The following is a 57,671-nucleotide window of genomic DNA, read 5'->3' as shown; positions in this document are numbered from 1 at the left end:
CGCCAAACGCTCGGTTTCATCCGCTTCAACAAACTGTTGCCACCAGGCTGCACTCTTGGCCAGATTGCCCCCTTCGACTTCGCCACGCAGTAACAGTAAGTCGTATGCCGCTCTAAACTTCGGATGCTCTAACAGTTTAAAGGCGCGCGTGCCTTGGCTGCGCTCAAAGCGAAGTTGTAGTTGCCAGATATCCTTGGCTGGTGTGCTAAAACGGCGAGGAATACTAATGGTTTGGCATTGCTGCTCCATCACATCGCCCATGGCGGCGAAAAAGGCATCATATAAAGTAAGGCCACTTTCAACAGCAATATCTTCGGCGCGTTGGCGCAGTGGATACCAGAGAATCGCCGCATAGAAAAACGATGGCGTGACGGGCTTATCTTCATTAACACGATCATCCGTACTCTTCATGATGGCTTGCACCATCTTCATTGCCGGACCTTTAGGCGCTTCTTTTAATAGGGCGTCAACCTGAGGAAATAAGGGCGCAAACAGTTTATATTCCTGCATCATCTCAAAGTTTGCCATGGCTTTGCCGGCGAAGAAGAGTTTGAGCACTTCTTCATACATGCGGGCGGCAGGAATATCTTTGAGCAGTGGTGCTAACTGTTTGATTGGTTTAGCAGTTACTTCATCAATTGTCATGCTGAGCTTAGTGGCAAAACGCACGGCTCTGAGCATTCGCACTGGATCTTCGCGGTAACGGGTTTCGGGATCGCCAATCAGTTTTAAGGTTCCAGCCTTAAGATCTTCCATCCCACCGCCATAACTGCGGATAGAGTAGTCGCTAATATCGTAGTAAAGGGCGTTAACGGTAAAATCGCGGCGCTCTGCGTCTTCATCGATTTCTCCATAAACGTTATCCCTAAGTAAACGTCCTTCGGCATTAGCTTTAGATATTTTTTCGTTGCTTTCACCGTGGTGGCCACGGAAAGTCGCCACTTCAATCACATCGCGGCCAAATACAATATGGGCGAGGCGGAATCGACGACCAACAACACGGCAATTGCGGAACAGTTTTTTGATTTCTTCCGGCGTTGCATTGGTAACTACGTCAAAATCTTTCGGTTCAAGCCCAAGGAGCAAATCCCGTACACCCCCACCGACTAAATAGGCTTGGAAACCAGCTTTATTCAGTCGATATAGTACCTTAAGCGCATTTTCACTGATTTGCTTTCGGGAAATGGTGTGCGCATCCCGAGGCACGATCGCCAAGCTTAAGCCGCCAGATGTGAGTTCGGGCGTTTGGGGTTCAATCTGAGCTGGAGTTGGAGCGGTCGTTTTAGGCGCGTCTTCAAATAGCTGCTTGCAGAATTGGCTAATACGGCGAAAAATGGGACACCTCGGAATGTATCTGTTATGTGATTAAAAATCTGGCGGCTATGATATACCAATTGCGTCCCGATGGGTATATCGCGATTTTTGAGCTATGCCACGACTTAGCGCTGATAACATGATGCTTTTAGGTCGAGAACTTGCCCGTCAGGCTTTAAGGGGCGATCAGGATTTCCCGCTGTTTAGGGATTGCCGTCAGTTCAAACTGGGCCACTGCCTGGGCCAGCATTTGCGGGGCAGTTGTGAGCTCTACTGGTGCTTGGCCCAAAAAGGCGAGGGCTGCATTGAGACTCGCTTGCGGATGCTGTTTATCGATAGCCTGCGCGTGATTTTGTTTTGACAGCTTAAAACCCGGACTTAAACTGGCGAGCGGTAAGTGCAACCACTGCGGCGCGGTTAGACCAAAGGTTTGATATAAGCTTAATTGGCGACAACTGGCTTCGATTAAATCGTAGCCCCGCACCACCTCGGTAATGCCTTGGTAGGCGTCATCCAGCACTACGGCGAGTTGATAGGCATAAAGTCCATCACTACGTTTGATAATAAAATCTTCAGCAGCAAAGGCCCGATCTACAATCACTTTTCCCATCAGGTTATCGGTAAACTCGGCCACTTGAGCGCGATTAACTAGCCGAACCGCACCACTGTGATGTGGCGTGGCTAACCGATGGCAGCGGCCATCGTAAATCCCACCCATGGCTTGAATTTGTTTGCGGCTGCATTGGCAGAAGTAGGCGTTATCCTCAGCGAGTAACTCATCGAGTTTGGCCTGATAGGCCTCGGTGCGCGCACTCTGGTACAGCACCGCATCGTCCCATTCGAAACCATAAGCCTCTAAGGTGCGTAAAATATCATCGGCGGCGCCTGCAACTTCCCTAGGTGGATCAATATCCTCAACGCGTATTAACCACTTTCCTCCCTCTGAGCGCGCCCGCAGATAACTACCAAGGGCCGCGACTAGCGAGCCAAAATGCAATGCTCCTGAGGGCGAAGGCGCAAAACGGCCAACATAAGGATGTAAAGCGGAAGTGTTGAAAGAGTGAGTCGCCATCATAGGAATTTGCAGGAATAACCAGTCAAAGTGGCTGTATTTTAGGGGGATACTAACAAAAAGCGAAGTGAAACGAGAGGATGTTTATGCAAGATGCACAAACAAGTAGGCGGGGAACTCCCCGCCTAGGATGGCCGATTAACCCGCCATTTGCTTCTCTTTGATCTCTGCAAGCGTTTTACAGTCGATACACTGATCGGCTGTTGGACGCGCTTCGAGACGGCGAATGCCGATTTCGATACCGCAAGAATCGCAGAAGCCAAAATCGTCTTCTTCGATTTTCTGGAGAGTTTTTTCGATCTTCTTGATCAGTTTACGTTCTCTGTCACGCGCACGTAATTCGAGACTGAACTCTTCTTCCTGCGCTGCACGGTCCACAGGATCGGGAAAGTTTGCTGCTTCATCCTGCATATGACTCAGAGTACGGTCGACCTCCTCACGCAACTGATTGCGCCAAGCTTCAAGAATGATCTTGAAGTGACCCAGTTGCTTAGCGTTCATATACTCCTCACCGGGTTTTTCCTGGTAGGGACTTACACCTGCGATAGCGAGTACGCCAAGTTTTTTGGTGCCTTCAGGCATAACGCATCTCCTGTCATCATTTGCGTTTGTAGGGCGTCCTTAAGAACGGCCGCTATCTATATCAGAATCTTTACAACGAGGCAAATTTTTCGTTTCACCTTGACAGAATTTTTTGACTGCCTTCGCTAATTGAAATGAAAAAGTATTTTACTCAATCTTAACATCATACTCGGACTGGGCATGATTGGGCCAGATGTATCTCATCGGGGGATATTTCGCAGCGATACGCTAGCACTTCTACACCTGATAAAATAGCTTTTTTCAATAGGTTAGAATACTCAGGGTCAATGTGTGCCGCTGGTGCCACACTAATAATGTCAGTATGTTGCACCACAAATAGCAATACGGCTCTGTGCCCAAGGCTGGCCATGTGCATTAATTCCCGCAGATGTTTTTGGCCGCGAAGACTCACTGCATCGGGGAAATAACCTTGTCCATCTTCAAGCAAAGTACAACTTTTGACTTCTATATAGCAGGCGGGTTTTTGAGCAGCTTCCAGCAAGATATCGATACGGCTATTTTCATCTCCGTACTTCACTTCGCGACTTAAGCTGTCGTAACCTTTAAGTTCAGTGATAATACCTTTATTAAGTGCCTCCTCGACTAGGGCGTTGGCATTGCCCGAATGAATACCAATAAGGCCACCTGTTGGTGTAGTCATTAACTCCCATGTGTTGGCATATTTGCGCTTAGGGTTGCTGGAGGTAGAAAACCACACTGTTTCACCGGGGAATAGGCAGTTGCGCATTGAGCCAGTATTGGGGCAATGCAGGGTGATTTCACTGCCGTCTTCGAGTTGAATATCGGCGAGAAAGCGTTTGTAGCGCTTAAGTAGCTTTCCCGATTTCAGTGCTGGAGTAAAGTGCATGTGATCCCTGTAGCTAGTTGATTCTGGCTCCAAAGACTAACAAATTTCGCAAATGTTTACAGATTTTACCTCGGTAACTTAGGCCGATGGCTTTCAGTCCTTGCCTGCTAGCAGTAAACTGCCGCCAACCCCGTTGTATTGTGTGTACCCCAAAAGCCTGAGGATGCAGGACGTCTCACCTCAACTTGCATGGGTATAAGAGCAAGAACAAATTAAAATAAGGACCCCTCATGAGTGAACGTAAAGTGACTGAAGTGATGAGAGTTGAGTTAACCAAAGATACCCCAGCAGCCCATTGGGGCAAAGCCGATGTGACCTTCAATGGCGAAGGCGCATTAGTCCACTTAGGTGGCGGCGATGAGTTACGCCAAATTCAAATGGCGGCGCGTAAATTACGTAATCAAGGGATTAATACCGTCGCATTGGTGGGTTCTCTTTGGGATCTAAATAGCCAATGGGTCTTCGCCCAAGGTTTTGCCACAGCCAAACCCGGTTACAAGATCCAATGGTGCGGCGATGAAGTTGTGCAAGCCGAGTTACAATGTCGCTTAGAAGTCGCGACATTTGCCCGTCAACTGATCAACGATACTCCTGAAAATCTGTCGCCAGTGAAATTGGCGCAGCAAGCGGCCAAATGGTTAGCCGAACTCGGTGGTGCAAAGGTCAGTTACCGTATTATTGAAGGTGAAGCATTATTAGCAGAGCAATGGATTGGTATTCATGCTGTAGGTCGCGGCAGTGAGCGTCCACCTGCGATGTTAGAGCTAGACTTTAACCCGCTGTCAGCCGATGCTCCAGTATCTGTTGCCTTGGTCGGTAAAGGGATTACCTTCGACTCCGGCGGTTACAGCATTAAAGCTTCTGAAGGCATGCTGGGCATGAAGTGTGATATGGGCGGCGCCGCCACTGTTACTGCCGCTTTAGGTTTGGCGATTAAATCGGGCCTGAACAAACGCGTTAAGTTATTCCTCTGCTGCGCTGAAAACCTGATCAGCGGCCGTGCCTATAAGCTGGGTGATATCCTCACCTACAAAAATGGCGTCACAGTTGAAGTGGTTAACACCGATGCCGAAGGGCGTTTAGTGCTGGCCGATGGTCTGCAAGCTGCTTCTGCGACGGGTGCTCCTTTTATTATCGATGCGGCAACCTTAACTGGTGCGGCGGTAATGGCGGTGGGCTCTAACTACAACGCGATTTTCTCGCCACAGACTGAAGTGTTACAACTGGCGCAACAAAAAGCCTCGACAGTAGCCGAGCGTGTATGGCCATTGCCATTGGATCCTTGGCATAAAGACATGTGTCCATCGGCTTATGCTGACACGGCAAACAGCCGCCCAGTGAAAGGTGGTGGTGCGGGCGGTGCCTCGAATGCGGCCGGCTTCCTGTGGCGTTTTGTTTCGCCAGAAGCCAAGTGGTTACACGTGGATTTAGCGGCCGCCTTCGAAGATTCTGCTTCTGCACTATGGGGCGCTGGCGCGACCACCCACGGCGTGCTGACCATCAGCGAGCTGATTAAAGGCTAAGTTTGCTTTCGCGACTGAGTTTGCTTTTGCGGCTAAGCTTGCAAGTAAAGCTTCTTATTGTATTAAAACCGCCTTCGGGCGGTTTTTTATTGCATAAAATTAAAGCGTGGGCAGTATGAGTCTTTATATGTTTATTTTATGATTCAGCGTATTAGCGGTTGGCTATGGTTATGGCCACAGCTAGGGCTAGGGCTATTTATCGGGATGACTATGCTAAGGATACGTAAAGCAACGCAATTAGATGCTAAGGCTTGCTGGGACATTCGCAATGCGGCGATTAATAAAGGCTGCGCCGGATTTTATGCTCAAGATGACTTGCAGATTTGGATGCAGGGCGAATTGACCGAATCTTTTCGTCGTATGGTGGGCGCGCATTTTTATGTGGCTGAAATCCTTGATGATGAGACTCAAGAAGGCACTTTGGTTGGTACCATTATGCTGGATGAACCCTATGCTCAGGTCGAGGCGCTGTTCGTTGCTCCCGAGGCGATGGGCTTAGGTGTCGGCAAGTCGTTACTGCAATTTATTGAAACAAAAGCCTTTAACTTAGGCATCGCCCAATTGCGATTAGAATCTACCCTCAATGCCGTGGGGTTTTATCGCCACTACGGTTTCGGCGGTGAAGGTTTTGAGGAAGAATCTATCTATTGCTCACCCCGCGGTATCGCCTTGGAATGTATGGTGATGTATAAAAATCTGGTTTGCTAGGACGCTGCAAAAAAACGCTGTTGCTAGAATCTAGGGCGTTGCTTTGCAACTGAGAGAGCGCTTGGCTGCTAGAACCTAGAACCTAGAACCTAGAACCTAGAACCTAGAACCTAGAACCTAGAACCTAGAACCTAGAACCTAGAACCTAGAACCTAGAACCTAGAACCTAGAACCTAGAACCTAGAACCTATTTGGTTCAGCGGTGCTGACATACTCAAGGGAATCAACAGTTCAAGCATTGAAGTGGAATTAACTGCTACAACTAAAAGCTTTGAAGGGGTTGCTGACATACCCAAGAGAATCAACAGTTCAAGCATTGAAGTGGAATTAACTGCTACAACTAAAAGCTTTGAAGGGGTTGCTGACATACTCAAAGGAATCAACAGATCAAGCATGGATGTGGAATTAACAGCTAAGACTTAACGCTGAATGGGGTTGCTGGCATACCCAAGGGAATCAACAGATCAAGATGGGGGAATTAACTCCCAAGAGTATGCCAACTATCGTTCTTTCGCCTGAAATCCCGATGCCAATAAGATTAACTTCAATGGCTTAAATCAAACTTAATCTATTGCTCAAAAAGGCTTTATTTCATTAGCCTTTAGTCAAACGTTAACGCTATCTCAGTTCGCCTGCGGACTATTAAGCTGTTGGCGTTTTTCCATCAAATCCTTAATCAGCGGTGTAAGGATCAGCTCCATTGCGAGGGACATTTTGCCACCCGGCACCACCAAGGTGTTAACCCGTGACATAAAGGAGCCTTGGATCATGCTCAAATAATAGGGGAAGTCGACGTTGTTGATGCCGCGAAAACGGATCACCACAAAGCTTTCATCTAGGCTTGGAATATCTTTGGCGCTAAAGGGGTTAGAGGTATCTACCGTCGGCACCCGTTGGAAGTTGATATGGGTGCGCGAAAATTGCGGCGTCATATGCTTAATATAATCGTCCATGCTGCGGACGATTGAGCCCATGACTTTTTCGCGGCTATGGCCACGCTCCGATGTATCGCGAATGATCTTTTGGATCCACTCTAAGTTGACGATAGGCACCATGCCGATCAGCAAATCCACATGCTGGGCTACATTGGCATCGCCCGTTACTACGCCGCCATGTAAGCCTTCGTAATAAAGCATATCGGTGTTTTCGGGCAGTGGACGCCATTGGGTGAAGGTGCCAGGCATTTGGTTAAATGGCACGGCTTCGTCAAAGGTGTGTAAGTAGCTGCGGGTTTCACCTTGGCCCGTGGCGCCATAATCGCGAAAGCATTGTTCTAGGCGGGCAAAGTTATTGGCCTCGGGGCCAAAATAGCTCAGGTTACGATTCTCGGCTTGGGATTTACGGATCATCACTTCCATCTCTGCGCGGGTATAGTGATGAAAACTATCCCCTTCTACAAAGGCGGCATTGATTCCAAGTTGGCGAAAAATATGACTAAAGGCGGTAGTTGTTGTGGTGGTTCCTGCCCCAGATGAGCCTGTAACTGCAATAATTGGATGTTTTGCTGACATGTTTTCTACCTAGGCACCATAAAGAGCCGCTCAGTGGGAGCGATAAACCGTATAAGCTATTTATACGGCACAGGGATACTAATGGTCAATCTTGCCGTTTGGCCACTTGGTCAGCGTGACGAATGGCAAAGGACTCATCCTCTTCACTATATTCTAAGACAAGTTTACCTTGTTTAAGTGCTTGTTGGCATTGCACTATTGCGCCTGATAGTTCTTGCTCATCTAGGCTAGTAAAACTTCCATCTTCCACTTGCCCTAACAAATATTCACGGATCAAATTGACTAAGGTCTCTTTGGGGAGTTGGAGTAAGGCATCGTAGGGGATAAGCATTCGGGTTCCTTAAGGTGCCGATGACGCATCATTGGCGAGTAAAAAGTCTAAAATGCGCCGCTCTAAATAATAGCGTGGCTTCCATGGCGTGCCGCCTTCGATAAAACCAACATGGCCGCCATGGGCATGTAACTCATATTCCACATGTTCGGAAAGCTGGCTGGGATGCGGGATGACCTCATCCGTCATAAAGGGATCGTCCTTGGCATGCATAATTAGCGTAGGCTTAGTGATTCGGCTAACAAAGGGTAAGCCGCTGGCGCGGGTATAGTAATCTTCTACACCTAAAAATCCATGGAGCGGGGCGGTGACTTTATCGTCAAAGTCATAAAAAGTATTGAGATTAGCAACTTGGATTGGGGGCAAGGTCATAGTGCCAGCAAGCTCTGGATCATTAAGCTTTTGATTGACCTTATATTGTAACTGCTTGATTAAATGGCTTTGATACACCTTTGAAAAACCACTCTCTAAGCGTTTTGCACAGGCCGATAATTGCAGCGGCGCCGACACTACTACAGCGCGACTCAACAGGCTGTGCTCTTGATATTCGCCTTGATATTTGGTCAATACATTGCCGCCTAAGCTGTAACCTACTGCCAATAAAGGTGATTGCGGATAGGTTTGTTGCAGCTGGCTTAGGCTAAACTGCAAATCGTCGGTGTCGCCACTGTGGTAACTGCGGGCGAGACGATTGGCTTCACCTGAGCAGCTTCTATGATGGTGAACCACGGCGGCTAACTCTTGTTCTTTACAGGCTTGCAGAATGCGTCTGGCATAATGGGACTGGGCACTGCCCTCTAATCCATGAATGATAACCACAATGGGTTTACCGATTTCTGGCCTAGCTTGCCAATCTAAATCGATAAAATCGCCATCGGGAAGCTCGAGTCGCTGTCGCTTAAGCACAGGTTTGGCCACTTTAGTGAATACGGGCAAAATGGTTTGTACATGGGGACTTTTGGCCCACCAAGGCGGTGTAAAAGCGTTTGGCATGGGATCTTATCTTGGTATCAACTATTGCTGAAAATTAAAACGTGTGTTTAATTTAGGTTCGTGGTCATTGTAGCACAGTAATTTAACACTAAGCGTCTTGGGGAGACATTGATGAATAGACGAACCTTTTTACTGGGCGCGTTTGCTGGTACGGCGGCGATAGCCCTGGGGGTGGATCTTTATTCTCCCGAATTTAGTCTACCCGATGAAGGTGAAGGGAAAGACTACCGTTTATTATTTAGTGTGCTGTTACCTGTGATGCTCGATGGGGCTTTGCCCGATGTGGCAACCCATAAGGTGGCGGCGCAAAATCGCACCTTAGATGCTATTAAACAATCGATCGCAGTGCTGCCAGATGAACAGCAGGCCGAGTTATTTGAGCTACTCGATATGCTCGAGAATCGCCTCGGTTTACTGATACTCACCTCGAGTATGACACCGCTGCTAATGCGTTCTCCCACCGAACTGACCCAAATGCTGGAGAGTTGGCGTCACTGCTATTTTGCCTTGTTGCAGACGGCTTACTTAGGCTTGCGCGAATTAGTCATGGCAAGTTATTACGCCTGTCCTGAGCATTGGAGTCGACTCCACTACGCCAAGCCTGAATTGTTCAAATAGGCCGAATTTCTAATAATAACAATAATGTGAAGATGGAGTATTCCAAGTGGCAATCATAGATCCCATAGTGACAGGCTTAAATTCCGGTTGGTTACATACCGATGCCAGTCAGCTGCAAGAAAACCAACAATTTGAAGCCGATGTGGTGATTGTGGGCACGGGCGCAGGTGGCGGCGTTGCGGCGGAGATCCTCACTCAAGCCGGACTCAGCGTGATTATGATTGAAGCGGGGCCGCTTAAATCCTCCAGCGATTTTAATATGGAGGAGCGGGTCGCGTATCCGAATTTGTATCAACAGGCGGCGGCGATGAAAACCGCCGACAAAGCGATTGGTATTTTCCAAGGTCGCGCTGTGGGGGGCTCGACGACCATCAATTGGACCACCTCCATTCGTACACCAAAGGAAGCCTTAGCCTTTTGGGAACAGCATAAATCGGTAGCCGGACTCGATCCTGAAACCCTCGCGCCTTGGTTCGAGCAGATGGAGCAGCGGCTCAATATCCACGAATGGAATTATGAACCTAACCGCAATAACGGTGCACTCAAGCAAGGCTGTATCAATCTAGGTTGGGATTATACCGTCATTAAACGCAATGTGGCGGGCTGCTGGAATACTGGCTATTGCGGGATGGGCTGCCCAGTCAATGCCAAACAGTCGATGCTAGTCACGACAATTCCGAGTGCATTAGAGAAAGGCGCACAGCTGATTAGCCGTGCCAAAGTCGTTAAAATTGAACATCATAATGGCCAAGTCTTTGCCCTCAAGGCACAGGCGCTCGACGTTAATTTAAGGCCGACTGCGGTTGAGCTGCTGTTTAAAGCCAAACACTATATTTTGAGCGCTGGCGCTATCCACACGCCGACCTTAATGATGCGCTCTGAGGTGCCCGATCCCTACCAGTTATTGGGCAAACGAACCTTTTTACATCCCACTGTGCTTTCTGGCGGCGTATTTGCCGATGCGATTAATGCCCACAGCGGCGCACCTCAATCTATCTATTCCGATGAGTTTGTTTGGAAAAATGGCGCAGATGGCGAGTTAGGTTACAAGCTCGAAGTGCCGCCAGTGCATCCGATTTTGATCGCCTCTAAGACCATAGGTTACGGATTAAGCCATGCTGAGTTGATGGCGCAGTTTAATCAGTTGCAGGTGACTATCGCCTTGGTTCGCGACGGTTATCATCCCGACAGTCAAGGTGGACAAGTACATTTAACCCCAACGGGCTTTAGTTTGGACTATCCATTAACCGAGGCTTTTTGGCGGGCAGCGCGGCGAGCCTACGCCAGCATGGCCGAATTGCAATTTTCGGCAGGCGCATTAAAAGTGCTGCCTATCAGCGATGGTATGCCCTATTTGTCGTCATGGAAGGAAGCGAAAGAGAGCATAGCCCAAATGGACTTAGCGCCGCTAAAGACGGTGGTGGCCTCGGCCCATGTGATGGGTGGCTGTCCATTCGGCGAAGATGAAAAGCTCTCTATGGTCAATAGCTATGGGCAGTCACATTATTTGGATAATCTGTCGGTGATGGACGGTTCTATCTTCCCGACTAGCTTAGGTGCAAACCCACAGTTGTCGATTTATGGTATTACCGCTCGCAATGCCACCGCACTGGCGCAAAAGCTCACCGATGGTAAAGGCTGATATTTCCTCGGCCGCATAAGTCAGTCGCTAACACTTATGCGGTCTAAGCCTAATGAGTCGTCTGCTAGCGTTACATGGCGCTAATGGGTAAATGGCCAGTTTTTACTAAGATAATGGTTTCCTCTTCGACAAAAGGAAAATGGCCGCTCATATGGGGGCTGCGTATCCATGTGTGGCGCGGATATTCACCTAGCTCATCTTGAAACTTGCCCGATAACACTAAGATTTCTTCGCCACCAAAATGCCGATGGGGTTGAAATTTTTCTCCCTTAGGCCATTTCACTAATGCGGTATGTTGGTGCTCGAACTCGTGTAACGGCATGACTTGTAAGCCACCAATACCCGGTAACCATGGTGTCTGCTGAGTATTAATTCTGATCAGTTCGAGATCCCGCGGATCGAATTGGTTAAGTTTTACGAAAATCACGCAACCTGTTTGGCTAAAAGGAGCATGTTGGCTCCCGGGGGGATGGCGAAGATAACTACCCGCGGGATAATCACCGTTTTCATCGGAAAATACCCCTTCGAGCACAAGGATTTCTTCGCCCTGCGGATGCTGGTGGGTCGTAAACTGCGAGCCCGCGTCATATTTGACTATGCTGGTGGTGTGCCCTGATTCCTTAGCCTCCCGCTCCAGTGGTTTACGCCACACCCCTTGAGCAGGGCTTGGCAACCAAGGTTGCTGCTCAGTATCAATAACGATACGTTCACTAAAGTTCATATTAAGCATAGTGTTAGACCTGATTTAACCTTTTCTAATGATTAGTTATGTGTCGCTCGCAGTGCATTAACTCGCGAATTTAGTTGCGTCCTGCCATCACCCCACCATCAACATCCCAAATTGCGCCAGTTACCCAACTCGTATCATTGGATAACAAAAAGCACACGCTATTTGCCACATCGGCAGGAGTGCCGACTCGTCCAATTGGATGAAAAGCATCAAAGCTTGCAAGCACTTGGTCTCGCTCTTCCTTTGGAATAAAAGCGTTATAGATTGGCGTATTGACCACCGCAGGTGAAACCGCATTGACGCGAATATGCTTGTCCGCCAGTTCCATCGCTAAGTGTTGGGTTAATGCGTGTAACCCGGCTTTTGCCATCGAATACGCCGACGAAGGCGTGGCTTTAACCGCTTGTTTTGCCCACATCGAACCTATGTTCACTATACTACCACCGCCCGCATCGATCATCTTCTGGGTCACGGCTTGGGTAATTCTGAACAGCGCTTTATTTAACCCCATATACAGTTCGTAATCTGTTTCAGTGTGGTCAATAAAGGATTTGGGATTGAAATACCCCGCCGCATTGACGAGATAGCCGACCTTATGCTCAAGTTGGTTGATGTGTGTAATGAGTCGATTAAGATCCGCAGCTTGATAAAGGTTGGCTTGAAACCCCTCGACCTGTAACTCGGGGGTTGTATTTTCCTGTTTGAGCGCAGCGACGGCAGCAGTGAGTTTTTCTTGTTGATTACCCACGATAAGCACTGATACGCCTTGCTTGACCAGTTGTTTAGCGGTTTCAAAACCGATGCCGCTGCTACCGCCAATAATAATGGCCAGATTTGAGGTATTAAATTGCATTTGCTACTCCTATGTATTATCAAGGTGGTAATCTTATGGACTTAATAACTATCTGAACAGTAAGTACAAATTGGTTAGGCAGGTACTTTTTGGTACATCTTTATGAATAACAATGAAAAAATTATTTCTCGTAAATCGCCGCCTGAGCGCTCAGCCCGAATGGTCGAAACGATTTATGGTTGCAAATGGTCATTAACGGTTTATCAGTTGTTGGCCAATGGGATCCAAAGGCCTGGAGAAATGGTGCGCTCAGTCGAGGGACTTTCGACTAAGGTATTGAATCAATGTTTAAAAAAGAACATTGAATTTGGCATTTTAGATAAGGTCATTTATAACGAATTACCACCGCGGGTCGAATATCAAGTGACGGAGTTTGGCCAAAAATTTCTGCATATTTTAGATGAGCTGGAAAAATTGCAGCAAGAAATTGATGCGTAATGAGCTGTCTTGACTGGTCAGTTATACAAGATAATCAAGGTAACTTAATGTATTAGGTTTTTGCTCTGTTTGATTAGGGTTAATGGATATGTCTAAGATCTTGCAAGAGGGCGGTTGTTTATGCGGAGCGATTCGTTATCGGATTGAGGGCAAGCCCTTCGATGCGGATTATTGTCACTGCCGCATGTGCCAAAAGAGTATTGGGGCAGCCTTTGGAGCTTGGATGGATTTTAACATGTCGCAGGTGACATGGCTTAAGGGCAACGTCACTGAGTTTGCCTCATCAGAATATGTAAGACGCGGATTTTGCGCCCAATGTGGCTGCTCACTGACCTTTAGGCACACTGAGTATCCCGACTATCTCACCCTAACGATCGCCAGCTTAGATGATCCAAATTCAGTGCAGCCTAATTACCATATTTATACTGAGCAGCAGCTGAGCTGGCTTAACATTGAGGATAACTGCCAGCGTTATCCTCAAGCTCGCACTAAGTAAACCTGAGCTCGGGATAAGTAGAGCCGCTGAATAGGCATCTTTTCGGGCCTCTCTGCGTTGCTCTGTCTAACCATAGCTCGCTATGGCATACTACAGAGCGCCTTGATATGCGCAAAAATCTGCGCATTCAGTCAGAAAAAAGATTCTTCTTTTCAAAAAAATCATTTATAGCATTGATTTTGATTGTTAAATTTAGATTTTTCCGACACTCGTTATCCCGAGTTCAGGTTAAGTAGGCTGTGCGTGAGGCCAGTTAAGGTGCGATAAGATCTAGCGCAATAATATCCGCAGCGGATAAACCAAATAGCGCGAGGTAACTCACTAGATTGGTTTGTTGACCGCTAGGCGATAAATCATTGACGGCATGTAAAATGGTACGCTGCGCCTTGCGTTCCATCATCAACTCAACATCGAGCATTTGCTGATATTCCGCAGCATTCAAGCTGGCTTTGGCGAGACGACGCAGACGGCGATAGGGGGTGAGAAACTTTTCATCCCATTCCCATACTGCATTGACGAGTTGTTGCCATTGCTCGGTTGAATATTCCCGCGGTCCCGCCACATCACTGGTGAGATCTAAATACTGCGCTAGCAGTAATAGATTCACATTTACCTGACAATTATCTTGAAGCTCAAGGCAAAGCACTTTGTTTTGCCCATAGCTCATATCACACCAATGCCAAATTTGGCAGTCTAGCGGGGTTACATCCGACATACGGCTTCCTTGTCAATTAGGCGACAGCAGACCGATTATTGGCCCATTAACTCAAGTTCCATTGCATCAATTTCTTCTTGTAGCTCAAGCCATTGCATTTCACTTTCTTCTAGCGTTTGTGTCAAGCTGGTGCGCTCACTGAGTACCGAGGTGAGCTTGGCTTTATTGTCTTGATCATATAACTCGCCATCGGCGAGCAGGTGTTCTAACTCGGCAAGGCGTTCACTGAGTTTTTGTTGATCAATTTCTAACTTGGCTTGTTTACGTTTAAGGGGCGACACTTTTTGGCGTAGCTCAGCCTCTAAGCGCTTTTGCTGCTTCTTATCAACAGCGGGTTTAGTGTCATCGCTGTTGGCCGCTTGGTTGGCACTGGCGGCTTTCGCGGCATCGAGTAACCATTGGTGGTAATCGTCAAGATCGCCATCAAAGGCTTGTACTTCACCTTGGTCAACCAAATAGTAGTCGCTACAGGTTAAGCGCAATAAATGGCGGTCGTGCGATACAATCACCATTGCACCTTCAAAGGTTTGCAATGCCATAGTGAGCGCATGGCGCATCTCTAAATCTAAATGGTTGGTTGGTTCGTCAAGCAGCAACAGATTGGGCCTTTGCCATACCAATAATGCCAACACTAAACGGGCTTTTTCGCCACCAGAGAACGGGCGCACTGGCGAGAGTGCCATATCGCCATTAAAGCCAAAACCACCGAGGAAGTTACGCAATTCCTGCTCGCGGGCATTAGGCGCAAGGCGCACTAAATGTTGCAGCGGCGTATCGTCTAAGCGTAGAAATTCAATTTGATGCTGGGCAAAGTAACCGATATTCAGGCCGGGATTGGGCTCATACAATCCGGTCATCGGTGATAACTGGCCCGATAACAGCTTGATTAGGGTTGATTTACCCGCACCGTTACGGCCGAGCAACCCAATGCGTGCACCGGGTACTAAGTTTAAATGCACTTTGCTGAGGATTTGCTTATCGCCATAACCCACCGCCACTTGCTCCATCTTAATCAGCGGGTTGGGCAGGGCTTCCGGCGGGCGAAACTCCATATAAAACGGGCTATCGGCTTGGGATGGCAATAGCTCAGTCATCCGCTCCAGCGCCTTTAAGCGGCTCTGTGCTTGCTTGGCTTTACTGGCCTTGTAGCGGAAGCGGTCAACAAAAGACTGCATATGCGCCCGTTCTTTTTGTTGGCGTTCAAAGGCGACCTGTTGCTGTGCCATACGTTCAGCGCGGATGCGTTCAAAGGCACTGTAGTTGCCTTTGTAGAAGTTGAGTTTTTGATTTTCGACATGGACGATTTCATCAACGATTTCATCGATAAAATCCCTATCGTGGCTGATTAAAATCAGCGTGCCTTGATAGGACTTAATCCAACCTTCGAGCCAGTACATGGTATCTAAGTCTAAGTGGTTGGTCGGTTCGTCGAGCAGCAGTAAGTCCGAGCGGCACAGTAGTGCTTGGGCTAAGTTGAGGCGCATCCGCCAACCGCCCGAAAAACTTTTCACTGGGTTATTCTGCTCGGCTTCGCTAAAGCCTAAACCTGCAAGCAGGGCTCCGGCGCGGGCGCGAATAGCATAACCGCCAATGGCATCGATTTTACCGTGCAAGGTAGCGATCGCATGGCCATCATTATGTTCCTGTGCAATGTGCAGATCAGCCTCAAGCTGGCGATATTCTTTATCGCCATCAAGCACATATTCAAGTGCAGACATTTCGAGTGCCGGGGTTTCCTGGGCGACGCTGGCAATCTGCCAACCCGAAGGCATACTAAACTCGCCTTTATCTAAGCTCAGGTGACCCATAATTAATGCGAGCAGTGAGGATTTACCCGTGCCGTTGGCGCCCACTAGGCCGACCTTATGGCCGGGATAGATGGTCAGAGAGGCTTCGTCGAGCAGGGTTTTGCTACCACGGATTAATTGTGCTTGGTTGATGCTGATCATTAACTACAACTTGGTCATATCATGAATGAGTAAGGGTTGTGATGATAACGTACAAGCTCATGGCAAACCACAACTTAGGCCGAGTTGCTGCGTATTTCTTCGACTTTTTATGGCCTAGTGCGATAGCGCTCTACCGCGTGGTCAGGGAGTATGGCAGCACAAGTTTATTCAAGGACTGGCAATAGCTGGGCAGTATGGCAAAATAGCGCCACATTTTCGCCTTAACGCCGATGATTCGCTTATCGCTGGGCGCGTAGCCATTTATAGGTTTGTATCATGACCACTAAAATAAAAAAACGCTTTGTTGCTGGCGCAAAATGCCCTAAGTGCGGCGCGAAAGACAGCATTTTGCTGTTTAAAGAAAACGGTATCGAAACCGTAGAATGTACTGACTGTGATTATCGTGAGCAGCAAACCGATATCAAAGTGACCGAAAAAGCCACGGGCGCCGTCATTGGGGTGTTTAAACCTGACTAGGCTCATCTTTATGAAGCGCCAAACACATGCTGGCAAAGTATGTAAGAGATTTTATTAACCGCTGCCAATGGCCCTCGCATCGTTGTGGGGCTGATATAACTGTATTCTGTCGTCCTATTTTAGGGGCGTACACCCTTATCGATTTCAGCATTACTGGAGACAAAACTCATGACAAACGTGAATGTGGATGTCACGCCGTTAACGACTAAGCCATCACAAGATGGTTTTTATATGCCTGCCGAATGGGCGGCGCAGCAAGCTGTGTGGATGATTTGGCCCTATCGTCCTGATAACTGGCGCGCTGCGGGTGCGTATGCTCAGGCGACTTTCGCTAAGGTGGCCGATGCGATTGGCGCGGCAACGCCAGTGTATATGGGTGTCCCTAAAGCCTTTTTAGCCGAAGCTAAAACGGTAATGCCATCCCACGTCACCTTGGTTGAAATGGACAGTAACGATTGCTGGGCTCGTGATACAGGACCTACAGTGGTCGTTAATGCCGAGGGCGAATGCCGCGGTGTTGATTGGGGCTTTAATGCTTGGGGCGGCCATAACGGTGGTTTGTACTTCCCATGGGATAAAGACGAGCAAGTCGCGCAGCAAATGCTTGCACAACATGGTTTTGCCCGTTATCGCGCGCCGCTGATCCTCGAAGGTGGCTCCATCCATGTCGATGGTGAAGGCACCTGTATGACGAGTGCCGAATGTTTACTCAACGCCAATCGTAACCCTGAACTGACAAAAGAACAGATTGAAGCCTTACTGCGTGATTATTTGAATGTTAAGCAGTTTATCTGGTTACAAGATGGTGTTTACATGGATGAGACCGATGGTCATATCGACAATATGTGCTGTTTTGCCCGTCCTGGTGAGGTTATTCTGCACTGGACTGATGATGAATCGGATCCACAATATCCACGTTCAAAAGCCGCGCTCGAAGTGCTGCAAAATACCGTGGATGCCAAAGGCCGTAAGTTAAAAATCCATCTGTTGCCACAACCAGGGCCGCTGTATTGCAGCGAAGAAGAATCAAAAGGTGTAACTGAAGGCACTGGTGTGCCACGTACGGCAGGTGAGCGTTTAGCGGGTTCTTATGTGAACTTTTTAATCACCAATCATCGCATCGTATTCCCGCTGCTTGACCCAGCAACCGATGATATCGCAGCCCAAAAACTGCAAGAAATTTTCCCTGAGCATGAGATTGTGGGGGTGCCCGCGCGGGAGATTTTACTAGGTGGCGGCAATATCCATTGTATTACTCAGCAAATCCCTGCTGGAAAGTAACCCAAGGAGAACAGTATGACGATTGATGTCACTGTTAATACACCACAATTGGCTTTCTGCGGGAGGGCGTAAGATGTTTGAAGTCACTGAAGTTTCTATTGCCGAGCTGCGTGCTGCGCTCGAATCTGGCCGTACTACCGCAGTGGAGTTGGTGAAATCGTATCTCGCGCGGGTTGAGGCCTATGATGGCCCTGCGACAAAAACTAAGTTGAATGCGTTAGTGGTGCACAATCCCGATGCGCTTAAAGAAGCCGAGGCTTCCGATGCGCGCCGTGCTCGAGGTGAAACCTTAAGCCCGCTCGATGGTATTCCTTACACCGCTAAGGACAGCTATTTAGTGAAGGGACTGACGGCGGCGTCTGGCAGCCCAGCCTTTAAAGATTTAGTGGCCCAGTACGATGCTTTTGCCGTCGAGCGCCTACGTGCCGCAGGAGCTATTTGCCTAGGCAAAACCAATATGCCTCCCATGGCTAATGGCGGCATGCAGCGTGGTCACTATGGCCGCGCTGAAAGCCCATACAATGCTGATTATCTTACTGCACCCTTTGCTTCTGGTTCTTCCAATGGGGCGGGCACGGGCACGGCGGCAAGTTATTCTGCTTTCGGTCTGGCTGAAGAAACTTGGTCGAGTGGCCGTGGCCCTGCGTCCAATAATGGTTTATGCGCCTATACGCCGTCTCGCGGCGTGATTTCCGTGCGTGGTAACTGGCCGTTAACCCCGACCATGGATGTGGTTGTGCCCTATACCCGCACAATGGCGGATATGCTCGAAGTGCTCGATGTGATTGTGGCAGACGACCCAATCACCCGTGGCGATCTCTGGCGTCTACAACCTTGGGTTAAAATCCCTAAATCATCGACAGTTCGCCCAGAATCCTATCTGGCGCTGGCGGCTAGCGCCGATACGCTCAAGGGTAAGCGTTTTGGTGTGCCGCGCATGTACATCAATAAAGATGAATTGGCTGGCACCAGCGAAAATCCGGGTATCGGGGGGCCAACGGGTCAACGGATTCATACTCGCCAATCGGTGATCGATCTGTGGGAAGCCGCGCGTAAAGCCTTGGAAGCCGCTGGCGCCGAAGTGATTGAAGTCGATTTTCCGTTGGTTTCAAATTGTGAAGGCGATCGCCCAGGTGCGCCGACGGTGTTTAACCGCGGTATCGTTACACCTCAGTTCCTGCATGATGAATTGTGGGAACTCTCAGGTTGGGCGTTCGATGAATTCCTGCGGGCTAACAACGACCCTAAACTGAACAAGCTTGAAGATGTGGTGGGGCATTTGATATTCCCCCATGATCTTGGCACCTTGCCAAATCGTGAAGGTGACTTAGCGGCAGGCATGGAAGAGTATGTCAACATGGCTAAGCGTGGCCTTAAATCATTCGATCAGATCGACAGTATTCCCGATGGTCTGCGTGGTTTAGAAAAGACCCGTAAGTTGGATCTCGAAGACTGGATGGATGGACTTAAGCTTGATGCCGTGCTGTTCCCAACGGTGGCGGATGTGGGTCCAGCCGATGCCCATGTGAATCCAGCTTCTGCCGATATTGCGTGGAGTAACGGAGTTTGGGTCGCTAACGGAAACCTTGCGATTCGCCACTTAGGCGTACCGACTGTGACTGTACCTATGGGTGTGATGGCCGATATTGGCATGCCAGTGGGTCTAACCTTTGCGGGCCGCGCCTATGACGATAATAATCTGCTTAAATTTGCCGGTGCATTTGAGTCAACAGGTAACAGGCGCATTATTCCGCCGCGTACACCAAAACTGAGTCAATAACCGTTAAACTGACAAATATACACTTAGCTTAGTCTTAGGGATTTATCTTGTTAGAGATTTAGCTCCTTATAACGGCAAAGTGTAGAGTCATAAAAACGGGATGGGCCTTAATCTGCCAATCCCGTTTTTTATGCTAACAAAAGCCTGATACGAGATTTCGCCATTTGCTGCTGTTTGCTACTGTGAGAGAGTAATACAGTCTTATACCAAGCAATTAAGAATCACACTAAATAGCAGCAATCCCATCAATACGCAGCCTTTGATAAAATGTTTTTGCCCCAAAACGAGATAAGTTTGTCGTCAGGTGTGTAGGATGAATTGTCATTGTTTCCCCAGTGACACGCCATAAACTCATCCCCGAGGGCTCGACGGCGGCATCCATGCCGCCAACGGTCACTGTTGCAACAATGCCAATCTTAACGACCATCGAACTGTTCATTTGGCGAAAAAGCTAATGCCCCTTTTCGTGTTAGAGCAAGGATTTATACATGTTCTAATAATCAAGATATAGATTAGAAAAGCTAACTTATAAGGCAAGAGTCAAGACCTGCCCCCATTGTTTACACACTTCAGGCTTAAATTCAGGAACCGACTCAATGAATGAAGCTGCTGAAGAGCTCAAAACATTTATCGAACACTTCCCTAAAGCAAAGAAAAACAGCAAAATAACAAACGGTTAAATACCGATAACCTTAGCGAGGCAATGAATGGAAAGACTGAGTATAACGACGCATCTAATAGCTATTCTCACCGCTTTTTCTGCTTTTACTATGCCTATCGCACTCGAGGTATTAAACCGTGTGAAGAGTCGCTATGGCTCCGCGTACTACATGGACTCAATTGAGCATATAATGGGCTTTAAAGTTCACTATCTATTCAGAGAGCTTATTACTACCTTGATAGCGTTAATACTGTTCTCAATTTTTGTTTCATTGGTAAACGAACAGACTTTCTCAAACGGGTGGGTTTTATTTTTCGAATTACTCTTTGCTCTCGTAACCAGCACATTGCTAGTCAAAGAGTTCCTCTTCATAAAAACAGTCTTTCAAGCAACTCGCTCAGACAACTTGGTAACAAATCATTTAATTAATAAATTAACAGAACCTGACTCTAACAACTCAAACCACGCCCAAGAAGTTGAACTATTAATCCAGATAACTTGTTACAACATCGAGAACACAACAACTTTTACCGATGAGGCCATTGAATATAGACTTTTTACGATAATAGAGAAAGCATACGAGAACCAAACAAGCCTCATTAATGATGAAACCATAAAAAACTTGCTCGATGGCTTAGCTGTCGCGCTTACATCGGCAAGAAATGCCAATAACAGAAGAGCTTACGTGTCTCTACAGCGAAACTACGCTAAGCACCTAATTTTGTTCTTTGACAGGAAAATAAAGAATAATGATGTCTTCGAAAGGTATAGTGAGGATTTTTATGAAGAAAGCATCAAGGAGCTCGACTCAGGTCACTATTGGTTGATGAGAGCTGATTTTTTGATTAGCGTGAACATGTGGGACATCCAAAACCCACAAACAATTAACTTCATTGATAGGATTATCCGCAATTTAATAGATTTTGCTGTGAGAGAAAAGCCAGACTTAGTTCCTGACATTATTGAACGCTACCGAAATTTTGTTGGTTACGACAGTTACTTCTGTAGTGACTTGCACAACCTCTTAACGCTTTTTGGCTCTTACAATGTCGATTACTACGAAGAAATTCAGAGCCTAATCGAAGAGCATGAAGAACAAATAACTAGCGACCCCGAAGCTTATGTGGGCAAGTTCATCTCGCTAGTGAATAAATCAAGTTATGAGGCCCTTAAGTGTTCAACATCAATAGATCAGGATGAAAAAATCAAAACAATTACATTAGAATACAAGCAGGAGATGATTACAGAAATAATGAAGTCAAAGGGAGCAATCGCTTCAAGAAACACGGCTCAATACGCCATAAGAGTTCTTGCCAAAGAGTATTTGTGGGGATACATGATTAAATGCTTCGAAAGTTTCAGCCCCGCCAGTTCAAAAGCTAGTCGTCTAGGCTTTAACATATTGCCATGCTCATTGAGCTCAACTATCGAGCAACTTGGTAAAACTCATGGATTTAGCTCTATTCATTCTGAAGAGCTTAACAGCTCATACCAAAGAGCTGTACCCATCTTAGCCATGTATGCTCTCTATTGCTGGAGGATCCAAAATCCAAAGAAAAGGTTACGCGATGGTGTAAACAAAATGACTGCCTCTCTGAGCCTAGGTGAACGCACAATTAGAAACGTGAAGAAAATACAGTCAACCATGCACCACGTTCAGTATTTTGCTAAATCCTTTGATTACTCTCATGCATTTTGTCGCCACTTCAACATTATCCATGAAGTGAAAGATTTTCATAAAGCCACAATACTCATCTTTGATGAAATCGAAAAATACCTTGCAATACAACTTAAAGACATCATAGCCACTCAACCTCTAAGCGATGACATAAAAAACAGATACATGGATTCGGTTGCAGCTTATCCTGAGGATACGTTAAGAAGAATTCCTTTACTTGATTGCGTATCCCTTACACCATCCAAGCAAGATCCTATCGTATTTACAATGCAACCTGAAGGAAGAGCAGTTTTTCTAGACAACAATGATGTTCACTATTTATTTAACGCAAGAAGTGTTATTGAAAGAATTCATAAAGACATAGCAATCAAGCAAATAACCAAAAATGGCAGCCCACTAGAGACATTAAAACCATCCGACTATGACGAAAACAAAATACTGGTCATCACCAATAAGGACTGGGAAGCGTGGGCTAGGGATAAAACCAGAGCTGACCTGAATAGAATAAATAAACACTTGGTTTTTACTGGGACAGCGTTGGGTTCTTACTTCACTTACGATACCAAAGCACCCCTGCCCCTAGCCACACTATACTCACCTACAGGTAAAGGTAAGGGCTCATTGCACGAACACTTAAGAAATGCCTTTGAATTCGATTTTAGAGATGAAAATGGAATAGTAGAGATTCAGGCTCGAGCTCACGTTTATTATTAGTAAGATAATTTGGGCGATCTGTAGTGGTCAAGTAAAACTGGCCACAGGTTTAAAGCTTTTCCATAGTTTTGGTAATCTGAAATGCGTTCATTAGAGCAAAAATCCTAACACGCTTTTGTCCCTTAGCTTTTTTAGACTCATACAGCAATTGGGTAGATGAAATTGGCATTGGGGCTACAGTGACCGTCGGCGACATGGTTGCTCATTCACATCCATGTGATTGCAACATTCGTATATCCATATACAGCAGATGTCGCCGTCGAGCCTATAGAGACATATTCACGGCGTGTCACTGGGGAAACAATGACAATAAGCTCCCTCTGAGCAGATAAAATTGCTATTAAGCTTTTGTCCCATATCTTCGGATGACGAAACGGTTGTATGTGGTGTGTGAATTGCCATTGAAGCACCAGTAACCGTTGGCAATATGGCAGCTCATTCACATCCATGTGATCGCTGCATTAGTACATCCTGTACAGCAGATGTCGCCGTCGAGCCTCTGGGCTTTTTGTCAAAGAATGGGATGGCGTGTCACTGGGGAGACAATGGCAATTTCCTTTGTCCTAGTGATAAACAGTTCACACACTTTTTCACAAACGCTTTATTTCGAGAAGTATTGTTTAAGCAAGTTATAACGCCGTTTACTCAATTCCCAACCATTCTACTTTTTCGAAAAATCTAAGCGTGATTTCGCGTTATTCTTTTGCAAATTTCCTTGTTATTCTGCCACCATCAGCATTGCCACAGTTTCACCCTGTCATTTGGGGAGCCAAGAGATAGCGAGTGCACAGGCTAATGCCTTACGAGTTAGGAGCATAAAATGAAAGTCTTAGGCCAGTTTTCTGCTAAACCTGCGATGGATGGCGACGGGGTGAATATTCGCCGTGTGGCGGACTTTATCACTACCCATTTTGACCCGTTTTTGATGATGGATGAGATCAAATCCGATGATAAACAGGATTTTATTGGTGGCTTTCCACCGCATCCGCACCGTGGGATGGAGACCTTTACCTATATCCGTAAGGGCGGATTTGAGCATCGCGATCAAATGGGTAACGTCAAAGCGATTCGTGCCGGCGATGTGCAGTGGATGAGCACGGGTTACGGCGTGGTGCATTCTGAAATGCCGCTGGCCGATGCACTCAATGGTCTGCATGGCTTCCAAATTTGGGTCAATATGCCCGCGAAAGATAAACTGCGCCCTGCGACGTATCAGGATACGGCTTCAATCGCAAGCGTTGAAACCATGAACGACACAGGCGCAACCCTTAAAGCCTTGGCGGGTGATTGGGCTTTTGCGGGTAAGAGCGCCATCAGTGCCACCATCCAAGGATTAGCGGGCGAAGCGGCGATTGCCGACTTGATGATTAACGCCAATGGTGAAGCGCTGCTCGATTTATCCAAGCATGAGTTTGCCGCCCTCTATCTTTACCAAGGTGGCTTGAGTAAGGGCGAAGGCTCACAGTGGTCATTCAATGAAGGCCAGTTTTTAGTGCTCGATAGCCAAACGCCATTGCAGCTTAAGGCCGATGATCGCGGTGCGGGCATGTTACTGTTTGTGGGTAAACCGATTCGCGAAAAAATTGTGCAGATGGGCCCCTTTGTGATGAACACCCAGGCGGAAATTCAGCAGGCGATTCGCGATTATCAAGAAGGGCGTTTTGGCCAAATCGCTTAATCTGTTAAGTTTGCCGTGCTGATTAAAACCAAAGCCCTGTATCCTTGCAGGGCTTTTTTATTGCGGTTTACGCAGACGATTTCGATTGTTTAAGGACTTGAGTTTAAGGACTTGAGGTAAAAGCTGCTCGTTGTTGCTACAATAGCGGTACTTTTGGGTTGAGCGAGCGCAGAATTGAATTCTTGCCTTACGTAAACCTGAATCTTGATAAACCCGTTTAATCGATAAGTAACGCAATTTTAGTAACCTAGCAGCCGCTTCGTTACCCACCACAGGATATTCGCCTTGAGCAATTCAGATACTAAGCCTACTCCATCACTGGCTTTCTCGACCCTTAAGCTAAAAACCGAACTGCTTGAGAACCTTTCTTCTATGGGCTACAACGAGATGACGCCCATTCAGGCGCAAAGCTTGCCAGCCATTTTAGCGGGCGAGGATGTGATAGGTCAGGGTAAAACGGGGTCAGGTAAAACGGCGGCCTTTGGTCTAGGTTTACTAAATAAATTAGACGTTAAGCGTTTTCGCATTCAAACCTTAGTGCTATGTCCAACCCGCGAGTTGGCCGACCAAGTGGCGCAGGAGATCCGTACTCTGGCCCGCGGTATACACAACGTGAAAGTATTAACCCTGTGTGGTGGTGTGCCAATGGGGCCACAAATTGGCTCTTTAGAGCATGGTGCCCATATTATTGTGGGAACACCGGGGCGGATTGTCGATCACTTAGACCGCAATCGTTTAGATTTAAGTCATCTGAATATGTTAGTGCTTGATGAAGCTGACCGCATGCTCGAAATGGGGTTCCAACCACAGCTCGATGCGATTATTGAACAGTCACCACGCGAGCGCCAAACGCTGCTGTTTAGTGCGACATTCCCTGAGCAAATTCAATCGATTGCTAACCAAATCATGTATAACCCTGTGATGGTTAAGGCCGCGGTTACCCATGAAAAAAATACCATCGAACAGCATTTTTATCAGTTAGATGACGATAAGTCGCGCATGCAAGCGCTGCAATTATTACTGTTAGAACATAAGCCAGAAAGCGCCGTGGTATTTTGTAATACCAAGCGTGAAACGCAAAAAGTGGCCGACGAACTCGAGGGTTTAGGCTTTAGTGTTTTGGCCTTGCACGGCGATTTAGAACAGCGCGATAGGGACGAAACCCTGTTGCAATTTGCCAACAAGAGCGCCTGCGTGCTGGTGGCAACCGATGTAGCCGCCCGTGGTTTAGATATCGATGCGCTAGATGCCGTATTTAACTACCATGTGGCCTACGATACCGAAGTGCACATTCACCGTATTGGCCGTACTGGCCGTGCGGGCAGTAAAGGCGCTGCTTATACCTTTTATAACGATCAAGACGGTTACAAGATTGCCTTGCTAGAAGAGTACTTAGATCGAGAAATTACCAGTGAATCACTGCCATCATTAAGCTTGCTTGGCAGTGCGCCTAATGCGCCAACCATGATCACTCTGCAAATCGATGGCGGTAAAAAAGAGAAACTTCGCCCTGGTGATATTCTTGGCGCCCTGACGGGTGATAATGGCATTGAGGGTACGCAGGTGGGTAAAATCCTCGTGACCGACTACCGCGCCTATGTGGCAGTAAACCGTAAAGTGGCTAAAAAGGCACTGAGCAAGATCACCAGCGGCCGGATTAAGGGTAAGTCTTACCGCGCATGGTTGATGAAATAAACTGCTATTAAGTAAACAAAAAGCGAAGCCAAATGGCTTCGCTTTTTACTTTTTATAGTTCATAAATGTGAGTTCTGAATACTATTTTCAATCAATGTCTTGGCATATTATAAATACAAATTAAAAGTGATTAATTGAATGGTTTTATAAGTCTTTCATTCTGTAAATTTAATAATTTTCTTTGCTTTATAAATAAGCTGATTTTCAGCTGATGATAAAATATTTTGTATTATGGAAATAATAAATGGCAAATAATGCTTACCTAATTAACTCTGAGTTAATGAGTGGTTGTATCGAAACTTTAATAGAAAAAGCAGAACCTTACGATGTTGTTGCTACTGGTAGTAATCAAATTCCTGCGGCTTGGTTTTTTTGTTTTGAGGCAGCGGATCTCCAACCTGCTGAATACAATTACACCAGTGATGAAGATGAGCCAGGTGTATTTAAATTTATGGCTCCTTGTACAACCAAAGAAAGAGCCTTAGCAAATATTATTGCTAGCAAGCACTTGTTTGTTGAGTTTTGTGGACATGAAGCAATAGCAGAAGAATATTGGGCCAAAGCCGTTAGTGATCTACAAGACTTAAAATATCCCTACCTTTCAATGCATCCTTTAGAGGTATTTTTCTTAAATGATCCGGATGAGGACGCCATTACCTTTAATCAATGTTTTACCCGAACGGCGGAATCATTTTCAGGTATTGCGGAACTCTCCTTTTATGATAAAAATTTAGTGCCATACGGTTTAGTTGAGTTATATGCTAACCCTTATTTGAGTGACAGATACAGGTGTCGAAATTCCTCCTCTTTGGATATGGGGATTAAAGGTGTCGATACCTCTTCTTGGGTGCCAATGCCTGAGACTCCGGCGACTAAAGAGACTCAAGCTCCTATGCCTTTGCAGCGTGAAAAGCCATGGTGGAAATTTTGGTAACTTAGTCTCAGCTAGTTTCTGGGGAAAAGCGAAGCCAAATGGCTTCGCTTTTTTGTTTTTATTGCATCTAAATCCGAGTATTTGGTCGTAACTAGCGACACTTGCCATTACTGCATCGGTGTCGATGCAGAGTATGATTGCTAATGAGGGAAAGGCTGATTTGCTTTTTATTCAATCACATAGTTACTGACATCTTTTCGCCATGGGGTGGTGAGGGCTGAGCTGCAATAAATCCCAACGGTTGCCATAGAGATCTTCAAATACGGCTACAGTACCGTAATCTTGCACTTGTGGCTCGCGAATAAAGTGAATGCCTATTGACCGCATATGCTCATAATCGCGCCAAAAATCATCGGTATTTAAGAATAAAAACACCCGTCCTCCGGCCTGATTACCGATAAATGATTCCTGCTCGGGTTTGGAGGCTTTGGCTAATAGTAGGGCGGTACCATGGGAATTAGGCGGCGCAACCACAACCCAGCGTTTATCTTGCTCGGGTTGATAACTGTCTTCAATCAATTCAAATTTGAGTTTATTAACATAAAAATCAATCGCCTCATCGTAGTCTCTTACTACGAGTGCGATATGGACAATAGTCTGTTTCATCTTTGTTCCTTGATGTTGAGCCCAATCGTTGAGGCTATAGTAGCAAGGTGGTCGGGTAATGTATCGATATGCGCTCAAAGGATTTAATGAAAGAAAAACAGTTCAATGAGTTGCACTATATTCCCTCAGGGCCGCATAGGCTTAGCTTGCAGTGCGGTTTAGCCAGCTTATGCAAAATAAGGGGATTAGACGTACTTTGTGTTACCTAAAAAATCAGTCAAATGGTTACCCAAATATCCCTAAAACCCACACTTTCTAACAAACTGTTGTAATATGTAGCGCAACGTAACGAGTAAAAATGTGAATTAAATGGGCATGCATATTCATTGGCTTCTTATATTAATACTGAGCATTCTTCCCGGTACCGTTGCCGCATCAGATATTGCTAGTAGCGTGAATGGCGGCGCAAATCGCTTCGATGACGGAGGTGATTTTGAGCTGGGTATGAGTGTTTATGGGGTCAATCAAGTTGATGTCCGACAAGCAGAAGGCGGTACTGCGCAGTTATCACTGTTGGTCAGTGGTATGTATCAGTATAAAGGGTTGTTTATTGAGATGATTCACCAATCTCAGGATGGTGTGAATCTTGGAGTTAATCTTTGGAGCTCTGAGGATTGGTCCTTAGAACTGTTACTGGCGAACTTACAGGGGTCATGGGCTCGTCCGTCAGATGTGGACCCCAGCACGCTCGATGAAGCGGGTCGCAATGCTTATTTACTCTCAGAGGATTCTCTCTACATTGGCGCAGGGTTTCGTGCCACGCGTTATTGGGGTGATAACTACGTTTTTCAGTTCAGATTAGTGTCTGATTATTATGATGATCAAGGTATTCAGAGTACTGCCAGATTGGGTAAATCTTGGCAGGTTCGTAACTGGAATTTTCACGTATTGGGGAGCGTTGGCTATTCTTCTGCCACCTTAAATCGCTATCTTTTTGGTATCAGTAAAGAAGAGGCTACTGAGCAATTTCCCGAATATCGTCCGAGTAGTTCTTTTAGCTATGGTATGGAGCTAGGCGTTGCCTATCCTATCAGTGAGAATGTTGTCTTTCGAGCTATGTATCGCTTCAACCTGTTGTCCCAAGAGGTAACCGACAGTCCCTTTAATCAAGCTAGCTATGCATCGTACTTTAATGCCTCTATCAGCTATGTGTTTTAGGGAGAAAGCATGAAGCGATTCTTTCTATGGCTTGTGTTACTGAATGCGCCTTTTTTTGCTTGGAGTCAGGACGATTCGGTGATGTTTACTGCCACTCCCGAGCGTTGTATTGCACTACATAAAGGGCAAACCTGCTATCAAGATGTCTTATTTCGCTGGCAGACACCCGCGAGTGGCGAGTATTGCCTTATCCTCACGGATCGCCAGCAACAGCTAACCTGCTGGAGTGGTAACAGGTTGCAGGAATACCAATATAGTTTTGAAGGGGATAAAACGGCGACTTTCACTCTGATCCGCAATGATGACGTGCAAGCGCTCGCTCAAGTCAAAGTGATGGTCACATGGGTTTATAAGGCCCCTAAGCAGAGCCAGTCAGGTTGGAGGTTATTCTAATATGTCAGCTGAAAAGCACATTTTAGTGGTTGAAGACGATATCTCACTGGCAGAGTGGATCAGTGATTATTTACTGGATCATGGCTATGGGGTAACGGTCGCCAGCCAAGGTGATTTTGCCTTAGAGATGATTGCTGAAGAAACACCGGACTTAGTATTACTCGATGTGATGATGCCCGTTAAGAATGGTTTCGATGTGTGTAAGGAGGCGAGGGCATTTTACTCTGGGCCGATTTTATTTATGACGGCGTGTATTGAGGACGGCGATGAGATCCGCGGGTTAGATGCCGGGGCTGATGATTATCTCACTAAACCGATCCGGCCGCAGGTGTTGTTAGCGCGGATAAAAGCCCTATTACGTCGCGTGGGGGATGAAGAACAAAAACAACAGTTAGTGTTTGATTCTATGTTGCTTAATGCAACGGCAAAAACGGTCACTATTGATAAGCAGCTGCTGGATTTAAACGCCAATGAGTTCGATGTATTGTGGCTGCTGGCACTCAAGGCGGGCACTATTGTCAGTCGCAATGAGTTAGTCGCTGAGTTGCGAGGCTTTGAATACGATGGCTTGGATCGTTCGGTAGATATTCGTATATCCCGTTTACGCAAAAAATTGCAGGAAGCTTCAAGCCTGCCCTACAAAGTGAAAACCATCCGTGGCAAGGGATACCTTTTTTGCCGCGACGAGGCTGAGCTGGAGTGATGAAGAAATTAATCACTTCTCTGGTATTGGTCGTGTTGGTTTCTATTGCAAGCTTAGGATGGTCGATAAGTGAGTTTGCCAGCTTTTTGGATCCTGATAATGACACGCAAATCCCAGCCACTCAGCTCGCAGCATTAAAGCTGCTAGGCGGCACGTTGGCTAAAACCCTAGATGAAGACAGTGCCAGTCAGCATCGCGTCATAGAAAATTGGAACCAGCTAAATTCAGAGCAACTGTCTTTAGTGAGTGAAGCCGATTTCGTCTTACCCTCAGCCCTTAAAGCAGAGTTTTATGCGGGAAAATCACTTCTGCTCGAGTCCGATGACGGCATCTCCTTGCATTATTTACTGCCTAAAACAGGGCAAGTATTGAACATCAATACCGATATTGTTACGCCGACGGATGTCAGCTTTGACTTGAATAAGCTATACACCATGCTTTTTTATGGTGGTTTGGTGATGATTTTGTTGGTGTGGGTATCTCCTTTAATCCGTCAGCTAGTTAATCTTAGTAAAGTGACTCAAGCGTTTGGCATGGGGGATTTACAACGGCGAATTCCAGTCCAAAAAACCTCTTATATAGGCAATATTGAAAACGAATTCAACCGCATGGCTGATCGCATTCAGCAGTTGATTGATGACAACAAATTGCTCAGTCGAGCCGTTTCTCACGATTTGAAAACCCCGATTGCGCGGCTCAGATTTGGTATTGAGGCATTGGAAGAAACCCAAAGCGAGCAGCTTAGAGTCAAGTATTTCCAGCGCTTGAACCGCGATTTGGACACGATGGAAGACTTGGTAATGACATTGCTAAGCTATGCCCGCCTTGATGAAGCGAATATCGAGCCAGATTGGCAGTCGATTGAGCTAAATGCATGGTTGCTCGACACATACCAAGGCCAAGAATATCCAGGTTTTTCGGTCGAAGTGGTTACCTATTGCACACCACTTGTTGTCAAAACAGATCCTAACTACTTGTCCATGCAGGTTAATAATTTACTCAGTAATGCACTGCGTTTTGGTAAATCGACGATCCGGTTGAGCTTGGATGTAGAGCAGGGCGCGACTTGGTTACATGTTGAAGATGATGGTCCGGGGATTGATGAACATGAGTCTTTGCAAGTGATTAAACCTTTTGTGCGTGGTCAGCATAGCCGTGGTAATGCAGGTCATGGTATGGGGTTAGCGATTGTCGATAGAATTGGCTGTTGGATGGGCACGCCATTAAGCATTGGGCGCTCTGCTAAGCTTGGTGGTGCTCGCATGTCACTAACGTTTACGCTTTAGGAACGATGCCTTAGCTGGGTGTGCATATGGGGGCATAGGGGATAATGGGGATTAAAGTGCACCAGCATGAGCTGATGCACTTTGGATGGGCAATTAACTGTTTACATCGACATTATTCAGTATGTAATCCGTTTCGTAGATACGTGAACGGGGATTTTCAGGCTTGCTTTGTAAACCTGTGACTTCGACCATGACAGAGGTCTCCTGATTCATTGTCGATGTTCCCCACAGGATATCCTTACTCGCAGTTGCACCTACACCAAACTGGCCTACGGCGTCACGATCTGTTTGCTCGTGAGTAAACGTGAAGTAGCGATAACCCGCTTGCTTACATAACTCTGCCGACTTACGCATAACGTATTTACGAGCTAATGCACGGTCAGTGTTGGTGTTGCCAACAAAGCTTATCTGCCAGCCATCGGGCGCTATTTGCACGGTTTCAAATCCCTTACCGAAAGACCAAAATTGCTTTTCAGTATCATAGGAAGTGGCACAAGCTGAAAGCATCAGAGCTAATCCTGCGCATAAAAACGTTTTATTAATAGATATCATGATCTTGTCTCGTCAGATTACTTAGAAGCTATAGCTCACACCTAAGGTTGCCGCCCACTGATTACGGCTATCAATGAGTGGCGAGTCAGCCATATTGGTACCTAAGTACGAATAACCTGTAGCCTGGGTAATGTCTAAATGCTTAGTGATTGGAATAACTAAGCTGTAACCCAGTTTATAGGCGAAGGTACCGTCTGCCTGATATGCAGGGCGCTGCGCGGTTGCTTCGGATGAGTTAACACCTGTGTAGTAGTTGGCAAAGTCTTTACTAAAGTAATGTACACCGGCATAAGGCACGAGATCCCCAAAGCCAAGATTAATGGGATGGTAATAGGTGATATCAGCCTGAAAACCATTATAAACATTTGTCACATCGTGTTGGAATTTGGTTGAGAGTGTACCTACACCTAAATGAATGTCGGCGTTTAGCCCTACATCACCGCTGAATTTGCGATCCTTCATGCCCGCTAAAATATCGGCATGGTCGGCATCAAAACCCGGGTTGGCAACGGCAAAGATACTGAAATTAATCGCACTATCATTGGTGCCTAAAAAGCGGTAGTTAATACCGGATAGATCGACGTTGAAGTCTTCACCATGGTAGCCGCCATTGAGGAGGATACCCGTTTGGTGATCTTGTCCTTTGTAAAACTTGCTGCCAGTTGCGACACCAACTCCTGCAAAAAACTGATTTTGATGGCTATAAACATTACCGTTACGAATGTAAGTATTGCTTTCTGCAAAAGCATGGCTAGACATCAAAACACTTGTGATAACAAAGCAAAGTTTCTTCATTTTCTATCCTTAAAATTTCTGTCGAGTGGTAGTGCGAGCACTATATTTCAGTTCTTAAAAGGACTTTGTATCCGAATGTAACCTAGGATTGGGGATTGCGTTGAGGGTGTGGCTTGGGAGGTTAATGACGCAGCGTCAGTGAGAGAGGAATAAGGTTTCAATTAAGCTATATCCAGATAGGTACAGCGAGAAAAGGAATGCATAACGGCTTAGAGTTTATTGCTATTAAATCAATGGCATCAGGTGTATTTACCTGATGCCATCGTTCCATTATTTAACCCGCTTATCGACTAAGGGCAAGGTAATCTAAATTGATCGGATAGTTGGTTTAGTCGTACGAGTAACTCGGGCGATAGGCTGACTTTTAAGCTGTCGATATTCTCTTTCAACTGGTATAAATCTGTGGCGCCAATAATGTTTGAGCCAACAAATTTACGTGAATTAACAAAGGCTAGCGCCATTTGCGCGGGGGATAGATTAAACTCGCGGGCTAAGTCTACGTAGGCCGCTGTGGCATCGAGTGCCATTTGCGAACCAGTATAACGGGCGAAGCGTTTAAACAGGGTTAAGCGCGCGCCTTCGGGCCATTGGTTGTTGCAATATTTGCCGCTCAGGGCACCAAAGGCCAAGGGCGAGTAGGCCAGTAGTGGCAACTCTTCGCGGTGGCTGATTTCACTCATGCCCACCTCAAAACTGCGGTTGAGCAGGTTATAGGGGTTTTGCACTGTGACAATGCGCGGCAGGCCGTGTTTTTCCGCCAGTTGCAGATACTTCATCAGTCCCCAAGGGGTTTCGTTCGATACACCGATATAGCGCACTTTACCTTGGCGAATGACTTCGGCGAGGGCTTCGAGGGTTTCGAGGATCGGCGTTTGCTGCTCAATCTCTTGCTCGTCGTAAAATAATTCCCCGAAAAAGTTGGTATTGCGATCCGGCCAATGCACTTGATAGAGATCGATAGTATCGATTTGCAGGCGTTCGAGCGAGGCATCAACTGCTTGGTGAATGTTGTTCCAGTCTAGCGCCATGTTTTTGCGAATATAGTCACTCTTGCCACCTGGCGCGGCAATCTTAGTGGCGATCACTAGGTCATCACGGTTGCCACGGGCCTTGATATATTGGCCCAAAATGCGTTCGGTTTCGCCTTGGGTTTCCGGCTTTGGCGGCACAGGGTACATTTCCGCAGTATCAATAAAGTTGATGCCACTGCCGATGGCGTAGTCTAGCTGTGCAAAGGCCTCGGCTTGGGTATTTTGTTCGCCCCAAGTCATGGTGCCTAAACAGATTTTGCTCACCTCGAGATTAGAATGCGGTATGCGTCTGTATTCCATCTATTTCTCCTACGGAAACTATCTTAGTTCGAGGCTATCAAGCTTTTGCTGTAAAGCAAAGGTTAATGCGGCGCTAAGAATGTTAGTGGGTTAAAAATAACCAATGCCTTGTGGGGATTTTGCTAGGTTTATTGCGACATATTGTGCACTAACTCGCCACTGACTCTGGGTTTTGTGCCTTTGCCCCGATTCGTGGTCTAAGAGGGGGATTTTTGTCTGTTTTTATATAGTTAAGTTATTTCTAAAACAGTTATGACGTAATTATGAATTATTTGTTATAAAACTACATTTGAAGTTTTTGTTCAGAATCTGACTCGATCTTTATCACAAAATAATGCAATTTTACGTATATTACTTACGAAATTGCAGCGGAATGTGACGCCACTATCGGATTATCTGTTAACAAACATCTACCCTAAATTTATCTAAAAATTTTCATGGTTGATATTTGTGATGGCAGATTTTTCAAACCAAGTTATAACGATCAAAAAAGGCCTCTACTTGCCGATTTCGGGTGAGCCTAGGCCTATCATCGAACCCGGTAATAGGCCATCCCAAGTGGCCCTGTTGGGTGAGGAGTATGTTGGCTTAAAACCGACGATGTTGGTGGAAGTCGGCGATAAGGTCAAAAAAGGCCAACCTTTGTTTGAAGATAAAAAAACAAAGGGCGTACTGTTTACCGCTCCCGCCAGTGGCGAGATTGTGGCAATTAACCGTGGCGAGCGTCGAGTCTTACAATCCGTGGTGATCCGCTGCAATGGCTTAGACGCCGATGAGCAGATCCGTTTCGATATCCACACCGATTTACAGGCACTTTCTGCCGAGATGGTTCAGGCGCAATTGGTTAACAGTGGTCTGTGGACTGCGCTGCGTACCCGTCCTTTCTCCCGTGTTCCCGCGTTAGATAGCAAACCTGCAGGTATTTTCGTGACGGCGATGGATACCAATCCACTTGCCGCCGATCCTAGGTTGATTATTGCCGAGCAGCGCGATGCCTTTAAGGCGGGCTTAGCGGTACTAAGTCATTTAACCGAAGGCAAGGTTTACCTTTGCCAAGATAAGGGCGAAGCCTTAGTCGGTGCTGATTTACCAAAGGTTGAAGTGCGCCGTTTTGCTGGCGTGCATCCAGCCGGATTAGCCGGAACTCATATCCACTTTACCTTGCCCGTGAGCATTGAGCGTCAGGTATGGCACATCGGCTATCAAGATGTGATCGCTTACGGCAAGCTGTTCCAAACAGGTGAACTCTATACCGACCGCGTGGTGGCTTTAGGTGGTCCAAGTGTGCTTAATCCACGTTTACTGCGCACTCAGTTAGGGGCAGAGCTGAGCGCCTTAGTGGCCGATGAGATTAAACCCGGTAATAACCGTGTGGTGTCAGGCTCAGTGTTATCGGGCCATACCGCCCAAGGCGTACATGACTTTTTAGGCCGCTTCCACAACCAGGTATCGGTTCTCGCCGAAGATGCACAGCACCAAGTATTGCCTTGGGTGCGTGGCGGTTCGGACAAATTCTCTATCACCCGTGCGGTAACCTCCCGTTTATTTGGCCTGACTAAATCCTTCGAATTTACCACCCATCAGGGCGGCTCTCAGCGCGCCATGATGGCCTTTGGTCAGCTCGATCGCGTAATGCCATTAGATATTTTACCCACTCTGCTAGTGCGTGACTTAGTGGTGCGAGATACCGATGAGGCGCAGGCGTTAGGCGCATTGGAGTTAGATGAAGAAGATTTGGCCCTGTGTACCTTTGTGTGCCCTGGCAAGTATGACTTCGGTAAAGAGCTACGTGCTTGTCTAGATGTTATCGAGAGGGAAGGTTAATGACGACACAACCTAAAAAACCTGATTTACAGGACGACTACTACGCCACGGGTAAATCGATGAAGGGCTTTGTGCGCTCATTGGTGATCGCCAGTGGTCGTAGCACTAAGGGACAAGTGCACGTGCGTGACGCCATTGACGTAAAACGTACCATGACCTTAGTGGGCCTTTGTTTATTACCCGCCATTTTATTTGGCTTATATAACGTAGGCTTACAGGCACAGCTCGCACTAGCAAGCGGCTTAACGACGCCAGAAACCTGGAAACTCGCGCTGTTTAACGCTTTAAGCGGTGGCTTAAGTGCCGAGACGGGCGTGATTGGTTTATTCCTCTACGGCTTAAGTTTTTATCTGCCGATTTACTTAACGGCATTGCTGACAGGCCTGTTTTGGGAAGTGGTGTTTGCCAAGGTGCGTCGCCAAGAATTGCACGAAGGCTTCTTCGTCACTGCCTTGTTATTTACGCTGATTTTACCCGTTTCGATTCCGCTTTGGCTGGTGGTAATGGGGATTAGCTTTGGGGTAGTGATTGCCAAAGAGCTGTTTGGTGGTATGGGATATAACTTCCTTAACCCCGCATTAGCTGGCTTGGCCTTTATCTATTTTGCCTATCCATCTGAAGTCACGACCGTTAAGCAACTGGTTGCCGTGGATGGTTTTTCTGGCGCGACAGCCCTAGCGCAAGCCGCTGCCGGTAAGCTGCAATTTGCCGATTACGCTTGGTACAGCGCCTTTAGCGACCCTAACTGGTGGAATAATTTCTTCGGTTTTACCGTGGGCGCGATTGGTGAAACCAGCACGCTCGCTGTGTTGCTCGGTGGTTTATTGCTGCTTATCACCCGTTTAGCCGACTGGCGTATTGTGGTGGGTGTGATGCTGGGCATGATTGCCACTGCAACCTTGTTCAATGTTATTGGTTCAAGCACAAACCAGATGATGGCAATGCCTTGGACATGGCACTTAGTCACGGGCGGCTTTGCTATCGCGATGATGTTTATGGCGACCGATCCTGTCACGACCTCTTATACCCGCCAAGGCAAGTTCGCCTACGGCGCCTTGATTGGTTTTATGACAATCCTTATCCGTGTGGCTAACCCCAAAATGCCAGAAGGCGTGATGTTAGCCATCCTGTTCGCCAACCTGTGGGCACCGCTGTTCGATTATCTGGTGGCCCGTGCCAACATCAAACGGAGAGTAAAACGTCATGGTATTTAAGAAAGATACTGTGGTGGGGACCATGATCTTCACCATTACGCTCTGCCTTTTGTGCTCCTTTATGATCACCGGTACCGCAGGCGTATTAAAAGAACGCAAACTCGCGAAAAAACGCGATGAGTTACAACGTTATGTGTTGATGGCGGCCGATGTCAATTTAGGCCAAGGTAATGAGTTTAGAGAGATTTTTGCTAAATCCGTTAAGCCATTATTGATTAATCTCGACACAGGCAAAGTGGACTCTGATGCCAATGTACTCGACTTTGACGAGCGCATGGCGGCGATTAACCCTGAAACCTCAAGCGCCCCTAAAAAGGATATCGCCAAAATCAAGACCCGCGCCAACGATGCCCGCGTGTTTAAGGTGTTCGATGATAGCGGCAAATTAACCAGCGTGGTCGTGCCTTTCTACGGTAAAGGGCTATGGTCGATGATCTACGGTTACGTGGCCGTCGAGCCTGACTTTAATACTATTAAAGGCATGGTGGTTTACGAGCACGGTGAAACCCCAGGTATCGGTGACTTTGTGACTGACCCACATTGGTTATCCCTGTGGAAGGGTAAACAACTCTTTGATGAAAAAGGCAAGTTTGCGATGCGCCTCGTGAAAGGCGGTGCCAAAGAGGGTGATATCCACGGTGTTGATGCTGTGAGTGGCGCGACCATGACAGGCCGTGGCGTACAGCGCGCAATGGAGTTTTGGTTTGGCGTCGAGGGTTTCCAAACCTTCTTCAACCAATTAAAGGCATCGGCTGAGCAAGGTGAGTTGGGAGGTGCAAAATGAGCAACAGTTTATCCATGCGGGACATGCTAGCAGGCCCTGTATTTGCCAATAACCCAGTGGCGATGCAAGTGCTGGGGGTATGTTCGGCGCTGGCGGTGAGTAACTCCATGCAGACGGCCGTGGTGATGACACTGGCGGTGACCTTCGTACTGGTGTTTTCTAACCTGATTATCTCCGCCATTCGCAACTTTATCCCTAATAGTGTGCGGATTATTGCCCAGATGACGGTCATTGCCTCCTTGGTGATTATTGTCGACATGGTATTGCAGGATGTGGCTTACGAGCTATCTAAGCAACTCTCTGTATTCGTTGGGTTAATCATTACTAACTGTATCATCATGGGCCGCGCAGAAGCCTTTGCGATGAAGTATCCACCGCACTTAGCTGTGGTCGATGCCGTGGGTAACGCGGCGGGTTATGGCTTGGTGCTGATCAGTGTGGCCTTTGTGCGTGAGCTATTAGGCACGGGCAATCTGTTTGGCCATAGCGTGTTGACTACGGTTGAAAACGGCGGCTGGTACTTACCTAACGAGATGTTTAAGTTGCCCCCAAGCGCCTTCTTCCTGATTGGCCTGCTGATCTGGAGCATTAACGTGATCCAGCGTAAACGCGGTTAAGGAGCGGATATGGAACACTATATTAATCTGTTTATACAGGCCACTTTCTTAGACAACATGGCGCTGTCGTTCTTCCTCGGTATGTGTACCTTTTTAGCCGTGTCTAAAAAGGTGTCGACCGCTTTCGGCTTAGGCGTTGCGGTTATCGTGGTGATGACCTTAGCCGTGCCCTTAAACCAACTGATCTATGCGAAGGTGTTAGCACCGGGCGCATTGGCTTGGGCGGGCATGCCTGGCATCGACTTAAGTTACCTGCAACTGATCACCTTTATCGGTGTGATTGCGGCCTTAGTGCAAATCCTTGAAATGTTTTTAGATAAATACATTCCAAGCCTGTATGACTCCCTCGGGATCTTCCTGCCACTGCTCACCGTAAACTGCGCGATTTTTGCCGGGGTGATTTTTATGGCTAACCGTGATTACAACTTTGCCGAATCGGCGGTGTTTGCCATGGGTTCGGGCACGGGTTGGGCGTTGGCGATTGTGATGCTGGCAGGGCTGCGTGAGCGGATGAAGTTTCATGCGATTCCTGAAGGCTTACAGGGGATTGGTATCACCTTTATTACCACAGGGTTGATGGCACTTGGCTTTATGTCTTTCTCGGGGATCTCGCTGTAACGCGTGGCTGAGAAAGTGAAACCGCATTCTGTTTAGAAAAAGGGTTATCGAATGGAAATGGCAATAGGCATAGGCATGTTCACCTTAGTGGTGTGCCTACTGGTGATAGTAATCCTTATCGCCAAAAAGAAATTAGTGACTACCGGTGAGATCACTATCGGGATTAACGACGACGCCGAGAAAAGCATTAAAGTTGCCGCGGGCGACAAGCTGCTTGGCGCCTTGGCGAGCAAGAATATTTTTATTCCCTCGGCCTGTGGTGGCGGCGGTACTTGCGGCCAGTGCCGAGTGAAAGTCAAATCGGGCGGTGGTGATATTCTGCCAACAGAACAAGGGCATATCACTAAAAAAGAAGCCAAAGAAGGTTGTCGTCTCGCCTGCCAAGTCGCGGTGAAAACCGATATGGAACTTGAGCTAGAGGAAGAAATCTTCGGCGTGAAGAAGTGGCAATGTGAGGTGATCTCAAACGACAACAAGGCCACCTTTATCAAAGAGTTACTGCTAAAACTGCCCGAAGGTGAAGACGTGCGCTTTAAGGCGGGTGGCTATATCCAAATTGAAGCGCCAGCCCATGTGGTGAAGTACGCCGATTTTGATATTCCGGCTAAGTACCGCGACGATTGGGAAAAATACGGTCTGTTCGACTTAGTCTCCACCGTTAATGAAGATGTGCTGCGCGCCTATTCAATGGCGAACTATCCCGATGAAAAGGGCCGCATTATGCTTAACGTGCGTATTGCCACGCCACCATCGGCCAATGTGCCACCGGGTAAGATGTCTTCTTACATCTTTAACCTCAAGGCGGGGGATAAGGTGACTATTTCTGGCCCATTCGGTGAGTTCTTTGTGAAGGATACCGATGCAGAAATGGTATTTATCGGCGGTGGTGCGGGCATGGCACCGATGCGCTCACATATTTTCGATCAGCTAAAGAGTAAAAAGACCAAGCGTAAGATGAGTTTTTGGTACGGTGCCCGTTCGACCCGTGAGGTGTTTTACCAACAGGATTTCGATGCATTAGCGGCTGAGAATGACAACTTTGTTTGGCATGTGGCGCTGTCGGAGCCGTTACCAGAGGATAACTGGACGGGTTACACTGGCTTTATCCATAATGTGATTTACGAAAATTACCTTAAACATCATAAGGCACCAGAGGATTGCGAGTACTACATGTGTGGCCCTCCAATCATGAACTCCTCGGTGATCCGTATGCTTGAAAGCCTAGGGGTCGAGCCTGAAAATATCCTGCTCGATGACTTTGGTGATTAAGCGGTAAGTTGAATACAAAATCGCGTTAGGCAAAGCTAGTACACCTGAGTCCAACGCGATTTTTGTTTATTTTAGGGCGTGTTGACGTTTCGAGATTAAATTTTGTTCGTTCTGGCAAGTTCGTGCTCGCGAAACGAGGAATGATGTGTAGTTATTCTACTCAAATGACGAGTGACAAAGAGCAAGGGCTTGCCAGACGAACCCTTCGGGCAGCGTTTGGCTTGCATTTCTGCTGCGTTATCGCCCGTTTATGTAGAATAACTACACCGCACGGGCTTTACCTTGCATAAAAGCCAGCCAACTCGCTGCAAAAATAACCCTGAAACGTCAACACGCCCTAGTTTTAGGCTTTGATATCTAGCTAAAGGATTTACCGCCATGGCGGCTTAAATAGCTCACCATACGCTGACTCTCAGCGGTATAGCATCCCATGCGAAACTCTCCTTGCCAGTAAGCAATATCGAGCGGACGATACCCCAGCGCATTTGGATGATTCACATCGGCACCCGCATCAACCAATAGTTTGAGCAATTCAAAAGACTGTAGCTCACAGGCATGCAACAGTGCCGTCATCCCATTCTCGTCAACCCCTTGAAGATCAGCGCCATTGGCAATAATGCGCTTAACCGCAAGTGTATCCTTGGCTTTAACTGCATGGATAAGTTCAGTGCTCATAGGGATATTTAACCTGTTCCTGTGAAGCAAATTTAAAGGAGATCAATCAGAAACGCCCAAGTGAAGCAATACAACTCCTTTCCTGCCCTCGATAGCAAAATCAACCCATTCCATCTCGTACCATTCATCCGTTATCAATGAAACAGCTAAAACCCTTTTGACCTCTAGCAGCGCATCAAGTTGATCACTTATCTGTTTGATAAATTCGTCTCTAAAGCTTTTTATGGACATTGAAAAGGCGTTATCGACATCCTTAAGAGAAGTAAAAGCTGAGCTGCAACCACCCTGTGTTGTAGGTAGGAGATAGGAAAAAAGCCAATTATGAAGTGCTGCATTGATCTCACGACGCCAGTCTATGACTTCACTAAAGCTAACCGTGGCATCCTTATAAAAACCCTTAAGATAATTTTCCGTTGCAATCTCTAATGGTTTTGATGCATAAATTTTAATGATTTCAAACGTATAGCCGTGATTCGCTTTATTGTTTACATAGGATAGCCCTGTGAGTATCCCGTTTAACGTACCCAATTTATAGTCAAAGTTGTCCATTTCAGTTACTACACGCCTTAGCCATTGAAAACGGCAACCAATAATTCTATCTGCCATTTTAAATCAACAACATAATCTGCTTTCGGCTTCCCCTCAAGCGAATAGTGATTGAGATTGCTTTAAAGACGTGGCAAAAGTGGCTGTTAACATTAGTCAATGTGAATAGGCTCGCCATGGCATTGACTCACCGACACGCAGCAAGTCCGTCCTTGGATGCTCGACCGCCCCGTCCATGGGGCGGACGGTCGTCTCGCCCATCACCATGGCTCTCCTGTTTAACATCGGTGTCGCCTGTTTATTTTAAAGCAGATATGTTGCTCGTTTTGGGACAAAGCCTTGTTAGATAATTCACCCCTCTTAGCCAGATTCGGATTAGCTCTTGTAATAGCAACGCTTCGTTTGGCTACAAACCAACCAACACTCGATATCTCCAGTCGAAATAGGCATAACAGGGGCATGAACCAGTTCTCTAGAGAAATGATTCATCTTAAAGGAAAAACCGCCCCAAAATAGCTGCAAATGGCGGCCTAGGACGGTTTTTTTTGGGGGGGCGTGAATCAGTCTGGTGTAGAGTGATTCATGGGCGAGTTTTATAGTTAGAATGCCATTTACACGGATTATTTTACACTCACCATTTTTAGCTTTTGCTTGCTGTATTTGTTATTTAGATAATCGAATTAATTTTACTCTCATGCCCACCCCAAAAGTTTACCTACTTAAAACCTTCATCATTTTATTTTTTTCATTGTAAATAACTGTAATCGGACGAGCTTCCATACCATGAAATGCCTGATAGTGGACTAATGATGAGCATGTTAAATAACCATCACTTCTAGAGAATGATAGAGATTCAATACGAGTATAGGAAATATTTACCAAAGACTGTTTTATGAGGTTGTTACACGTTACCCTATCAATTTCACCTTGTTTTGATTTTAAATATTCACTAGTTTCTTTCTTGTAATCAGCTTCTATTTTTTCTCGTGTTTTTTTGTATTCCAAGTTCTCTAATCGCCTTTCATTAATTTCGTTATCTCTTCTAGCTTTCATCTGCCCTCTGGTAATACAGTTAGATTCTTCTGGCGAAAGTCTGTTATTAAACCTTATTGTTTCTATCTCACACTCTGGAAATTCATCTAATCTTTCTTGGTTATGTGCTGACAATGAACACCCACCCGCAGATAGTGTAAAAGATAATAAAAAAGCATGAATTATTTTCAATTTCAATTTTCCATTTTTTGATTAAAAAACTTTGGAGAAACAGTGAGAATCACAGCTAAGCGATTAATAACTCACTCATTTAACACCTCGAGTAACACGCTTCCATCAACAATATTTGAAGACATAAAACCATATGGAGTTGAAATTTTATTCTCACTTTTGCAGAACTGGCAGACAAACCTATATGTCACCATGATCCTTGGTAATTCGGTTAAATATACATACGCATCTTTACTGCATGATGCACACTTCACCTTACATTGCGTATACATAATTCCCCCTTCAGATACATCATATAATATTACCGATACACTTTTCTTTAAATAATTGTTTTAAATGGCTTTACTGGTTCGATCGTCAGTGGCATATAATGCCAGTTACATAGCAGCACAGTAGTCTTATCCTAATATGAACGGACTTGAAATTCTGTCAATTAGGCACCTGAGATTGGATTATGGGATTATTTGCGTGGTTCGCGTAAATTGGAAAAATGGTGCTTGGCGTAACCATATAATCCCCCTAGAAGTTGAGTGCCATTCCCAGCCTAATAATAGGCGCAATCTTCTGCATGAACCAGACTAGGCAAGTCTAATTCACTGTAACTGATGTTTAAATCCCTTATTGTCAGGTCTTACTTTTCGGTATTCATTACTTTAGAATTTAACAAGCCACCCATTGTTAAATTTTCTAAAAGTGATGTTAGGCATCATTCTGTGTAGTGCATTGCGAGCAGACCGCGCGAAAGCTAGCAGAAGTTCACCTCCTTTGGAAGCGATAGCAATTTATCCAAAATTTAACATTCCTACTGTGATAAGCTGGCCGCTTTCTAATCAGGCAGTATTTGCTAATTAAGTTAAGGATAACCCATGCGTTTGAGTGTTATCGGCTCCCTGCTATCGGGGTTGTTATTATTCCCAAGTGCCAATAGTGTTGGTGAGTCGTTTGAAACTGCGATTGTGTCGGAAAGCGCGCAAGGCGGTCAGTCAGTTAAGCTTGAAAGCCAAACTGCATCTTCAGAATCTAAGCTTGGGGAGATTAAGAGCTTAATCCAAGCCGCGATCAAGGATTCGCCGCAGCCATTGAGTGGCAGTGTTATCCTGCTTGAGCGGGGTAAGCCGCTGTTTGAATTGCAAAAGGGTGAAGGTATTAGTAAAGATTCGCGCTTTGTGATGGCATCGCTCTCTAAACAAATCACTGCAACCTTAATATTACAGGCGGTTGATGCGGGGAAACTCGATTTAACTCAAACGCTTAATCATTACCTTTTTAGTGATGCGAAGGGAGATAACAAGGCATTAAAAGCCGTTGTGGCGGGCACAAATTCAAGTGCAAACGCTTTAAATCCCGGTCGATATGATGAGCGGATTACGCTGCATCAACTGCTGACGCATACATCGGGCGTTGATAAACTGGGTAAGGCCAATCGATTTGAGCCTGGTCGCCAATTTGAATACTCGAACTTTGGTTATTCACTGCTTGGGCAAGTGCTTGAGAAGGTTAATCACCAATCCTTTGCCGAGCAAGTGGCGCAGTTTGCAACGCGATACCAGCTTCATGGTTTGAGTGCAGAGCTTGGCAGTATTGCGGCTATTCACAGCAAAGTGCCTTCACTCGCTGTAGGTTTACAGGAAAGCGAGGTGATTGCCCCCTCTGATTTAGTGCTTGATGAAGCTTTGTTGCCCGCTGGCGGACTTATTGCCTCGGCGGCCACTTATGCCGACTTTCAGCAGCAATTACATGCTGGCAAGTTGTTGAGTCCAGAGAGTTATCAAAGGATGACAACGGCGTATATCGAGTTGCCATTTTTGTGGCCGAATATGCGTTATGGTTATGGAATAAGGATCAATAAGGACGATGGCCTCGTCGAATACAGTCATACGGGTTATTTAACCGGTTATATGTCGATGACGCTGCATTATCCCGAATTTAATATGGATTTGGTGATGCTGGAAAATCTATCGCTAAATCTCAATGATCGCGCTCGAGTATTTGAACTGCATAATCAGATCCGCCAAATTATCCGTAGCCAGTTGCTGCTTGCAAAAGCTTCTAATGTTTAAGCCTCTGATGTTTAATTAAACCTTAGCTTTCGCCATTATGTTGGCGAATAGACTGCTAAGTCTGCTGATCCGCGGTTAGGCTTAAACTCGAAAGTATAAAGCCCCTTTAAGTGACGATATAAAAGGGGCTTTATCTTGGGTTGCTAGCTAAGGTGCTCACTGCTACCAAAAGCGCTTTCTTAGTGCGGTTTCGATTTCAATTTCTACCCTAAAGTATTGCAAAATTGTCCAAACAGAATCGACTAAGGCTTCGGTAAGTGCGGGATAATCATCCCCGATAACCTTGTTGATTTCATCAACCATTTCATCGAGATAGTCCTGAACCCCTTCTTCAAATTCGGCTTTTGTCGCTTGATTGCGGAAAAAGCTAAAGTTGTCGAGCTTTTCAATCAATAGTTCCACCAGTTCTTTAACCGAGTTTAACTGTTGAGCCGTGATGCTTGGATCGCTGGCTATCGGCTTAAAGAAATGCAGCACTTTGTTTTTGAGATCAAATAGCGTCGGGATTTGGCTTCTATCCACCGCCGCATCACTGACCTCTAATCTGGCTTTATGAGTATGTGCAGGTTTTGGCGCCTCCACATGGGTTGTGCCACATTCAAGCGTAAGCGATGCGACTTCTGGCTTCGCTACGTGATGGTCGATAACTGTGGGGGTGGGGGGTATTTCACGCCCTAGCTTCTGTAATAGCCGACGTTGGAAATAACTTTGTGGCAGGGCTTTACTCAGAGCTTGCTCAAGTTGGGACTCACTGTAGGGGACGATTTGCAGTAGTACTTCGAAAATCTCTTTATATTCCTGCTCCATAGTCACGCTTAGCGGGTTATTACCGATACTATTAGTTACGGTTAAGTCAGCGCCATATTGCTGCAATAGTCTTAAGATCCGCACCGCCGTTGATTCAAAGCGAGGAAACTCATTCGAGCTGCCGCCCATCACGGCGCAAAGGGCGGGGGTGGTGTCTTCGGCATTGATGGCATTGGGGTTGGCGCCATGTTCGAGTAACACCTCAACGCAGGACTGCGCGCCGTAATAGCAGGCGCACATCAGTGGTGTAAATTGTTCATCTACTGAGAATTCTTCAATTTTGGCTCCGTGGCTTAGTAATAGTTCCACAGTATTACGCCGCATCGGGCCAGTAATCTGATCCCACCAGTAGGTCGAAATCGCCTTGTGCAGAATAGGCGAATTATCATGGCCGCAATGGGTAAAAATATCCCCGCCTTGGTTAATCAGCCATTCAAGTACTTGGGTTCGACAGGCGATGGCCGCAGCGGACACATAGTTAGTGTTGTAGATATTGGTGAGACTTAAATCGAGTCCCTTGGTGAGCAGATATTCCATCACTTGGATAAGTGTGGCTTGATCTTCTTTACCCGAACCACGTTGGCAGATAGTCAGCAAGCTTGGTTCATCCACCGCACCAAATTTTTTATTGATATCCATACCATATTTTATGAAGAGGTCGAGAAACTCCGGTAGAAAGGTTTTCTTCTCGACCATTGGATAAACCAATAGTCGCAAGTTCGACCAGGCCAACATTTCGTAGGGTTTACCCGCATTCATAAATACAGAATTGGGATCCGCGCCATATTTGAGCAACAGCTCTAGTACTTGATAGATATATTCCCGTTGATTCACATCGGTAAATTGGGCGTTATTAATAAATTGGTTGAGCACGGGGGAATGGTCGGCGTCAGGCGGTGTCATCCTATAGATGCGATTGATATCGACGGTCGCCTTAATCAATTTTTCGATAATTCTGAGGTCAAATTCTGAGGTCAATGCCGCATAGAGCAAACTTTTAGCGTGGGAGTCGGCTTTGAGCTGCGGATAATGATCTAGCAGATATTCAGTGTATTGTTGTGATTTAGCGTAGACACAGAGTTCGAGTAAATTGGCGTCATCCCAAAAGCTGCTATCGTTGGCCATAATATAACGGGACTTTTTAAACTCAGGATAGCGTTTTACTAATGGCGCGAAGGCTTCAACTCCCCAAAAGTCGCTGGAAAAAATAATCTCTTCAATCAGGCTTAATTGGCCAATGTCCAAATAAAGATCTTTATTAATGAGATGTAAAAAGACATCTTTACTGCGCTCAGCATAAAGGATTTCTAAGGGATGATTTAACTCGCCATTGGTCCAAAAACTTACTGAATGATTGATATCCAGCCCCAGTTCAAGCAAGTGATCGAGCATGATAATCCGCTGATTATCTTGGTAGATATACTGAGGATTTGGATGAAATAAGTAGTTTAACCAGCAGTTATTAAATTGATTTTGATAGTAAACGTTAGCACCAGCCTTGAGGTAGAGCTTTACCAACTCAGGATTATTAAACTCAATTGCTGCGTGCAGGGCACTAAAGCCATTGCATTCAATTTGAGCGCCATTATCCAGCAGATATTGTATCAATTCGAGGTCGGATTCAGGGCTACGAGAAAGCGGGACTAACACATTACAGGGGGAAATATCGGGATCAATAAAATTAATATCACCGCCATTGGCGAGGTACTTATTAATTTTTTGAATTTTCTTGGCTGTAGACAGCTCGTTATTAACACATATTTCCCGCAGGGTGAGATTATTATCACCAAAAATCCAATTTAGCATGGGCTTCCCTATTTAATGCTTTAACAATAATGCAGCAAAATCATTTCAAATAAACATCATTTAACTGAGTGATTTTGTGTGTATTTTAATATGGTTAGCCACTAAAACTCTATGCTAATAAGGAGAATTAAAGACTGATTTTAGTTGAATAAGTGATTAACTGTGTTGGTTGGCATTGATTGCCGCTTATTATCAGGCAGGATGTTTAGCGAAGAATATAGCGGGGATTTACTCGGTTGGCAGACCATCCGTGGCCTGCTAAATGGAATTATTTAGGTTGCAATGGTAATAACATCGGGATCTCACAGGCATCGTGGCCAGTATTTCCTAGTGGTGCGCTCAGAGAGTAAAAACCTAAGTGTTCATAGAGCTTGAGTGCTTCTTTTAATATCGCAGTCGTTTCTAAGTAGCAGCTTTGGTAACCCGTTTGACGGGCAAAGTCGAGAGCGAGTAATGCTAAACGTTTAGCTAAGCCTTTACCGCGGATTTCGGGCATAAAGTACATTTTTTGTAGTTCACAAATGCCTGCATTATTGGCAAGTGGGGCAATGCCTGCACCACCAACGACTCTACCTTCATATTCAACAACCCAATATTGAGCACCCGCTTGCGAATAAATCTGACTTAAACAATCTAAGGTCGGGTCGGCCACGCTATAGCCTTTATCTGCGGTCAAACCATATTCGGCAGATACATCGCGGATAACTTGGGCTATGGCGGCATCGTCGGCGGCAGAGGCTGCACGAATAATATAGCCCGATTGCTGTTTGGCTTTATGTATTGCTTGGTTGTACTGCATCAGCGCCTGCTCAATATGTTGAATTTGATCAGGTGTGAGTTGCGCTAAGATTTCTTGAAAAAGCTGATTTTGTTGGTTATCGAGTTTTGCGAGTAACTTTTTACCCGCGCTCGTCAGTTGTACTACAAGGCAACGACTATCCTTAGGGTGCATTTGGCTCTGGGCGAGATGCTTATCGATTAAGTGCTTTATTGCTCGGCTAGCATTGGATTTATCAATACTTAGTTTGCTGGCGAGATCTTTAATGGTTTGCGGTTGATTACCTATCTCAAGCAAAGCATGGGCTTGCACGGGGGAGAGAGGTAAATCACCGACTGCTGCGTTAAGCATGCCTAAATGCCTCACCATATAGCGAGAGAGCTGCCGGAGTTGGCTAGATGAGTCTAAATCATTTGCCATAGTTTAATTAAACGCCTTTACGTTATGCAACGTTGAGCCTGACGAGTATTGCAAGCTGGTGGGCTAGCTAGGCTTATATCGCATAATTTAGTTGCAAGTTACAACTAAATTAGCGGGCTTTGCGTTGTTTTGCAATATTTTATTAACAAATTTATAGGTAAATCTCGGGATTTAAAAACGGCGCCATCGCGAGGATGATCGCTTGGGTATAATTGCTTTCACGAGTAGCGTGGCCGTGGGTGAGCAGGCCTATTGCGCCACCTTTTTGTTTGATATTGACAGTATTAAACAGTCTATCTATCACATGACCCAGCTCTTCACCCGCTTCAAGTGCCTGATAAACCTGCATCGGCAGCGGTAACAGTGCGCCACGGCCAATGCTTAAGCGTTGCTGGTGAGCAATTGCAATATAGGCAAAGGTTGCTGGGCCAAACTCGAAATGGTCGACGCCGCCTTCCATCGCAAAATAATAATCAGCTTCGGTATGCCGTTGGCAATAGTTAACGCGATTCACTGCACCTTGGCGGGTATCGCTATCTGTCATGGGCTGGGCGGGGACGCCAGAAGGTGCGTCCATGCTGAGGGTTTCAATCTGGGATTCAGGAAACAGCAGCTTCATCGCATTGGTCGCAGCATTCACTTTGACGGGGTTTTCCGACCCAACGATTACTTTGATAATATTTTGTTGCATATAAGTTGTTTATTTTGATTTTTAAAGTGGACGCTCATATGGATCATTGCTTAAATGGTCGGAGGTGTCTCGCCTATGGGTTTTCTATTCTGCCATATTCATTGCTATGACTCAGTAAAAATAGCTTAGTAAAAGCAAATGTTTGGGGAGCAAATAGCCATAGCCGAGCATCAGGAAGCGACATGCCATTATTGCTCCTTCAGTAAGTTAGCTGATTTAAGCAGTAAAGCGATGTCATTGAAGGAACCAAAATTAAGAGATAATAATAATGAAATTCAACAAACTCATGATCGCGATGGGGATGGCCTGCGGGGTGATGCTGACAGGCTGTAACGATAGCGAAGATAGTACTCCACCTGCCGAACCTGAAACCCAACTGCAAACCTTTGCCCCTAATGGCTTACTCAAAGCCAATATCCGACGAACCACCTACGGCGTACCCCATATCCAAGCCGACAATTTAGAAAGCCTAGGTTTTGGTAGCGGTTACGCACAAGCGCAGGACAACCTCTGCGTGCTCGCCGATGGTTTCATTAAGGCGAATTCCCAGCGCTCTATGTACTTTGGCCCCCATGCGTCGATAGATTTCACCACAGGGCTACCTACCGCCGAAGATAATGGCAACTTAATCTCCGATTTTGCCTACAAAGCCTTAAAAATCCGTGAGCAAGCCGAAGCTAAGTGGCCGCAGTTTAGTGAACGCTCTCGTGCATTGATCCAAGGTTTTACCGCGGGTTATAACCAGTATCTTGCGGATGTGGAGGCGGGCAAACAAACAGCAGAACCTTTCTGTGGCGGCCAACCTTGGGTAAAACCTATCGTGCCTGAAGATGTGGTCACTTATTTGTTTTCCATTGCATTGTTACCCGGAGCGGCTAACTTCCTCGATTTGATTTTCTACGCTAATCCTGGGGATGCGCAGGAATATATGCCACGTATCGTGGGGCCTGCGCCGAGCCAAGAGCAGACCGCGTTTGTTAGCGATATGCAGTCTAAATTGATAGCCCGTGCTGCCCGTATTACCACGCCAGAAACCAATCCTCGGGATTTAGGATCTAACGGCTGGGGACTGGGTAAAGATAAGACCGAAAATGGTCGCGGTATGGTACTGGGCAACCCGCATTTCCCGCACACGGGTAACCTGCGTTTTTGGCAATCCCATATTACCATCCCTGGGCATTTAGATATGATGGGTGGCTCGCTGGTGGGGATGCCTGGCCCGATCAATATAGGTTTTAACAAAGACTTAGCTTGGACTCATACCTTCTCAACTGCTGAACATTTTGTGATGTACAACCTTGAGTTGGTCTCGGGCGATAGATTGCAATATCTGTTTGATGGTAAGCCCATGCCGATCAATAAAGAGACGGTTTCTATCATAGTGAACGCCGGTCCTGCGGGCATGTTAGTGGCTGAAAAAGATATTTACACCACGGCCAAAGGCCCTATGGTTGAGGCGCCACCTACGCTTGCGCCTTTTGGTTGGGATGATGGCAGTGCCTTTATGATCCAAGATGCCAATATGGCGACAATGGATCCTGTCGATCACTGGCTCGCCATGAACTTAGCGACCAATAAAGATGAATTTCAACAAGCCTTTAAAGATTACGACGGGGTTATTTTCAACAACACTATGTATGCCGATAAAGAGGGCAATGCCTTCTATATCGACGACTCGACAGTACCCGGTTTGTCCGAGTCTGCCGTTGTGCTGTTAAAGACTTCGCCCGATATTAAGGCGGCAAAAGAGAAAGCCGGCTTTACTATTTTGCCGGGTAATACTTCCTTGTTTAGCTTTAGTGGCCCCACGCCCTATGAACGTGCGCCTAAGCTGGAGCGTAGTGACTTTGTGCAAAACTCCAATGACTCCTTCTGGTCAACAAACTTGAATGAGCCCCTGACCTACTTCTCGCCTATGTATGGCCCAGAAGCAGGGCAATTATCGCTGCGTACCCGTATGGGATTAACGCTAATGCAGGATGCGGCAGGCAGCGATGGTAAGTTCAATCTCCAAGAGTTGGAGGCTGCCGTATTATCAAATCGTAGTTACTTGGCTGAACTGGTCTTGCCGGCATTAATTGCCCAATGTGAGGCACAAGGCAGTACGCCTGTGGTAGTGTCTGCTAGTTTATCAAAAGATCTCACCTCAGCTTGTGCGGCGTTAAAAGCGTGGAATGGTAAGCAAGATAATGACAGCAAAGGCGGCGCCTTACTGCGCGAATTTGCCCATCAGTTTAATCAAAAGACGATGCTGACAAAGAGATTTGATCCCGCGAATGCGGCGACCACTCCGAATACACTGGCTACCGACGGCAGTGCATTAGTGGCGCTTGCCCATGCTGCGCTGAATTTAGAAGCCGCAGGTTTTGCTTTAGATGCGCCGCTAGGTGATGTGCAGTTTGTCGAGAAGTCTCTTCCCGATGGCACTGCCAGCGGAGCGCGTCTACCTTGGCCTGGGAGTCACAACGCTGAGGGTGGTTTTAACGTGTTTTCAACTAGCTTATCAGGCGACGATACGTTAATTCCACAACATAAATATGCGCCTCTGATGGACGTTGTTACAGGCAAAGCCATGGGTTCTGGCTTAACGGCGAAGGGATATCAAATACGTTATGGTTCAAGTTGGATGATGGCGGTGAGCTTTACCGATGAGGGCCCTGTTGCGCGCGGCATACTCACTTATTCTGAGTCGAGCAATATACTGTCGCCTTCGTTTACCGACCAAAGCAATCTGTATTCCAGCAGTAAGAGTTTCCGTCCTTTACTGTTTAAGGAAGCTGATATTGCGCCAGCCGTAGTCTCAACCACTGAGTTGGTGCTGCAAAAAGCCCAATAATGCTGCGCTAGTCGGGTGGTGATTCATTGGCCCACTTAGGTGGGCCTTTTTATTGGGTGGGCTTTTTATAGGTTGTTCAACGTTACAAAATGTAAAAATTTAACAATGCCGCTAGTGATCTAGTTCAAGTTTTTATAGTGGTTGTTTGAGCTTTGTTGTATTTATCGGTTTTTTGCGACTTAACACGTTTTTGTGGCTTTTATCGACGACAGAGTAATGTCGCCATTTAGGCTTAAGGGTAAATTTACTGTACTTTCTTGGTGATTAATTGTGATCACTTTGATGCGCCATTGAAAATTTATTACATAAATTCATAGATCTAGATCTCAATCCCAGCTTTATTTGAAATTCCATTACTTAAAATGGTTTTAGATCAACTTTTGCTTAAGCTTTTTCGCTATCCTTACGCCGAATTTTTTATGCGGTTTCACCGTAAGGTAATTTTACTATGCAAAAAGATGCGATCAGTGTTTTAGAAACACCTCAAAGCACGCAAGAAAGCACAACAAGACGCTTACCTTGGACGCGCCAAGATACTACTTGGATGCTGAGTTTATTTGGTACCGCTGTGGGGGCGGGCATTCTCTTTCTACCTATCAATGCGGGTATGGGTGGTTTTTGGCCCTTAGTCTTGATGGCCATTATCATCGGACCTATGACCTATTTGGCCCACCGTGGTCTTTCACGCTTTGTTTGTTCATCGAGCATTCCTGGCAGTGACATTACCCAAGTGGTTGAAGAACACTTTGGGATTGGCGCGGGCAAGGCGATTACGCTGCTCTATTTTTTAGCGATCTATCCGATTGTGCTGATCTATGGCGTGGGGATCACCAATACTGTTGATAGTTTTATCGTCAACCAATTGGGCATGGCATCACCGCCGCGTTTTCTGCTTTCTGGTATCTTGATTTTCGGCATGATGGCCGTGATGGTAGCCGGTGAGCAATTTATGTTGAAGGTGACTCAACTGCTGGTGTATCCGCTGGTAGGGATTTTGGCCTTTATGTCTTTGTATCTTATTCCTGAATGGAAAATGGATGCACTGCAAGTTGTGCCTGAAACTGGCGCCTTTTTAGGCACAGTATGGCTAACCATCCCTGTACTGGTGTTTGCCTTTAACCATTCTCCGGCGATTTCGCAATTTTCGGTTTCCCTTAAGCGCGACCATGGCGGCAATGCCGCACGTAAGGCCGATGTGATCCTGCGTAATACGTCGATGATGTTAGTCGGCTTTGTGATGCTATTTGTGTTCTCCTGCGTGTTGTCATTGTCGCCTGAACAATTGGCCGAAGCGAAGGCAAAGAACCTGCCGATTTTGTCCTATTTAGCAAACGTGCATGATAGCGGTTTTGTCAGTTATTTCGGGCCTTTCATTGCCTTTATCGCGATTGTTTCTTCCTTCTTTGGTCACTATATGGGCGCAACTGAAGGTATGAAGGGCATTATTGTTAAGCAATTACGCTCAAGCAATAAGCAAGTCTGTGACAATAAACTGAACAAGTTTATCCTCGTGTTTATGTTTGCCACCATTTGGGGCGTTGCGATTAAAAACCCAAGTATTCTGGGAATGATTGAGGCGCTAGGCGGCCCAGTGATTGCGGCGATTTTGTACTTAATGCCAATGTATGCTGTGTATAAAGTGCCGGCACTAAAAGCTTATCGTCACCGTATCAGCAATGTGTTTGTGGTGATTGCGGGTTTACTGGCGATGACGGCGATTCTATTTGGTCTACTCAGTTAAGACTGAGATACATAAGCGGTTTAAATGAAAGGATCGAGCATTGCTCGATCCTTTTTTATTACTTTTCTTCGTACATTAGATAGTAACTTTGCTTCATCCCTAAGGCTTGGTAGGTTTGCTGGGCTGCGAGGTTTTCCTGCTCGACATATAAACGGAAGCTGGCGGCGCCACCATTGGCCTCGGCCAATTGTTTTACCTCAGCATAGAGCTTGCCATAAATCCCCTGACGGCGATTTTGCGGGCGAATATATACGCTCTGGATCCAGTAGTAATCTTTGGCTCGCCAGTCGCTCCACTCGAAGGTAACCATCAGCGAGCCGACAATTTCGGCATCGATTTCAGCCACCAGATAAAAGCCTTTTTCGGGATGATTAAGTAGGGTATTGACGCCTTTGATAAGCGTGGTTTCATCTAAGGCAAGACCTTCAGTCTCTTGCGCCATTGCCTGATTAAATTGGACTAGGGCGCTAAGATCTTGCACTTTAGCTTTACGGATCAACATTTAACAACTCCTCGGCGGTTAATGGCATTTACCGCTCTTGTGTTTGGGATGACGCTGATGTATCGGGATGAGTTAGGCATACACTGTAGCACGGAACCCCCCATCAGAACGAGTGAGCACAGATCCCTATTGCCCTTTAATTGCGGCTAAATTTTGTACGACTAAAGTCTAATCTGCTAGGCTTGAATAAGGTTTTCACTAGCAGAAGTGGCGCGATTATGGGATTCGTTAAATCAACTCGTCGGTTTAAACCAATATTCTTACAACCTTATGATGCTCATAAAGATCTTCAAGTTAACCATGGGATGCACTTTATGCTAACTTTAGTTACCTTTGGCTTATGGGGGCTGGTTTGGTGGTATTTGATCCTAAAATCTCAGGGGGAAAATCAGTCACTCTTTAGCGGTTTCGATGATGACTATTGGAGCTACCTTATTGAGCGGGAGCAGCCGCCTGCATCGTTGTATCGTCAACGTTTTGCTCCGTCAGACAATACGGCGCAATTCGAGGCCTAAGCCATGCTTTAGCTGGATTTTGCCGCGGTTGATATCAACGTGATATAGATCATCCTTAAAGTTTTATTGCTTATGGTAGACTCGGCGGCTGGCTAATTGAAGGTTAGTCCCGCCAAGGATAAGGCTTTGCCCTATCATCATTTCAAATTCAAGGTTATAAACATGTCAAAACAAAGGTCATCAGCCTTAGGCCGGATCTGGTCTGCTTGGATGTCAGTGCCCCTGTGGCTACAAATTTTCGTTGGTATGGTGCTCGGGATTCTGGTGGGGGTCACTTTAGGCGAGCAAGCTTCCTACCTAAAACCTATTGGCACGCTGTTTGTGAATACCATCAAAATGCTGATTGTGCCTTTAGTCTTTTGTTCCTTGATTGTTGGTGTCACCTCAATGGAAGATACCGCCAAAATGGGCCGGATTGGTTTTAAATCCTTTGCGTTTTATCTCTGTACGACGGCGATTGCGATAAGCCTAGGCTTAGTGGTGGGCTATGTGATTCAACCTGGTGCGGGTGTTCCTTTGTTGCAACACGAGGCGGTAAGTACGGCCAAAGAAGTACCCTCGGTGATGCAAACGCTGATTGATATAGTGCCCACCAACCCTGTCGCTGCATTGGCGAGTGGCCAGATCCTACAAGTCATTGTGTTTGCCGTGGCACTTGGGATTGCATTGGTATTGATTGGCGACCATGGCAAACCTGCGATTAAGGTGTTTGAGAGCCTTGCTGAGGCCATGTACAAGTTGACCGATATGGTGATGAAGCTTGCGCCCTATGGTGTGTTTGGTCTGATGGCATGGGTTGCGGGTGAGTATGGCATCGACATGCTATGGCCACTGATTAAAGTCATTATTGCCGTTTATATTGGCTGTATTATCCATGTGTTAGGTTTCTACAGCATAGTGCTGCGCCTATTTGCCAAGCTTAATCCGTTGCATTTTTTCAAGGGGATCAGCAATGCGATGGCGGTGGCATTTACCACCTCAAGTTCGGCAGGCACTTTACCTGCAAGTATGAAATGTGCGAGCGAATATCTTGGGGTAAACAAGAAGATCTCCAGTTTCGTATTGCCCTTAGGCACCACCATCAATATGGATGGTACAGCCCTATACCAAGGCGTGACCGCGCTTTTTGTGGCGCAGGCCTTTGGGATTGATTTAACGTGGGTCGACTATCTAACGATTATTTTAACCGCGACGTTAGCCTCAATCGGCACCGCGGGGGTACCGGGCGCAGGCTTAGTGATGTTGACTCTAGTGCTCTCGACAGTGGGCTTACCCTTAGAAGGTGTAGCCTTGATTGCGGGGATTGACCGCATTTTGGATATGGCGCGAACTGTTGTGAACGTCTCTGGTGACTTAGTGGCGACGACCGTAATTGCCAAATCAGAAGATGAGCTTGACGTTGAGCATTACAATGCTGATATGGTGCAAAGCGCCGTGATTGCAGAGCAAAATGCCGCAAACGAAAGTGCTGCGACTAAGAGTTAATCGATCGAGTTAAGATTTGATTCGAATAAAAAACCGCCAATCGGCGGTTTTTTATTATCGATACACTTTTATTTCAGTTGGGTTAACACTAAAACAGGTTTATCGTCGCTGCTGAGTAATGTCAGACGTCCTTGCACTAATTTGGCTTTAGCGACCAGTGGTAGTGCTTGCATGACTTTATGCTCTTGCTGCATCAATGAATCGACACAGGCTTTCATGGTGCTGCCACCAGGGATGATTTTCAACTCCTGTCCTTGCTGGTTATATTGGCCAAAAAAGTTATTGCAGCTGTTATTGCCTGAAAGCTTACCTTCAGCATCGAAGGTGATTTGAGCTGGGCTGTAATCAACAGTCGGTTGTCCTTGGACTGCTTCAATATGCCAGCTTCCCTGTAATGACACTGTGTCTTGATGGGCGACGTCAGTACTCTGACAAGCCGTTAAGCCAAAAAGTAATGCGCTTAATAGAAATGTTTGTTTTAACATTGTCTCAGTTCCTTTTTCGATATTCATGGCAATAGTGTACAAGTTTAGCGAGAGATAAAAAGAGGTTTATATGCAAGATAGCATTAAAAGCACTATGAATTTGTTGAAGTTTTTACATTGGTTAGGGGTTTTGATGTTAGTTTGTGGACTTGGGCTTTATATGTTGACTCAATGGAGTCTAGAAATCAGTGGGATGTTATTGATCGCAAGCTTAATTGGCTTAGGCTTAGTGTTGATGTCACCTTATCCTGTGGTGTTATTTATCCAATGGGCGAAGCGTCAGGATGAGTTGCCAAAATAATAGCGTTTGCGACTTTTACAACTCGGCCGAGTCTGCAGCGGGGTTGTTATAAAGCTCGGCATTGATCCCTTTTGCCTGATTACTGCTCGATTGTGTTGGCTCTTGCAACATAGATTTTAGTTTACAGCGAGCATCTTCCATCATGGGCGCTAACTTAGCCGTCGATTCAGGGGTAAAGAAACTGTAACTGGAATCGAGTTTAAGGTGATGATTTTGCTGTTCTAATTGTTTTTCGACCCGCTTTATAATGTGCAATATATCGCGTTCGCTATCGACAAAGGCTAACACCACAAACTGAGTCGCGCTGAAATGGGCTGCAACATCGGCTGTGCGAATGGTATCTTGAACCAAATTACCGAGGAGCCTGTGATGTTTCTCTTCTAAGCGTTTTTCCGGCGAGTCAGCTTC

56 protein-coding genes (2 of these 56 cut by a window edge) are annotated in these 57,671 nt (G+C 46.3%); 30 read left to right on the top strand and 26 right to left on the bottom strand.

Annotated features, from left to right (window positions below):
* The 4 genes from MMG82_RS07930 to sfsA form a co-directional block, all read right to left on the bottom strand.
* Nucleotides 1-1,206: the 5' portion of a polynucleotide adenylyltransferase PcnB gene (locus tag MMG82_RS07930; RefSeq protein WP_231640407.1), read on the bottom strand. It extends 96 nt beyond the left edge of the window; only the first 1,206 of its 1,302 coding nucleotides appear in the window; it begins with the start codon at nt 1,204-1,206; its stop codon lies off the left edge, out of view.
* A gap of 283 nt (nt 1,207-1,489) precedes the next feature.
* Nucleotides 1,490-2,386 (bottom strand): tRNA glutamyl-Q(34) synthetase GluQRS, encoded by an 897-nt coding sequence (gluQRS, locus tag MMG82_RS07925; RefSeq protein ID WP_241406715.1) that lies wholly within the window; start codon nt 2,384-2,386, stop codon nt 1,490-1,492.
* Between the two features lie 138 nt (nt 2,387-2,524).
* Nucleotides 2,525-2,968, bottom strand: coding sequence for an RNA polymerase-binding protein DksA (gene dksA, locus MMG82_RS07920; RefSeq protein ID WP_037414555.1), 444 nt, complete (start codon nt 2,966-2,968; stop codon nt 2,525-2,527).
* 163 nt (nt 2,969-3,131) lie between these two features.
* On the bottom strand, nt 3,132-3,836 hold the full coding sequence (sfsA, locus tag MMG82_RS07915; RefSeq protein WP_241406709.1) for a DNA/RNA nuclease SfsA: 705 nt from the start codon (nt 3,834-3,836) through the stop codon (nt 3,132-3,134).
* A gap of 230 nt (nt 3,837-4,066) precedes the next feature.
* Here sfsA and pepB point away from each other — a divergent pair, with 230 nt between their 5' ends.
* From pepB to MMG82_RS07900, 3 genes are all read left to right on the top strand, one after another.
* On the top strand, nt 4,067-5,359 hold the full coding sequence (pepB, locus tag MMG82_RS07910; RefSeq protein WP_037429045.1) for an aminopeptidase PepB: 1,293 nt from the start codon (nt 4,067-4,069) through the stop codon (nt 5,357-5,359).
* Nucleotides 5,360-5,569: 210 nt separating this feature from the next.
* Nucleotides 5,570-6,067 (top strand): GNAT family N-acetyltransferase, encoded by a 498-nt coding sequence (locus MMG82_RS07905; protein ID WP_047540746.1) that lies wholly within the window; start codon nt 5,570-5,572, stop codon nt 6,065-6,067.
* Between the two features lie 243 nt (nt 6,068-6,310).
* A complete protein-coding gene (locus tag MMG82_RS07900; RefSeq protein WP_240292461.1) occupies nt 6,311-6,490 on the top strand; it encodes a hypothetical protein in 180 nt (59 codons plus the stop codon).
* 200 nt (nt 6,491-6,690) lie between these two features.
* On the opposite strand, the gene MMG82_RS07895 is transcribed toward MMG82_RS07900, so the two are convergent.
* The 3 genes from MMG82_RS07895 to MMG82_RS07885 all read right to left on the bottom strand — a co-directional run bounded on the left by MMG82_RS07895 (nt 6,691) and on the right by MMG82_RS07885 (nt 8,902).
* Entirely contained in the window at nt 6,691-7,578 is an 888-nt protein-coding gene (locus MMG82_RS07895; protein ID WP_011071167.1) for a phosphoribulokinase, read from the bottom strand.
* An 85-nt stretch (nt 7,579-7,663) separates the two neighbouring features.
* A complete protein-coding gene (locus MMG82_RS07890) occupies nt 7,664-7,909 on the bottom strand; it encodes a YheU family protein (protein ID WP_037429042.1) in 246 nt (81 codons plus the stop codon).
* A 9-nt stretch (nt 7,910-7,918) separates the two neighbouring features.
* Nucleotides 7,919-8,902: a hydrolase gene (locus MMG82_RS07885; RefSeq protein WP_241406708.1), complete on the bottom strand. Its 984-nt coding sequence runs from the start codon at nt 8,900-8,902 to the stop codon at nt 7,919-7,921.
* 111 nt (nt 8,903-9,013) lie between these two features.
* Between MMG82_RS07885 and MMG82_RS07880 the strand changes: the two genes are divergently transcribed.
* Both MMG82_RS07880 and MMG82_RS07875 read left to right on the top strand, forming a co-directional pair.
* Nucleotides 9,014-9,520, top strand: a complete 507-nt coding sequence (locus MMG82_RS07880) for a TAT leader-containing periplasmic protein (protein WP_241406707.1) — start codon at nt 9,014-9,016, stop codon at nt 9,518-9,520.
* Between the two features lie 46 nt (nt 9,521-9,566).
* Complete coding sequence (locus tag MMG82_RS07875; protein WP_241406706.1) at nt 9,567-11,162, top strand: GMC family oxidoreductase; 1,596 nt, start codon at nt 9,567-9,569, stop codon at nt 11,160-11,162.
* A gap of 70 nt (nt 11,163-11,232) precedes the next feature.
* Here MMG82_RS07875 and MMG82_RS07870 read toward each other — a convergent pair whose 3' ends face one another.
* Nucleotides 11,233-11,892, bottom strand: coding sequence for a cupin domain-containing protein (locus tag MMG82_RS07870; protein WP_037414569.1), 660 nt, complete (start codon nt 11,890-11,892; stop codon nt 11,233-11,235).
* Nucleotides 11,893-11,962: 70 nt separating this feature from the next.
* A complete protein-coding gene (locus tag MMG82_RS07865; protein ID WP_241406705.1) occupies nt 11,963-12,745 on the bottom strand; it encodes an SDR family oxidoreductase in 783 nt (260 codons plus the stop codon).
* Between the two features lie 102 nt (nt 12,746-12,847).
* Here MMG82_RS07865 and MMG82_RS07860 point away from each other — a divergent pair, with 102 nt between their 5' ends.
* Together MMG82_RS07860 and MMG82_RS07855 are read left to right on the top strand one after the other, a co-directional pair.
* Nucleotides 12,848-13,183: a helix-turn-helix domain-containing protein gene (locus tag MMG82_RS07860; RefSeq protein ID WP_037414574.1), complete on the top strand. Its 336-nt coding sequence runs from the start codon at nt 12,848-12,850 to the stop codon at nt 13,181-13,183.
* Nucleotides 13,184-13,271: 88 nt separating this feature from the next.
* Complete coding sequence (locus MMG82_RS07855) at nt 13,272-13,679, top strand: GFA family protein (RefSeq protein ID WP_241406704.1); 408 nt, start codon at nt 13,272-13,274, stop codon at nt 13,677-13,679.
* Between the two features lie 253 nt (nt 13,680-13,932).
* Here the strand turns inward: MMG82_RS07855 and MMG82_RS07850 are convergent, their stop codons facing one another.
* A complete protein-coding gene (locus MMG82_RS07850) occupies nt 13,933-14,394 on the bottom strand; it encodes a DUF2390 domain-containing protein (protein ID WP_241406703.1) in 462 nt (153 codons plus the stop codon).
* A gap of 35 nt (nt 14,395-14,429) precedes the next feature.
* Nucleotides 14,430-16,343: an ABC transporter ATP-binding protein gene (locus MMG82_RS07845; RefSeq protein ID WP_241406702.1), complete on the bottom strand. Its 1,914-nt coding sequence runs from the start codon at nt 16,341-16,343 to the stop codon at nt 14,430-14,432.
* A gap of 276 nt (nt 16,344-16,619) precedes the next feature.
* Between MMG82_RS07845 and MMG82_RS07840 the strand changes: the two genes are divergently transcribed.
* The 3 genes from MMG82_RS07840 to MMG82_RS07830 all read left to right on the top strand — a co-directional run bounded on the left by MMG82_RS07840 (nt 16,620) and on the right by MMG82_RS07830 (nt 19,881).
* Nucleotides 16,620-16,820, top strand: coding sequence for a YheV family putative zinc ribbon protein (locus tag MMG82_RS07840; RefSeq protein WP_011071175.1), 201 nt, complete (start codon nt 16,620-16,622; stop codon nt 16,818-16,820).
* Between the two features lie 168 nt (nt 16,821-16,988).
* Entirely contained in the window at nt 16,989-18,101 is a 1,113-nt protein-coding gene (aguA, locus tag MMG82_RS07835) for an agmatine deiminase (protein WP_241406701.1), read from the top strand.
* A gap of 73 nt (nt 18,102-18,174) precedes the next feature.
* On the top strand, nt 18,175-19,881 hold the full coding sequence (locus tag MMG82_RS07830; RefSeq protein WP_241406714.1) for an amidase: 1,707 nt from the start codon (nt 18,175-18,177) through the stop codon (nt 19,879-19,881).
* Between the two features lie 226 nt (nt 19,882-20,107).
* On the opposite strand, the gene MMG82_RS07825 is transcribed toward MMG82_RS07830, so the two are convergent.
* On the bottom strand, nt 20,108-20,308 hold the full coding sequence (locus MMG82_RS07825) for a hypothetical protein (RefSeq protein ID WP_241406700.1): 201 nt from the start codon (nt 20,306-20,308) through the stop codon (nt 20,108-20,110).
* 424 nt (nt 20,309-20,732) lie between these two features.
* On the opposite strand from MMG82_RS07825, the gene MMG82_RS07820 reads away from it, so the two are divergent.
* The 4 genes from MMG82_RS07820 (at nt 20,733) to MMG82_RS07805 (ending at nt 27,241) form a co-directional block, all read left to right on the top strand.
* Nucleotides 20,733-22,934 carry a hypothetical protein gene (locus MMG82_RS07820; protein ID WP_241406699.1) on the top strand — a complete coding sequence of 734 codons (2,202 nt, stop codon included), beginning with the start codon at nt 20,733-20,735 and terminating at the stop codon, nt 22,932-22,934.
* 820 nt (nt 22,935-23,754) lie between these two features.
* Nucleotides 23,755-24,612, top strand: a complete 858-nt coding sequence (locus tag MMG82_RS07815; RefSeq protein WP_241406698.1) for a pirin family protein — start codon at nt 23,755-23,757, stop codon at nt 24,610-24,612.
* Nucleotides 24,613-24,897: 285 nt separating this feature from the next.
* Entirely contained in the window at nt 24,898-26,307 is a 1,410-nt protein-coding gene (gene dbpA / locus MMG82_RS07810; protein WP_241406697.1) for an ATP-dependent RNA helicase DbpA, read from the top strand.
* Between the two features lie 244 nt (nt 26,308-26,551).
* The gene (locus MMG82_RS07805; RefSeq protein WP_218737349.1) at nt 26,552-27,241 is read left to right on the top strand and encodes a hypothetical protein; all 690 of its coding nucleotides are present in this window, start codon (nt 26,552-26,554) and stop codon (nt 27,239-27,241) included.
* A 183-nt stretch (nt 27,242-27,424) separates the two neighbouring features.
* Here MMG82_RS07805 and MMG82_RS07800 read toward each other — a convergent pair whose 3' ends face one another.
* Nucleotides 27,425-27,847, bottom strand: coding sequence for a VOC family protein (locus MMG82_RS07800; RefSeq protein ID WP_037429007.1), 423 nt, complete (start codon nt 27,845-27,847; stop codon nt 27,425-27,427).
* Between the two features lie 309 nt (nt 27,848-28,156).
* On the opposite strand from MMG82_RS07800, the gene MMG82_RS07795 reads away from it, so the two are divergent.
* From MMG82_RS07795 to MMG82_RS07780, 4 genes are read left to right on the top strand one after another with little or no spacing between them, the layout of a single operon-like run.
* On the top strand, nt 28,157-29,005 hold the full coding sequence (locus MMG82_RS07795) for a MipA/OmpV family protein (RefSeq protein ID WP_172590320.1): 849 nt from the start codon (nt 28,157-28,159) through the stop codon (nt 29,003-29,005).
* Between the two features lie 9 nt (nt 29,006-29,014).
* A complete protein-coding gene (locus MMG82_RS07790; protein WP_241406696.1) occupies nt 29,015-29,398 on the top strand; it encodes a DUF3019 domain-containing protein in 384 nt (127 codons plus the stop codon).
* Between the two features lies 1 nt (nt 29,399).
* Nucleotides 29,400-30,101, top strand: coding sequence for a response regulator transcription factor (locus MMG82_RS07785; protein WP_144346597.1), 702 nt, complete (start codon nt 29,400-29,402; stop codon nt 30,099-30,101).
* On the top strand, nt 30,101-31,387 hold the full coding sequence (locus tag MMG82_RS07780; protein ID WP_172590319.1) for an ATP-binding protein: 1,287 nt from the start codon (nt 30,101-30,103) through the stop codon (nt 31,385-31,387). Before MMG82_RS07785 ends, MMG82_RS07780 begins: the two co-directional genes overlap by 1 nt.
* Before the next feature lie 93 nt (nt 31,388-31,480).
* Here the strand turns inward: MMG82_RS07780 and MMG82_RS07775 are convergent, their stop codons facing one another.
* From MMG82_RS07775 to MMG82_RS07765, 3 genes are all read right to left on the bottom strand, one after another.
* Entirely contained in the window at nt 31,481-31,939 is a 459-nt protein-coding gene (locus tag MMG82_RS07775; protein WP_172591034.1) for a hypothetical protein, read from the bottom strand.
* Between the two features lie 21 nt (nt 31,940-31,960).
* Complete coding sequence (gene ompV / locus MMG82_RS07770) at nt 31,961-32,734, bottom strand: outer membrane protein OmpV (RefSeq protein ID WP_218677827.1); 774 nt, start codon at nt 32,732-32,734, stop codon at nt 31,961-31,963.
* 290 nt (nt 32,735-33,024) lie between these two features.
* Nucleotides 33,025-34,065 carry an NADP(H)-dependent aldo-keto reductase gene (locus tag MMG82_RS07765; RefSeq protein WP_218737346.1) on the bottom strand — a complete coding sequence of 347 codons (1,041 nt, stop codon included), beginning with the start codon at nt 34,063-34,065 and terminating at the stop codon, nt 33,025-33,027.
* A 453-nt stretch (nt 34,066-34,518) separates the two neighbouring features.
* Here MMG82_RS07765 and MMG82_RS07760 point away from each other — a divergent pair, with 453 nt between their 5' ends.
* From MMG82_RS07760 to nqrF, 6 genes are read left to right on the top strand one after another with little or no spacing between them, the layout of a single operon-like run.
* The gene (locus tag MMG82_RS07760; RefSeq protein ID WP_241406695.1) at nt 34,519-35,889 is read left to right on the top strand and encodes a Na(+)-translocating NADH-quinone reductase subunit A; all 1,371 of its coding nucleotides are present in this window, start codon (nt 34,519-34,521) and stop codon (nt 35,887-35,889) included.
* Nucleotides 35,889-37,103, top strand: a complete 1,215-nt coding sequence (locus MMG82_RS07755; protein WP_037429001.1) for an NADH:ubiquinone reductase (Na(+)-transporting) subunit B — start codon at nt 35,889-35,891, stop codon at nt 37,101-37,103. Before MMG82_RS07760 ends, MMG82_RS07755 begins: the two co-directional genes overlap by 1 nt.
* Nucleotides 37,093-37,887 carry a Na(+)-translocating NADH-quinone reductase subunit C gene (locus tag MMG82_RS07750; RefSeq protein ID WP_037414594.1) on the top strand — a complete coding sequence of 265 codons (795 nt, stop codon included), beginning with the start codon at nt 37,093-37,095 and terminating at the stop codon, nt 37,885-37,887. The genes MMG82_RS07755 and MMG82_RS07750 overlap by 11 nt, the downstream gene beginning before the upstream one ends.
* Nucleotides 37,884-38,504 carry an NADH:ubiquinone reductase (Na(+)-transporting) subunit D gene (locus MMG82_RS07745; protein ID WP_011071186.1) on the top strand — a complete coding sequence of 207 codons (621 nt, stop codon included), beginning with the start codon at nt 37,884-37,886 and terminating at the stop codon, nt 38,502-38,504. Before MMG82_RS07750 ends, MMG82_RS07745 begins: the two co-directional genes overlap by 4 nt.
* A 9-nt stretch (nt 38,505-38,513) precedes the next feature.
* Nucleotides 38,514-39,122, top strand: coding sequence for an NADH:ubiquinone reductase (Na(+)-transporting) subunit E (nqrE, locus tag MMG82_RS07740; RefSeq protein ID WP_011071187.1), 609 nt, complete (start codon nt 38,514-38,516; stop codon nt 39,120-39,122).
* 51 nt (nt 39,123-39,173) lie between these two features.
* The gene (gene nqrF / locus MMG82_RS07735; RefSeq protein ID WP_037429485.1) at nt 39,174-40,391 is read left to right on the top strand and encodes an NADH:ubiquinone reductase (Na(+)-transporting) subunit F; all 1,218 of its coding nucleotides are present in this window, start codon (nt 39,174-39,176) and stop codon (nt 40,389-40,391) included.
* Between the two features lie 357 nt (nt 40,392-40,748).
* Here the strand turns inward: nqrF and MMG82_RS07730 are convergent, their stop codons facing one another.
* From MMG82_RS07730 to MMG82_RS07720, 4 genes are all read right to left on the bottom strand, one after another.
* Nucleotides 40,749-41,066 (bottom strand): ankyrin repeat domain-containing protein, encoded by a 318-nt coding sequence (locus tag MMG82_RS07730; RefSeq protein WP_037414601.1) that lies wholly within the window; start codon nt 41,064-41,066, stop codon nt 40,749-40,751.
* Nucleotides 41,067-41,108: 42 nt separating this feature from the next.
* On the bottom strand, nt 41,109-41,672 hold the full coding sequence (locus MMG82_RS07725; RefSeq protein ID WP_037414603.1) for a hypothetical protein: 564 nt from the start codon (nt 41,670-41,672) through the stop codon (nt 41,109-41,111).
* A 96-nt stretch (nt 41,673-41,768) separates the two neighbouring features.
* Complete coding sequence (locus MMG82_RS21580) at nt 41,769-41,897, bottom strand: hypothetical protein (protein WP_260846243.1); 129 nt, start codon at nt 41,895-41,897, stop codon at nt 41,769-41,771.
* A 426-nt stretch (nt 41,898-42,323) separates the two neighbouring features.
* Nucleotides 42,324-42,836 (bottom strand): hypothetical protein, encoded by a 513-nt coding sequence (locus MMG82_RS07720; protein ID WP_172591031.1) that lies wholly within the window; start codon nt 42,834-42,836, stop codon nt 42,324-42,326.
* A gap of 866 nt (nt 42,837-43,702) precedes the next feature.
* Here MMG82_RS07720 and MMG82_RS07715 point away from each other — a divergent pair.
* Nucleotides 43,703-44,896, top strand: coding sequence for a serine hydrolase domain-containing protein (locus tag MMG82_RS07715; protein ID WP_172589488.1), 1,194 nt, complete (start codon nt 43,703-43,705; stop codon nt 44,894-44,896).
* Between the two features lie 162 nt (nt 44,897-45,058).
* Here MMG82_RS07715 and MMG82_RS07710 read toward each other — a convergent pair whose 3' ends face one another.
* From MMG82_RS07710 to yjjX, 3 genes are all read right to left on the bottom strand, one after another.
* Nucleotides 45,059-47,509: an ankyrin repeat domain-containing protein gene (locus MMG82_RS07710; protein ID WP_047539886.1), complete on the bottom strand. Its 2,451-nt coding sequence runs from the start codon at nt 47,507-47,509 to the stop codon at nt 45,059-45,061.
* Nucleotides 47,510-47,777: 268 nt separating this feature from the next.
* On the bottom strand, nt 47,778-48,707 hold the full coding sequence (locus MMG82_RS07705) for a bifunctional helix-turn-helix transcriptional regulator/GNAT family N-acetyltransferase (RefSeq protein WP_241406694.1): 930 nt from the start codon (nt 48,705-48,707) through the stop codon (nt 47,778-47,780).
* Nucleotides 48,708-48,858: 151 nt separating this feature from the next.
* Entirely contained in the window at nt 48,859-49,398 is a 540-nt protein-coding gene (gene yjjX / locus MMG82_RS07700; RefSeq protein WP_172591029.1) for an inosine/xanthosine triphosphatase, read from the bottom strand.
* A gap of 268 nt (nt 49,399-49,666) precedes the next feature.
* On the opposite strand from yjjX, the gene MMG82_RS07695 reads away from it, so the two are divergent.
* Nucleotides 49,667-52,234, top strand: a complete 2,568-nt coding sequence (locus MMG82_RS07695; RefSeq protein ID WP_172591028.1) for an acylase — start codon at nt 49,667-49,669, stop codon at nt 52,232-52,234.
* 448 nt (nt 52,235-52,682) lie between these two features.
* Nucleotides 52,683-53,975, top strand: a complete 1,293-nt coding sequence (locus MMG82_RS07690) for an HAAAP family serine/threonine permease (RefSeq protein WP_037414617.1) — start codon at nt 52,683-52,685, stop codon at nt 53,973-53,975.
* Nucleotides 53,976-54,033: 58 nt separating this feature from the next.
* Here the strand turns inward: MMG82_RS07690 and MMG82_RS07685 are convergent, their stop codons facing one another.
* Nucleotides 54,034-54,477: a GNAT family N-acetyltransferase gene (locus MMG82_RS07685; protein ID WP_047539879.1), complete on the bottom strand. Its 444-nt coding sequence runs from the start codon at nt 54,475-54,477 to the stop codon at nt 54,034-54,036.
* A gap of 218 nt (nt 54,478-54,695) precedes the next feature.
* Between MMG82_RS07685 and MMG82_RS07680 the strand changes: the two genes are divergently transcribed.
* Entirely contained in the window at nt 54,696-54,992 is a 297-nt protein-coding gene (locus tag MMG82_RS07680; RefSeq protein WP_047539877.1) for a DUF4234 domain-containing protein, read from the top strand.
* Between the two features lie 162 nt (nt 54,993-55,154).
* Nucleotides 55,155-56,477 (top strand): dicarboxylate/amino acid:cation symporter, encoded by a 1,323-nt coding sequence (locus MMG82_RS07675; RefSeq protein WP_037414623.1) that lies wholly within the window; start codon nt 55,155-55,157, stop codon nt 56,475-56,477.
* 68 nt (nt 56,478-56,545) lie between these two features.
* Here MMG82_RS07675 and MMG82_RS07670 read toward each other — a convergent pair whose 3' ends face one another.
* Nucleotides 56,546-56,962: an META domain-containing protein gene (locus tag MMG82_RS07670; RefSeq protein WP_047539874.1), complete on the bottom strand. Its 417-nt coding sequence runs from the start codon at nt 56,960-56,962 to the stop codon at nt 56,546-56,548.
* A 70-nt stretch (nt 56,963-57,032) separates the two neighbouring features.
* Between MMG82_RS07670 and MMG82_RS07665 the strand changes: the two genes are divergently transcribed.
* Complete coding sequence (locus tag MMG82_RS07665; RefSeq protein WP_047539871.1) at nt 57,033-57,263, top strand: hypothetical protein; 231 nt, start codon at nt 57,033-57,035, stop codon at nt 57,261-57,263.
* A gap of 15 nt (nt 57,264-57,278) precedes the next feature.
* On the opposite strand, the gene MMG82_RS07660 is transcribed toward MMG82_RS07665, so the two are convergent.
* Nucleotides 57,279-57,671, bottom strand: partial view of a GGDEF domain-containing protein gene (locus MMG82_RS07660; RefSeq protein ID WP_241406693.1) — the end only. It continues 621 nt past the right edge of the window; 393 of the gene's 1,014 nt are visible here — the last part of the coding sequence; its start codon lies beyond the right edge, outside the window; its stop codon occupies nt 57,279-57,281.

The sequence above is a fragment of the Shewanella sp. MM_2022_3 genome (assembly GCF_022557375.1).
GTDB classification, from domain to species: Bacteria; Pseudomonadota; Gammaproteobacteria; order Enterobacterales; family Shewanellaceae; genus Shewanella; species Shewanella xiamenensis.
Note: the sequence above shows the minus strand (reverse complement) of the source record. Positions and strands in the feature narration are given on the sequence as shown.

Bases quoted from the DNA above. Each gene is read 5' to 3' on its own strand.
- gluQRS (WP_241406715.1), bottom strand. From the start codon at position 2,386: ATGGCGACTCACTCTTTCAACACTTCCGCTTTACATCCTTATGTTGGC.
- dksA (WP_037414555.1), bottom strand. From the start codon at position 2,968: ATGCCTGAAGGCACCAAAAAACTTGGCGTACTCGCTATCGCAGGTGTA.
- sfsA (WP_241406709.1), bottom strand. From the start codon at position 3,836: ATGCACTTTACTCCAGCACTGAAATCGGGAAAGCTACTTAAGCGCTAC.
- pepB (WP_037429045.1), top strand. From the start codon at position 4,067: ATGAGTGAACGTAAAGTGACTGAAGTGATGAGAGTTGAGTTAACCAAA.
- MMG82_RS07905 (WP_047540746.1), top strand. From the start codon at position 5,570: ATGCTAAGGATACGTAAAGCAACGCAATTAGATGCTAAGGCTTGCTGG.
- MMG82_RS07895 (WP_011071167.1), bottom strand. From the start codon at position 7,578: ATGTCAGCAAAACATCCAATTATTGCAGTTACAGGCTCATCTGGGGCA.
- MMG82_RS07890 (WP_037429042.1), bottom strand. From the start codon at position 7,909: ATGCTTATCCCCTACGATGCCTTACTCCAACTCCCCAAAGAGACCTTA.
- MMG82_RS07885 (WP_241406708.1), bottom strand. From the start codon at position 8,902: ATGCCAAACGCTTTTACACCGCCTTGGTGGGCCAAAAGTCCCCATGTA.
- MMG82_RS07880 (WP_241406707.1), top strand. From the start codon at position 9,014: ATGAATAGACGAACCTTTTTACTGGGCGCGTTTGCTGGTACGGCGGCG.
- MMG82_RS07870 (WP_037414569.1), bottom strand. From the start codon at position 11,892: ATGCTTAATATGAACTTTAGTGAACGTATCGTTATTGATACTGAGCAG.
- MMG82_RS07865 (WP_241406705.1), bottom strand. From the start codon at position 12,745: ATGCAATTTAATACCTCAAATCTGGCCATTATTATTGGCGGTAGCAGC.
- MMG82_RS07860 (WP_037414574.1), top strand. From the start codon at position 12,848: ATGAATAACAATGAAAAAATTATTTCTCGTAAATCGCCGCCTGAGCGC.
- MMG82_RS07855 (WP_241406704.1), top strand. From the start codon at position 13,272: ATGTCTAAGATCTTGCAAGAGGGCGGTTGTTTATGCGGAGCGATTCGT.
- MMG82_RS07850 (WP_241406703.1), bottom strand. From the start codon at position 14,394: ATGTCGGATGTAACCCCGCTAGACTGCCAAATTTGGCATTGGTGTGAT.
- MMG82_RS07845 (WP_241406702.1), bottom strand. From the start codon at position 16,343: ATGATCAGCATCAACCAAGCACAATTAATCCGTGGTAGCAAAACCCTG.
- MMG82_RS07840 (WP_011071175.1), top strand. From the start codon at position 16,620: ATGACCACTAAAATAAAAAAACGCTTTGTTGCTGGCGCAAAATGCCCT.
- aguA (WP_241406701.1), top strand. From the start codon at position 16,989: ATGACAAACGTGAATGTGGATGTCACGCCGTTAACGACTAAGCCATCA.
- MMG82_RS07830 (WP_241406714.1), top strand. From the start codon at position 18,175: ATGTTTGAAGTCACTGAAGTTTCTATTGCCGAGCTGCGTGCTGCGCTC.
- MMG82_RS07825 (WP_241406700.1), bottom strand. From the start codon at position 20,308: ATGGTCGTTAAGATTGGCATTGTTGCAACAGTGACCGTTGGCGGCATG.
- MMG82_RS07820 (WP_241406699.1), top strand. From the start codon at position 20,733: ATGGGCTTTAAAGTTCACTATCTATTCAGAGAGCTTATTACTACCTTG.
- MMG82_RS07815 (WP_241406698.1), top strand. From the start codon at position 23,755: ATGAAAGTCTTAGGCCAGTTTTCTGCTAAACCTGCGATGGATGGCGAC.
- MMG82_RS07805 (WP_218737349.1), top strand. From the start codon at position 26,552: ATGGCAAATAATGCTTACCTAATTAACTCTGAGTTAATGAGTGGTTGT.
- MMG82_RS07800 (WP_037429007.1), bottom strand. From the start codon at position 27,847: ATGAAACAGACTATTGTCCATATCGCACTCGTAGTAAGAGACTACGAT.
- MMG82_RS07795 (WP_172590320.1), top strand. From the start codon at position 28,157: ATGGGCATGCATATTCATTGGCTTCTTATATTAATACTGAGCATTCTT.
- MMG82_RS07790 (WP_241406696.1), top strand. From the start codon at position 29,015: ATGAAGCGATTCTTTCTATGGCTTGTGTTACTGAATGCGCCTTTTTTT.
- MMG82_RS07785 (WP_144346597.1), top strand. From the start codon at position 29,400: ATGTCAGCTGAAAAGCACATTTTAGTGGTTGAAGACGATATCTCACTG.
- MMG82_RS07780 (WP_172590319.1), top strand. From the start codon at position 30,101: ATGAAGAAATTAATCACTTCTCTGGTATTGGTCGTGTTGGTTTCTATT.
- MMG82_RS07775 (WP_172591034.1), bottom strand. From the start codon at position 31,939: ATGATATCTATTAATAAAACGTTTTTATGCGCAGGATTAGCTCTGATG.
- ompV (WP_218677827.1), bottom strand. From the start codon at position 32,734: ATGAAGAAACTTTGCTTTGTTATCACAAGTGTTTTGATGTCTAGCCAT.
- MMG82_RS07765 (WP_218737346.1), bottom strand. From the start codon at position 34,065: ATGGAATACAGACGCATACCGCATTCTAATCTCGAGGTGAGCAAAATC.
- MMG82_RS07760 (WP_241406695.1), top strand. From the start codon at position 34,519: ATGGCAGATTTTTCAAACCAAGTTATAACGATCAAAAAAGGCCTCTAC.
- MMG82_RS07755 (WP_037429001.1), top strand. From the start codon at position 35,889: ATGACGACACAACCTAAAAAACCTGATTTACAGGACGACTACTACGCC.
- MMG82_RS07750 (WP_037414594.1), top strand. From the start codon at position 37,093: ATGGTATTTAAGAAAGATACTGTGGTGGGGACCATGATCTTCACCATT.
- MMG82_RS07745 (WP_011071186.1), top strand. From the start codon at position 37,884: ATGAGCAACAGTTTATCCATGCGGGACATGCTAGCAGGCCCTGTATTT.
- nqrE (WP_011071187.1), top strand. From the start codon at position 38,514: ATGGAACACTATATTAATCTGTTTATACAGGCCACTTTCTTAGACAAC.
- nqrF (WP_037429485.1), top strand. From the start codon at position 39,174: ATGGAAATGGCAATAGGCATAGGCATGTTCACCTTAGTGGTGTGCCTA.
- MMG82_RS07730 (WP_037414601.1), bottom strand. From the start codon at position 41,066: ATGAGCACTGAACTTATCCATGCAGTTAAAGCCAAGGATACACTTGCG.
- MMG82_RS07725 (WP_037414603.1), bottom strand. From the start codon at position 41,672: ATGGCAGATAGAATTATTGGTTGCCGTTTTCAATGGCTAAGGCGTGTA.
- MMG82_RS21580 (WP_260846243.1), bottom strand. From the start codon at position 41,897: ATGTTAAACAGGAGAGCCATGGTGATGGGCGAGACGACCGTCCGCCCC.
- MMG82_RS07715 (WP_172589488.1), top strand. From the start codon at position 43,703: ATGCGTTTGAGTGTTATCGGCTCCCTGCTATCGGGGTTGTTATTATTC.
- MMG82_RS07710 (WP_047539886.1), bottom strand. From the start codon at position 47,509: ATGCTAAATTGGATTTTTGGTGATAATAATCTCACCCTGCGGGAAATA.
- MMG82_RS07705 (WP_241406694.1), bottom strand. From the start codon at position 48,707: ATGGCAAATGATTTAGACTCATCTAGCCAACTCCGGCAGCTCTCTCGC.
- yjjX (WP_172591029.1), bottom strand. From the start codon at position 49,398: ATGCAACAAAATATTATCAAAGTAATCGTTGGGTCGGAAAACCCCGTC.
- MMG82_RS07695 (WP_172591028.1), top strand. From the start codon at position 49,667: ATGAAATTCAACAAACTCATGATCGCGATGGGGATGGCCTGCGGGGTG.
- MMG82_RS07690 (WP_037414617.1), top strand. From the start codon at position 52,683: ATGCAAAAAGATGCGATCAGTGTTTTAGAAACACCTCAAAGCACGCAA.
- MMG82_RS07685 (WP_047539879.1), bottom strand. From the start codon at position 54,477: ATGTTGATCCGTAAAGCTAAAGTGCAAGATCTTAGCGCCCTAGTCCAA.
- MMG82_RS07680 (WP_047539877.1), top strand. From the start codon at position 54,696: ATGGGATTCGTTAAATCAACTCGTCGGTTTAAACCAATATTCTTACAA.
- MMG82_RS07675 (WP_037414623.1), top strand. From the start codon at position 55,155: ATGTCAAAACAAAGGTCATCAGCCTTAGGCCGGATCTGGTCTGCTTGG.
- MMG82_RS07670 (WP_047539874.1), bottom strand. From the start codon at position 56,962: ATGTTAAAACAAACATTTCTATTAAGCGCATTACTTTTTGGCTTAACG.
- MMG82_RS07665 (WP_047539871.1), top strand. From the start codon at position 57,033: ATGCAAGATAGCATTAAAAGCACTATGAATTTGTTGAAGTTTTTACAT.